Origin of the sequence: Adonisia turfae CCMR0081 (genome assembly GCF_011009555.1) — a bacterium.
Classification (GTDB): domain Bacteria; phylum Cyanobacteriota; class Cyanobacteriia; order Phormidesmidales; family Phormidesmidaceae; genus Leptothoe; species Leptothoe turfae.
Genome location: NZ_QXHD01000001.1, coordinates 1 through 57,671 on the forward strand (window position 1 = coordinate 1; position 57,671 = coordinate 57,671).

General features: G+C 45.6%; 52 protein-coding genes and 1 pseudogene. 30 read left to right on the forward strand and 23 right to left on the reverse strand.

The features are described from left to right. Positions 1–341: 341 nt before the first annotated feature. On the reverse strand, positions 342–1,385 hold the full coding sequence (locus tag DXZ20_RS00005) for a hypothetical protein (protein ID WP_163695319.1): 1,044 nt from the start codon (positions 1,383–1,385) through the stop codon (positions 342–344). 634 nt (positions 1,386–2,019) lie between these two features. Between DXZ20_RS00005 and DXZ20_RS00010 the strand changes: the two genes are divergently transcribed. The 3 genes and pseudogenes from DXZ20_RS00010 to dnaK form a co-directional block, all read left to right on the forward strand. Further along, a complete protein-coding gene (locus tag DXZ20_RS00010; protein WP_163695321.1) occupies positions 2,020–2,805 on the forward strand; it encodes a ParA family protein in 786 nt (261 codons plus the stop codon). Continuing rightward, positions 2,802–3,809 (forward strand): ParB/RepB/Spo0J family partition protein, encoded by a 1,008-nt coding sequence (locus DXZ20_RS00015; protein ID WP_163695323.1) that lies wholly within the window; start codon positions 2,802–2,804, stop codon positions 3,807–3,809. The genes DXZ20_RS00010 and DXZ20_RS00015 overlap by 4 nt, the downstream gene beginning before the upstream one ends. Positions 3,810–4,551: 742 nt before the next feature. Continuing rightward, positions 4,552–6,255: pseudogene (dnaK, locus tag DXZ20_RS00020) on the forward strand (molecular chaperone DnaK); the annotation flags it as partial. A gap of 221 nt (positions 6,256–6,476) precedes the next feature. On the opposite strand, the gene DXZ20_RS00025 reads toward dnaK, so the two are convergent. Both DXZ20_RS00025 and DXZ20_RS00030 read right to left on the reverse strand, forming a co-directional pair. Next, the gene (locus DXZ20_RS00025; RefSeq protein WP_163695327.1) at positions 6,477–7,121 is read right to left on the reverse strand and encodes a hypothetical protein; all 645 of its coding nucleotides are present in this window, start codon (positions 7,119–7,121) and stop codon (positions 6,477–6,479) included. Beyond that, positions 7,114–7,659: a hypothetical protein gene (locus tag DXZ20_RS00030; RefSeq protein ID WP_163695330.1), complete on the reverse strand. Its 546-nt coding sequence runs from the start codon at positions 7,657–7,659 to the stop codon at positions 7,114–7,116. Before DXZ20_RS00030 ends, DXZ20_RS00025 begins: the two co-directional genes overlap by 8 nt. 204 nt (positions 7,660–7,863) lie before the next feature. Between DXZ20_RS00030 and DXZ20_RS00035 the strand changes: the two genes are divergently transcribed. After that, a complete protein-coding gene (locus DXZ20_RS00035; RefSeq protein WP_163695331.1) occupies positions 7,864–8,844 on the forward strand; it encodes a tyrosine-type recombinase/integrase in 981 nt (326 codons plus the stop codon). Between the two features lie 103 nt (positions 8,845–8,947). Here the strand turns inward: DXZ20_RS00035 and DXZ20_RS37115 are convergent, their stop codons facing one another. The 5 genes from DXZ20_RS37115 to DXZ20_RS00060 all read right to left on the reverse strand — a co-directional run bounded on the left by DXZ20_RS37115 (position 8,948) and on the right by DXZ20_RS00060 (position 16,035). Beyond that, complete coding sequence (locus DXZ20_RS37115) at positions 8,948–10,018, reverse strand: CAP family protein (protein WP_250565515.1); 1,071 nt, start codon at positions 10,016–10,018, stop codon at positions 8,948–8,950. A 303-nt stretch (positions 10,019–10,321) separates the two neighbouring features. Then, positions 10,322–13,519: an nSTAND1 domain-containing NTPase gene (locus DXZ20_RS00045; RefSeq protein WP_163695334.1), complete on the reverse strand. Its 3,198-nt coding sequence runs from the start codon at positions 13,517–13,519 to the stop codon at positions 10,322–10,324. A 492-nt stretch (positions 13,520–14,011) separates the two neighbouring features. Beyond that, positions 14,012–14,566, reverse strand: coding sequence for a hypothetical protein (locus tag DXZ20_RS00050; RefSeq protein ID WP_163695337.1), 555 nt, complete (start codon positions 14,564–14,566; stop codon positions 14,012–14,014). Positions 14,567–14,707: 141 nt separating this feature from the next. Beyond that, on the reverse strand, positions 14,708–15,313 hold the full coding sequence (locus DXZ20_RS00055; protein WP_163695340.1) for an RNA polymerase sigma factor: 606 nt from the start codon (positions 15,311–15,313) through the stop codon (positions 14,708–14,710). Between the two features lie 542 nt (positions 15,314–15,855). Next, positions 15,856–16,035, reverse strand: coding sequence for an NfeD family protein (locus DXZ20_RS00060; protein WP_163695343.1), 180 nt, complete (start codon positions 16,033–16,035; stop codon positions 15,856–15,858). Between the two features lie 1,638 nt (positions 16,036–17,673). On the opposite strand from DXZ20_RS00060, the gene DXZ20_RS00065 reads away from it, so the two are divergent. From DXZ20_RS00065 to DXZ20_RS00085, 5 genes are all read left to right on the forward strand, one after another. Then, complete coding sequence (locus DXZ20_RS00065) at positions 17,674–20,373, forward strand: NB-ARC domain-containing protein (protein WP_163695346.1); 2,700 nt, start codon at positions 17,674–17,676, stop codon at positions 20,371–20,373. Between the two features lie 284 nt (positions 20,374–20,657). After that, complete coding sequence (locus DXZ20_RS00070; protein ID WP_163695349.1) at positions 20,658–21,872, forward strand: hypothetical protein; 1,215 nt, start codon at positions 20,658–20,660, stop codon at positions 21,870–21,872. A 166-nt stretch (positions 21,873–22,038) separates the two neighbouring features. After that, entirely contained in the window at positions 22,039–22,227 is a 189-nt protein-coding gene (locus DXZ20_RS00075) for a hypothetical protein (protein ID WP_163695350.1), read from the forward strand. A gap of 733 nt (positions 22,228–22,960) precedes the next feature. After that, positions 22,961–23,362, forward strand: a complete 402-nt coding sequence (locus DXZ20_RS00080) for a transposase (protein WP_163695353.1) — start codon at positions 22,961–22,963, stop codon at positions 23,360–23,362. Next, a complete protein-coding gene (locus DXZ20_RS00085; protein ID WP_163695356.1) occupies positions 23,349–24,185 on the forward strand; it encodes a hypothetical protein in 837 nt (278 codons plus the stop codon). The genes DXZ20_RS00080 and DXZ20_RS00085 overlap by 14 nt, the downstream gene beginning before the upstream one ends. A gap of 1 nt (position 24,186) precedes the next feature. On the opposite strand, the gene DXZ20_RS00090 is transcribed toward DXZ20_RS00085, so the two are convergent. From DXZ20_RS00090 to DXZ20_RS00105, 4 genes are all read right to left on the reverse strand, one after another. Further along, positions 24,187–24,516 carry a hypothetical protein gene (locus DXZ20_RS00090; protein WP_163695359.1) on the reverse strand — a complete coding sequence of 110 codons (330 nt, stop codon included), beginning with the start codon at positions 24,514–24,516 and terminating at the stop codon, positions 24,187–24,189. A gap of 353 nt (positions 24,517–24,869) precedes the next feature. Further along, complete coding sequence (locus DXZ20_RS00095) at positions 24,870–25,217, reverse strand: hypothetical protein (protein ID WP_163695363.1); 348 nt, start codon at positions 25,215–25,217, stop codon at positions 24,870–24,872. 12 nt (positions 25,218–25,229) lie between these two features. Beyond that, positions 25,230–25,799: a hypothetical protein gene (locus DXZ20_RS00100; RefSeq protein WP_163695367.1), complete on the reverse strand. Its 570-nt coding sequence runs from the start codon at positions 25,797–25,799 to the stop codon at positions 25,230–25,232. 414 nt (positions 25,800–26,213) lie between these two features. Then, a complete protein-coding gene (locus tag DXZ20_RS00105; protein WP_163695370.1) occupies positions 26,214–26,507 on the reverse strand; it encodes a hypothetical protein in 294 nt (97 codons plus the stop codon). A gap of 234 nt (positions 26,508–26,741) precedes the next feature. On the opposite strand from DXZ20_RS00105, the gene DXZ20_RS00110 reads away from it, so the two are divergent. The 11 genes from DXZ20_RS00110 (at position 26,742) to DXZ20_RS00160 (ending at position 35,506) form a co-directional block, all read left to right on the forward strand. After that, a complete protein-coding gene (locus DXZ20_RS00110; RefSeq protein WP_163695373.1) occupies positions 26,742–26,915 on the forward strand; it encodes a hypothetical protein in 174 nt (57 codons plus the stop codon). A gap of 25 nt (positions 26,916–26,940) precedes the next feature. Beyond that, positions 26,941–27,105 carry a hypothetical protein gene (locus tag DXZ20_RS00115; protein ID WP_006513541.1) on the forward strand — a complete coding sequence of 55 codons (165 nt, stop codon included), beginning with the start codon at positions 26,941–26,943 and terminating at the stop codon, positions 27,103–27,105. Between the two features lie 29 nt (positions 27,106–27,134). After that, positions 27,135–27,779: a hypothetical protein gene (locus tag DXZ20_RS00120; protein WP_163695376.1), complete on the forward strand. Its 645-nt coding sequence runs from the start codon at positions 27,135–27,137 to the stop codon at positions 27,777–27,779. A 45-nt stretch (positions 27,780–27,824) separates the two neighbouring features. Continuing rightward, positions 27,825–28,358 carry a hypothetical protein gene (locus DXZ20_RS00125; protein ID WP_163695379.1) on the forward strand — a complete coding sequence of 178 codons (534 nt, stop codon included), beginning with the start codon at positions 27,825–27,827 and terminating at the stop codon, positions 28,356–28,358. A gap of 58 nt (positions 28,359–28,416) precedes the next feature. Beyond that, positions 28,417–28,722, forward strand: coding sequence for a hypothetical protein (locus tag DXZ20_RS00130; protein ID WP_163695382.1), 306 nt, complete (start codon positions 28,417–28,419; stop codon positions 28,720–28,722). Further along, positions 28,701–30,911: a hypothetical protein gene (locus DXZ20_RS00135; RefSeq protein ID WP_163695385.1), complete on the forward strand. Its 2,211-nt coding sequence runs from the start codon at positions 28,701–28,703 to the stop codon at positions 30,909–30,911. The genes DXZ20_RS00130 and DXZ20_RS00135 overlap by 22 nt, the downstream gene beginning before the upstream one ends. Positions 30,912–31,358: 447 nt before the next feature. Further along, positions 31,359–32,348 carry a hypothetical protein gene (locus DXZ20_RS00140; protein WP_163695388.1) on the forward strand — a complete coding sequence of 330 codons (990 nt, stop codon included), beginning with the start codon at positions 31,359–31,361 and terminating at the stop codon, positions 32,346–32,348. A gap of 3 nt (positions 32,349–32,351) precedes the next feature. Continuing rightward, a complete protein-coding gene (locus DXZ20_RS00145; protein ID WP_163695391.1) occupies positions 32,352–32,696 on the forward strand; it encodes a hypothetical protein in 345 nt (114 codons plus the stop codon). 390 nt (positions 32,697–33,086) lie between these two features. Beyond that, positions 33,087–34,715, forward strand: a complete 1,629-nt coding sequence (locus DXZ20_RS00150; protein ID WP_163695393.1) for a hypothetical protein — start codon at positions 33,087–33,089, stop codon at positions 34,713–34,715. Positions 34,716–34,748: 33 nt separating this feature from the next. Continuing rightward, positions 34,749–35,330 carry an ATPase gene (locus tag DXZ20_RS00155; RefSeq protein ID WP_163695396.1) on the forward strand — a complete coding sequence of 194 codons (582 nt, stop codon included), beginning with the start codon at positions 34,749–34,751 and terminating at the stop codon, positions 35,328–35,330. After that, on the forward strand, positions 35,327–35,506 hold the full coding sequence (locus DXZ20_RS00160) for a hypothetical protein (RefSeq protein ID WP_163695309.1): 180 nt from the start codon (positions 35,327–35,329) through the stop codon (positions 35,504–35,506). The genes DXZ20_RS00155 and DXZ20_RS00160 overlap by 4 nt, the downstream gene beginning before the upstream one ends. A 346-nt stretch (positions 35,507–35,852) precedes the next feature. Here the strand turns inward: DXZ20_RS00160 and DXZ20_RS00165 are convergent, their stop codons facing one another. The 4 genes from DXZ20_RS00165 to DXZ20_RS00180 all read right to left on the reverse strand — a co-directional run bounded on the left by DXZ20_RS00165 (position 35,853) and on the right by DXZ20_RS00180 (position 38,979). Next, positions 35,853–36,884, reverse strand: a complete 1,032-nt coding sequence (locus tag DXZ20_RS00165) for a hypothetical protein (protein WP_163695399.1) — start codon at positions 36,882–36,884, stop codon at positions 35,853–35,855. An 84-nt stretch (positions 36,885–36,968) separates the two neighbouring features. Then, positions 36,969–37,490 carry a hypothetical protein gene (locus DXZ20_RS00170; protein ID WP_163695402.1) on the reverse strand — a complete coding sequence of 174 codons (522 nt, stop codon included), beginning with the start codon at positions 37,488–37,490 and terminating at the stop codon, positions 36,969–36,971. A 224-nt stretch (positions 37,491–37,714) separates the two neighbouring features. Beyond that, on the reverse strand, positions 37,715–37,939 hold the full coding sequence (locus tag DXZ20_RS00175) for a hypothetical protein (RefSeq protein WP_163695405.1): 225 nt from the start codon (positions 37,937–37,939) through the stop codon (positions 37,715–37,717). 401 nt (positions 37,940–38,340) lie between these two features. Beyond that, positions 38,341–38,979: a hypothetical protein gene (locus DXZ20_RS00180; RefSeq protein ID WP_163695407.1), complete on the reverse strand. Its 639-nt coding sequence runs from the start codon at positions 38,977–38,979 to the stop codon at positions 38,341–38,343. 434 nt (positions 38,980–39,413) lie between these two features. Between DXZ20_RS00180 and DXZ20_RS00185 the strand changes: the two genes are divergently transcribed. Then, complete coding sequence (locus DXZ20_RS00185; RefSeq protein ID WP_163695409.1) at positions 39,414–39,782, forward strand: hypothetical protein; 369 nt, start codon at positions 39,414–39,416, stop codon at positions 39,780–39,782. Next, a complete protein-coding gene (locus DXZ20_RS00190) occupies positions 39,769–40,779 on the forward strand; it encodes a pentapeptide repeat-containing protein (protein WP_163695412.1) in 1,011 nt (336 codons plus the stop codon). The genes DXZ20_RS00185 and DXZ20_RS00190 overlap by 14 nt, the downstream gene beginning before the upstream one ends. Before the next feature lie 188 nt (positions 40,780–40,967). Here the strand turns inward: DXZ20_RS00190 and mobF are convergent, their stop codons facing one another. Then, positions 40,968–44,213 (reverse strand): MobF family relaxase, encoded by a 3,246-nt coding sequence (gene mobF, locus DXZ20_RS00195; RefSeq protein ID WP_163695415.1) that lies wholly within the window; start codon positions 44,211–44,213, stop codon positions 40,968–40,970. Between the two features lie 691 nt (positions 44,214–44,904). Here mobF and DXZ20_RS00200 point away from each other — a divergent pair. From DXZ20_RS00200 to DXZ20_RS00220, 5 genes are all read left to right on the forward strand, one after another. Then, positions 44,905–45,312 carry a hypothetical protein gene (locus tag DXZ20_RS00200; protein WP_163695418.1) on the forward strand — a complete coding sequence of 136 codons (408 nt, stop codon included), beginning with the start codon at positions 44,905–44,907 and terminating at the stop codon, positions 45,310–45,312. A gap of 10 nt (positions 45,313–45,322) precedes the next feature. After that, positions 45,323–46,165, forward strand: coding sequence for a P-loop NTPase family protein (locus tag DXZ20_RS00205; RefSeq protein ID WP_163695420.1), 843 nt, complete (start codon positions 45,323–45,325; stop codon positions 46,163–46,165). A gap of 14 nt (positions 46,166–46,179) precedes the next feature. Further along, entirely contained in the window at positions 46,180–46,818 is a 639-nt protein-coding gene (locus DXZ20_RS00210) for an HAD-IG family 5'-nucleotidase (RefSeq protein WP_163695424.1), read from the forward strand. Between the two features lie 277 nt (positions 46,819–47,095). Continuing rightward, positions 47,096–48,085: a DNA-methyltransferase gene (locus DXZ20_RS00215; RefSeq protein ID WP_163695427.1), complete on the forward strand. Its 990-nt coding sequence runs from the start codon at positions 47,096–47,098 to the stop codon at positions 48,083–48,085. A gap of 20 nt (positions 48,086–48,105) precedes the next feature. After that, positions 48,106–50,097 (forward strand): DUF262 domain-containing protein, encoded by a 1,992-nt coding sequence (locus DXZ20_RS00220; RefSeq protein ID WP_163695430.1) that lies wholly within the window; start codon positions 48,106–48,108, stop codon positions 50,095–50,097. Positions 50,098–50,113: 16 nt separating this feature from the next. Here the strand turns inward: DXZ20_RS00220 and DXZ20_RS00225 are convergent, their stop codons facing one another. The 3 genes from DXZ20_RS00225 to DXZ20_RS00235 form a co-directional block, all read right to left on the reverse strand. Continuing rightward, complete coding sequence (locus DXZ20_RS00225) at positions 50,114–51,202, reverse strand: GUN4 domain-containing protein (RefSeq protein WP_163695433.1); 1,089 nt, start codon at positions 51,200–51,202, stop codon at positions 50,114–50,116. Between the two features lie 147 nt (positions 51,203–51,349). Next, positions 51,350–51,526 (reverse strand): hypothetical protein, encoded by a 177-nt coding sequence (locus tag DXZ20_RS00230; RefSeq protein WP_163695437.1) that lies wholly within the window; start codon positions 51,524–51,526, stop codon positions 51,350–51,352. Then, complete coding sequence (locus DXZ20_RS00235; RefSeq protein ID WP_163695442.1) at positions 51,520–51,741, reverse strand: hypothetical protein; 222 nt, start codon at positions 51,739–51,741, stop codon at positions 51,520–51,522. Before DXZ20_RS00235 ends, DXZ20_RS00230 begins: the two co-directional genes overlap by 7 nt. A 1,084-nt stretch (positions 51,742–52,825) precedes the next feature. Between DXZ20_RS00235 and DXZ20_RS00240 the strand changes: the two genes are divergently transcribed. Beyond that, complete coding sequence (locus DXZ20_RS00240; RefSeq protein ID WP_163695445.1) at positions 52,826–53,284, forward strand: hypothetical protein; 459 nt, start codon at positions 52,826–52,828, stop codon at positions 53,282–53,284. 186 nt (positions 53,285–53,470) lie between these two features. Here DXZ20_RS00240 and DXZ20_RS00245 read toward each other — a convergent pair whose 3' ends face one another. From DXZ20_RS00245 to DXZ20_RS00255, 3 genes are all read right to left on the reverse strand, one after another. Beyond that, positions 53,471–53,686 (reverse strand): hypothetical protein, encoded by a 216-nt coding sequence (locus DXZ20_RS00245; protein WP_163695448.1) that lies wholly within the window; start codon positions 53,684–53,686, stop codon positions 53,471–53,473. A 70-nt stretch (positions 53,687–53,756) separates the two neighbouring features. Further along, positions 53,757–55,061, reverse strand: a complete 1,305-nt coding sequence (locus DXZ20_RS00250) for an ISNCY family transposase (RefSeq protein ID WP_431732061.1) — start codon at positions 55,059–55,061, stop codon at positions 53,757–53,759. Between the two features lie 139 nt (positions 55,062–55,200). Then, positions 55,201–55,380, reverse strand: a complete 180-nt coding sequence (locus DXZ20_RS00255) for a hypothetical protein (protein WP_163695453.1) — start codon at positions 55,378–55,380, stop codon at positions 55,201–55,203. Between the two features lie 161 nt (positions 55,381–55,541). On the opposite strand from DXZ20_RS00255, the gene DXZ20_RS00260 reads away from it, so the two are divergent. Then, on the forward strand, positions 55,542–56,126 hold the full coding sequence (locus tag DXZ20_RS00260) for a hypothetical protein (protein ID WP_163695456.1): 585 nt from the start codon (positions 55,542–55,544) through the stop codon (positions 56,124–56,126). 116 nt (positions 56,127–56,242) lie between these two features. After that, positions 56,243–57,580 (forward strand): SUMF1/EgtB/PvdO family nonheme iron enzyme, encoded by a 1,338-nt coding sequence (locus DXZ20_RS38395; protein WP_163695467.1) that lies wholly within the window; start codon positions 56,243–56,245, stop codon positions 57,578–57,580. Positions 57,581–57,671 lie beyond the last annotated feature (91 nt).

The window sequence follows — 57,671 nt, forward strand, 5'->3', positions numbered from 1 at the left end:
CCAACTAACGGACAATGCATCGGGCCTTTCCAACGTCAGTCCGTCTATTGTCCTAGATGGAATACCTAGCTAACCTTCCAAGTCGTGTGGGCCAGGACTCGCGCCTTTCTCGATCCTGATAGCGGTCGCTGGAATGCCCCTGGCCTCGGCAATACCCTAAACTCTATCCGCTGGGACCAGGCCAGACGGCAACAAGCTGTGCAACAAGCTATTGAAATGAAATTGGACATCTTGTGTCCGAAAAACGACAAATCAAGCGACAGCCGATGTAATAAAAACCTTCAAAATTCATCACATCGGCTATAACAAGTTATGGCACAGTTGAGCACCACCAATAAACCTTAGGTATCGCTCTCATTACCCTTAAGGAGTTCATTAAAAATAGGCTCTACCTTAGTTTTTAGCTCCTGCTTAGTTCTTCTTGCTGTAAAAGTGGAAAACTCAGCTTCTTTATGCCACATCTCCTCTTTTACATCTTCTATGGCAAACATTAAAGTGTACTTATCATCCCCCCCGGCCCTATCTTGGAAAGCAAGTTCAACATACTCTTGATTGTCTTTTTCTAAGTTTTCTAGCTCAGCCTCAAAGGTAAAAGAAGAAACCTCATGGCCTCCTATTTTTCCTGCATCAGGAATCTTCTCTATTTCTATACCTTCAGATGTATACCTTCTTTCTTCATCAACAAGGTTCATAATAATTTGAGGCACAGCAGCAAAGACTGTTTCCTCTTGACGGAATATTAAGATACCTTGGGAGTGCAGGTAGTTCGATAAACGGCTTCCATTTTCGACACTGAGTTCAAGAAATATTTTGTCTTTGAGCTGAATTTTATCAGCCGTGGATTTTATTCTTGTAAGTCCACTGATTAGATTAGAGTATTTTTCCTTATTTTCTTCTGATGCATTATCTCTCCTCTTTTCGAGCTCTGTTATCGTACTAGAAAAGTTTTTTTGATATGTTTCTAAGCGGTCATCAGGCTGTTCTCCTGGCGTTCCATCAGTATATTGGACCGCTGCTCGCTCTGCATTGATTAAGAGCTCATACGTCTCTCTCATAAGTTGGATTACATACTCATCGACAATGCCTGAGTATGTCTCTTCCAGAGCAAGTAAGTCCCTAAATATTTCAGTTTCTAAAATACGTTGATCTGATTGTGGAATGTATCCAATCAAATCTAACTCACTGATAGAAATCTCTAATTTAGGACTTTCGTCTAAGAAGGTATATACAGCAAAAGCAACACCTACAAGACTGCCAATAGCAGCTACACCCCCAATAAAAGCACCTATTTGCTGAAAATTTATCCTGTCACGCCACCTGATTTTTTGATTAGGCGCGGTGCTGTTATTATCGCTTTGTATGGTGGTCTGGCTTACCTGTGTCACTTCGATTCTCCCCCCGATTTAAAGAAGTAAATTACTACTTGTAAAACCACTTACCGTTCATAGTGTAGGACTACACTGACATTGCATAGTACCTATACGAGTACCTTTTCTGGCTCAAATAGCAGTGAAACTCGGTACGTCGCTGTTACAGATCCATTTCATAGATTTGGGCAATTTCTTCGGCCTGAATTCCCAGATACTGCATTGTTTGCTGCTGACTGGTATGTCCAAACGCTTCCATCAGAATAGGGATTGGTGTGCCGCGATCTCGCTGCCTCAAACCCCAGATTTTACGTAGAGTATGAGAGGGGGTTTGAGGCCTTTGTATAGAAATAGAGAATTTTTGGCCGTTAGGGCTATAACCCTTGCATAGAAATAGCTTTAGTTTTGAATATTTAGGCTTATCAAAAGCGATTCAGAATATAACGAGAGCCTGAAAGTATTGAAAACTCGTCAGCAAAGTCCACGAAGATATACTTAGCGACCATTTTCTCTCCGCGTCTACACATAGGCCAATTAAAATTTCTCAGATTTAGTGTGTGCAGATGTCGCATCCTACATTAGTATGTTGACCATCAATCGCTGACGTGCGACGTCGCACGTCAGCGCTCCACCTCATCCCCCATACCTAAACATGGCGACAGTAGTAGCTTTCTTTAATATGTCCGGGGGAGTTGGCAAAACTACGCTGACGATGAATATCTCCCATTTACTTGGGGAGCAGCATGTCAACACCCTTGCGATCGACATGGATCCGCAAGCCTCACTGACCACTTTTTTTGGCCTCGATGCCTACGGTTTAGAAGCAACCATCTTTGACAGCTTAATGAACCGAGCACCTTTGCCCATTGATTCCACCCACTGGTGCGATCTCGTTCCTGCAAATCTTCAGCTTGCCCAGGCAGAATTACTACTAGCTGGCGAACTACGTCGAGAGTATCGCCTCAGAGATACCCTTGAGCAGGCACACAATAATTACGATGTCATCGTCATTGATGGTCCTCCTAGTTTAGGCTTGCTTTCCATCAATTGTCTGGTAGCTGCCGACTTCTTATTGGTACCCCTCAGCACCAATTACAAAGCAGTCGAGGCAACCATGGGCCTGCTTCGAGTCAGCATCGAACTTGCCCAAAAAGTAAATCCCGACTTGAGAGTCCTGGGTCTCATTCCAACCATGTACGACAAACGCACCTCTGGTTCGCGCAGGGCCAACGATGCTATTCATGAAATTGCAGCACAACTGCAGCTGCCCATGTTTGACGGCATGAACGTATTTGATCCCATGCCCGTTCGCACTGCAGTGAGCGACTCACAGGAAGCACATCAACCCCTAGCCCAATTCGATCCAAAAAATGACTGTCTTAAAGTCATGCGAGCAATTTCTAAAGCCATTGCCCAGCAAGTTGAGGTAACCGTATGAATTCAGCGACTAAACTACGCTCTACCTCGATGGTAGGCAACATTTTAGGAAATTTAACCTCTGAGGATACGGCCCAGACCATAGCGTCCGTTGAGAATCCAACAGCCGATAACTCCTTCGTTGAACTGCCAATTGCCGAAATTTGGCGACCCAAACAGCAACGTCTTTTCTTTGATCCTCAGGAGATCGAAAAGCTGAAGATCGCTATCCAGGAAGAAGGATTTCGCGGAGCAGTCTTGGTTACTTCCCTTCCTCCAAACAGTGAGGCCCTGTCCCAAGGCTTTAAATATGAATTGGTCTTTGGTGCCAGTCGTGTCACCGCTTGCGAAGAACTTGACCATGAAGTCATTCGTGCCGAAATTCAAGAATTAACCCCACAGCAAGTCAGACGCATCCGCTTCGATGAAAACATGGTGCGCAAAAACCTCAATGCTTTTGAGGTTCTTTTGGGCTATCTGGAACTTATGGCCGATGAAGCTGAAACCACCCCAGATGTGGTTGAGCAAGAGCTAAACCAGATGAGCAATTCTGCTAAGCGTGGTAATGGCATATCAGAGGATATCAAAACTCGTCTGGAAACATATCAAGCGATCCTTGACCGATATAACGGTGGCAAACTCACCAGTTTTCGCACAAAACTGATTAAGTTTAGAAGCCTACCCGATGATGTCAGGCAGGCATTAGACACAGGGCAAATTGATGCATCGAAAGCTCTTGAGATAGGCAGCGTCAAAGACGATGAAGATCGTGACGATTTACTGTCGTGGATTATTGATGTAAATCCACCGGTCAAGGAAATCCGTCAAGCCAAGCGTCAACAAGCAGAATCTAAGAACACTGCCAAAGAGAAAAAGCCATCTCCAAATATGAAACGGGCCACAACAGCCGTTGATGGGCTGAGCCTGTTGTTAAAGGGCGATGTCTTGAGAAAGAAGAATAAACAGGTTGGGACTATCCTTGATCAGATCAATGAATTAGTTGCCCAACTTCATGAGCTAACCTGACGTGCGACGTCGCACGTCAGGTTAAGAATTAGGTCTGATTTGGTAGTAATCCAATGGTTGCAGAAGCAACTTATGGGACGTTGGACAGTGGAAGCTGGTCGGGCTGGACCCGCCCTCGCCTGGACTTGAGGCAGAGGAACATTTAATGTCTCGGCTGGCTAAGTCAGTAGCAAAACCTGTCGTGCCGATAGTGATGGCCGTTGCGATCTCAGCCAGCCTTTTCAAACGACAACCAATGCCCCCGCTGGTCCTGCATGGCTTTTGTGTATAGTTGGAGAAAAAATGGCCGCTAAAGCGAAAAGCCATTCTCTACAAAGGTTTTTGGGGGATTATTCATGCTTAGTTCTGAGGAATCTTAGCGCAGGTTGCAGTCTGAAAACACTGGAATCTCGTTCAAGTTGAGGAGCAGATCTGCCTTAACGATCACAATTCTCTATGCATAAACATAGGTCAGGTCACGTCTCAATTTGACGTCATGCAATACTTTTGTAATAAATAGCTTCGATATCCTCACAAAATCCTCATTATTCTTGCAAAGAATATATCTAGTAGGAGTGAAGATAAATGGGTAATTCAAATTGGGGCAATCTCGCCACCCCATAAAAACCAGAATAAAGTCTTCAGCCTTTCAGTAGCTCCTCAGTAGGGTCTTCTACGTACTTGCTCCTGTAATCCTCCTACTAAAAAATTCGGACTAAGCGTCAAGTCGACTCCCAGTTACCAGATTGACAGGAGAAGCGTCATGAGTAAAGTTGTTGGTATTGACTTAGGCACAACCAATTCATGCATTGCAGTAATGGAAGGCGGCAAGCCTACCATCATCCCCAATTCAGAGGGATTTCGCATTACCCCCTCTGTGGTAGCTTATGACAAGAATGGAGGTCGCCTTGTAGGCCAGCTCGCTCAGCATCAGGCTGTGATGCATCCTGAGGATACTTTTTACTCTTTTAAGCGCTTCATTGGCTGTCGCTATGATGAAGTCGCTGAGGACGCAAAGGAAGCTACCTACAAAGTCCTGAATGTAGGTAGCAGAGTGAAACTAGATTGCCCACAAGTAAAGCGGCAATTTTCTCCTGAAGAAATTGCCGCTCGGGTCTTGCAGAAGCTAGTCAACGATGCCAGCAAGTATATCGGCGAACCAATAACCCAAGCAGTGATTACCGTTCCCGCCTACTTTAATGACGCTCAGCGGCTTGCTATCAAGGATTCTGGCAAGATTGCAGGTCTGGAAATTCTAAGAATTATCAACGAACCAACGGCAGCCTCTTTGACTTATGGTCTGGACAAAAAGAGTGATGAGACCATCGTAATGTTCGACCTAGGGGGTGGCAATCTAAGTATCTCCATCGTAAAGGTGGGCAACGGTGCATTTGAAGTATGGGCCACTTCTGGGAGTACCCACTTGGGCGGTGACGACTTCGACAAAAGAATTGTCGATTACCTTGCCGTAGAGTTTCAAAAGATAGAGGGTATTAACCTACGCGAGGATAAGCAGGTGCTCCAGCGGTTAACTAAAGCCGCTGAAGAGGCCAAAATCGAACTCTCCAGTGTGACTCAGGCAGAGATTCATCTCCCCTGCATTGTTGCTACCAAAGACGGACCTAAGCATCTAAAAGTGAATCTGACTCGGGCGAAGTTCGAAGAGCTATGCACAGATCTGCTCGATCGCTGCCGCATACTTATATATCAGGTCCTTAAAGATAGTAAGCTCAGGGAAATCGACATTGATGAAATCGTACTAATGGGGGGCTCCACTCGAATCCCAGCAATTAAGAACCTCATGAAGCGCACCTTCAGGAAAGAACCTAACGAAACCATAAATCCTGACGAAGCCGTGGCCATTGGGGCAGCTATTCAAGGTGGTGTTTTGGCCGGAGAAGTAAAGGACATATTGCTGCTGGATGTGACGCCATTGAATTTAGGGATTGAAACTCTAGGAGGTGTGATGACCACGATGATTCCTCGCAACACCACCATCCCCACTAAAAAGTCTGAGGTCTTCTCAACAGCAGTGGATGGCCAGACAAGCGTCGAAATCCATATTCTGCAAGGGAACCATGAGATGTCACACGACAACTTGAACTTAGGTGTTCTCCGGCTCGATGGCATCCCTCCTGCATCACGAGGTGTTTCTCAGATTGAGGTGATGTTTGATATTGATGCTAACGGACTTCTCAACGTCACCGCTAAAGATAAATGCAGTGGAAAAAAGGAGACCATGAGTATTTCTGGTACATCCACAATACAAAATATAGAATTAGACAAGCAGCATCAGTGTGTCAGTCTGAGCAATCAGATAGAGCCCCCGACTCATTGGACACCAAAACATATGAGTGACTTTAACGCTAATGTTGTCTATCAGCCAGTAAAAACAACCCTTCCTAACGTTAGCCTCAATGGCCAGCAGTATCAAAGTCTAGAGCAACAGATGAATGAACTGAAGGCTCAGATGAAGGAATTGAAAATGCAGTATCAGAGAATTCAGATTCTTCTGGAAAAAATTGAGCTAGAGCAAACCGATGTCAGAAGGCCATAAGCTTTAAGAGACCTATGTTTAGACATGGAGCATTGTGGTCGTTAAAGCAGATCTGCTCCTCAACTTGGTGAAGTGAACCCCCTAATTTTGAACAGTAAAATCAGGCCACATTGGGTCTAAGTGGACGGACCTTAACCAATCCAAAGGTGCTCCGTCTCATAAAATTCTCCACGCTGCTCCAATCTAAAGTCACCCAGGAGTGCCGCCATCCACACCTCCACCAATGGCATCTTCACTTGTCGCTGTAGATCAATGAGTCGTTGAGGAGCACCAGTCCGTTTCATAGATAAGTTCTCGATCCAGGTCGACACATTCTCTGAATGCGCCACAGCCAGCGCTTGCTCCTTAACCGCTTCCTCAGTTAACGCATCCACTAACGCCAGAACAGAGGTTTTATCCACATCCCCCACTACAGACTCATCATCGGCCACGGGCTCAAGCGGATCGCGTTGGTTGGAACGCTGTACCAGGTCTGAAAAATCTAATTCTTGGGTCTGTCGGGTGATGCCCTTGAGCCAGTCGCCATCTAACATAGGGCCATCCGTATTATGGGCATCTTGCCAGTCATCCCAGAGGATTTCAGACTTAGCCTCACAAATGTTAGCCAGCTGGGCTAGTACTTCCCCACCGAGCCGCAACTGCTCGCGCCATGGCAGCTCCATCATTACCCCCTCAAACTGCTGCCAAAGTTCTAAAATATTCGCTTCTTCCGGCACATCGGCGGCATCTTCAAAGGCATCCCCCAAGTCCAACTCCAGCTGACGAACACTAACCATCGCCCCCTCCAAGATGATCAAAGCCTCCCTTCAAAGGACATTCAGGGATTGGACACTCAATAGGCTCTAACCGAATCTCATTGGAAAAGTGGGTGATCCCATAGCGTTCGGTGAGATAGGGCAGCATCTTTTGAGAGACATAGCGTTCTAACTGTCGTCGTCGATATCCGGCACAGTGAATCGGCTTAACTTCCAAAACCTTCTGGCCGTTGTGAATCACCGTCGCGCCAATGGCGTGGACCGGAGCATCCTTACGCTTTTCTCGCCAGATATAGAGGTTGGCATAGGGCATTGAGGATTCCGCCACGTCTAGAGAAACGGTCTCTACCTCATTGTCAGCCTTGGTGGTCAGGATCTGCTGCTGGTAGATAGCCCGTCGCTTTTCATTCGAGTCTCGTCGGTTACGGTAGTGCGATCGCTTCCGATGACAGCGCTTTTCATCCCAGCAGCCATCCCCATTGGGACCATGCTGCTGCCGGGCCTGGGCTGCGCTCAACTGAGCACACGCGACACACTTTTGATTGATCCGCCGTGGCATCCGTCCTTAGAAATCGAGCAATAGCTGAACTGCCTGCAATTCAAGGTCTAGGGTAGCGTACTTTGACAGGTTTATTTTTAGTGTTATTTTTAGTGAAGTCAATATAAATTAGCTTATTTAGGGTAGAATTCACACCATAGGGAAGTGCCTACGGTAAATTGGGCCTTTCGCCCTTCGATTTATTTCAAATAGCGGGAGTTGGCTATGGCTCGCGATATTCCTGAGCCTACTTTTATTGAATTTGGGCAGGTGACCAAGGCACCGGTGCCGGTAGTGGAGGATTTGAGCTGGCAGCGGGTGGTGGAGTTTTTGAGATCGCGCGAGCTATCTACCAATACCCACAAAGCCTACGAACGGCAGCTTCAACTCTTCTATGCTTGGACTCAGAAAAAACCCTGGCATGATATCACCCATCGAGATATTGATCGCTACAAACAGCATCTCAAGGCACAGCCTAGCAAACGGGGGGGAACACTGGCCCCAACCACGATTAATCAGGCATTAGCTACCTTGAAGAGTTTCTTCAAATGGCTCACGGTCAAGGACTATATCACCCGTAACCCGACGCTCACCATTGAGTTTTTGAAAGAGCCTGCTAAGCCACCTCGGGATTTAGCGGAAAATCAGGTCAATCAGCTGTTTGGGGCGTTGGCCTACCGGGGGGATTCCGAGGTGCGCGACCGAGCAATTCTCCAGGTGCTTAGTCATGGATTGCGGGCCAGGGAAGTGTGTGGACTGGATATCAGCGACTATGATGGACGGCGGTTAAGGGTACGCGAGGCTAAATGGGGCAGTGATGGCCTGGTACCGCTAAAACCAGAGGCTATTGTTGCCTTGGATATCTATCTGGGGTGGTTGGTACGCAATGGGTTTGCCGTCAGCCAGGAGACTTCCTTATTTATCAGTTTGTCTAACAACAGCCGGGGGCAACGCTTGGGCTACAGTGGCATCTATGAGTTGGTCAAGGATTTAGCGGAAGCCAGTGAGCTAGAGGACATTCATCCCCACCGGATGAGACATACGTTTGCCACCTCGCTCGTAGCCGCTGGTATGAATCCGCTGTTGGCAAAACGGGCTGTCCGCATTCGCTCTGACAAGATTTTTGCTCGTTACAGTGACCGGGCTTTGGATCTCAAAATGGAAGAGGCCTTTGAAGATCTTTATGGCACACCAGAAGAGGCATAATTTATTGAGTTAGCTAGGCGGGTCACCTCCCGGTGACCCGCCCGTCTTCAAAACAAGCCAGATCAGTCCTTGCCTACCTCACTAGGAACAGGCTAGAGGCTGGTTAGAACACTTGCTGTCCGCTAAAGTTACCTGGTGGTGAATACCGACAGACCAAAATATCGACACCGCTACCTGTCGCCAACCCACAACCGAGCTGTGTTGTATTACGCCAGACCATTTGGCTGTAATGCCCTACATCTTCCCAATCGCCTGTCGAACTGATATTTGGGAATCGACCGTTTCGGAAAAACCTCTTTTCTGAGCCCCAAGAATTAATCATTTGGTCCAGGCTGAAGGCTCGAGCTGTTCCGCCCCACAAATTTTCACCCATACCAGAACCTCCCAGTCCATCGGGATGTCGAAGTTGTCCACCGCTCGAAGCTAGCTCATTAGCCCAAGATTGAGCGTTATTAGCCAACTCATCAGACCAAGTTAATCGTGGAATTTGTACCTCATCTCGGTATTGATTATGTAGATCTAAAAGTTCTTGAGCTTCTGGAGGTAAGGATGCGAGATCCTGCCGCAGAGTACGAATCTCAGACTCAATTGATGGCCACGAATCAGGTTCTAAAAAATCATTTATGGCCGTCTGATCAGGATTGATACCCTGGCTCTGCTGACCCGGTATACCGCTCAAGAACTGATAGATAAAGCTATTGCCTGCTTCTACCCGAACCGTAGCATCTTCAGGAGTCTCTACTAAGACTGCTCCGTTGACCACGTCAATGACGATCGCATCTTCTCTGTAGCGGGCCTGGTAAAGAATGGCATCTTCAGTAGCTGGTGCTACCCTGACGGACGGACTGCGCTGCTGAGACAAGTACAAGCTACCTTCTGAAGCCTCGTTAGATGTAGATCTTGTCTTACTTGTCCAGCTCTTGAATCTAGATGGCAAATGAGCGGTTGGTGAAGGAGCAGGATCGTACTCACACGCCCAGCCATCACGCAGCGATGCAGATTCACGTTGATAACCTACTGTAATAACCCCGTTATCACCACGACAAGCAAACTTATACCTAACAGCACCTCCCTCGACAGATTTTGCCTGTACATAGGGTAGGTCAGGACTGGGTGTACCATTATCTTCGCGTAGAGCAATATGAGCGAAATAGCTACCAGCTGCTATCCGCAAATAAGTACGAGAATTTTTTAATTTTTGACCTAGAGCGGGAATTCCGTCTGGTTTAATTGTAATTTTTCTAGAATCACTAACGTGGTAAATCTCGGCATAGGCTGCTGCTGCAGTACTTTTGAGGGGGAATGCTATCAGTAATAGAACTGTTAGAACGGCTAGTATTGTAATCCTTAGTCTGCTTGAAGATAACCTTCTTCGGAGGAAGCGCTGAAATATAGCTTTTTTCACTATCCGTTACTCCATAAAAATTTTGACTGAATCAGCACACTTAACCGCAAAAAGGACGGTCATCGATAGTTACTATTCTGCATTTGGAGCAATGCTTATCACTAGGCGCGAGACTTGACATTGCTCGAACCGATCTAAGATGGCATTATCGTCTGGAATATTAAATATTTGATTCGTCAGTGTGCTAAATCTCAAATCTTCACAATCTGTGTTTTCATCAAGGTAGCGATCTCGCTCGTCGAGTTTAGGATCATTGCTATACCATCCACACTGATTCGCAGTCGCTTCACGCCAAGCCTTGGCAATATCAATTAGGGTCAAGCAAGGAATCTGAGCGGCTTCTGCCTGACTATCTAAAAGGCCATTTCCGTCCAAATCCGCTTCGACACCAAATTCTTGCATGAGTATTCTGTAAGTTGTTCGCAAGGCTCCTGGAGGGAACTGGTCTTCAAAGGAACCTGCCCCTTGCTTTTCGTCACGCAATCCAATGGGCTGGGTGCTTAATTCTACTTCTAATTGGGGTAGCCGATACAGGCGAACCAATCTTGCTAATGAGCTTTCAGCCTCACCCGCAAAAGGTTGAATGTCGCTGCGACGTTCAATGATGTCCTGATAAATTTCAGGTTCTTGATCGGCTTTCTCAAGGAGCTTGATACTTCTTTCCCGCATTTGACGATAATGTTGAAGGGTATTTGTAATATTTGTTTCTGTTTTGTTGTTTTCAAGACCGACTTCGGCAGTCTGTGCTGCCTTCAACTGCTCAGGAAGTCGGCGCACAATAGCAGCTGCTGTCTTGGGCGTAACTTCCACACCCGCATCAAAGAGCGCTATTTGAAACTGAAGTTGCTGCCCTCTTCGCCATAAGAATCCGCCTGTAAGAGAGGCAATAACCACCAGTCCTGTAGCAGCAGCTGCCAGCCTGCTTTTCTGCTGTTCGACCTTCTTGGCTCTATTTGCTTGTGCTATCGCTTCTTCCTTTGCTTGCACAGCTTTTCTCTCTTGCTCTAATAACTCTTCGAGCTCGTGCAACCGGCTTTGTACACGGCGATCGCGGGCCTCCGAACTCAGCCTGATAAATGCCTTATCTTCAACGCTCAAATTTTCATGCCGTTGGCTCTGCCATTGTTTTGCCTCTTCCAAAAGAAAGCCGTCGAGCAGGGCTGTTTCATCCTGTTTGCTTTGCTGCCATTGCCTTTGGCGAAACCGTAAGCCCTCCTGCCAAAGTCGAAACGTGCGATCTTGCTCCAACCAACCTCTGAGGCTTTGCCATTCTTTTAGCAGAGTCTCGTGTATGATCTCGACTGTTTCCTCGTTGCGACCCGTCACTACCAATCGAGCTGGCTCACCTGCTAGCTGTGTTACAAGATCCCAATTTGTTGGGCCAATCTCTGTTCGACTGGCAACTCTGCGGGTATCCTCCGTACCCTCCCCAGGATGGACCAACTGTACAAAAACTTGCTGGGCTCGTTTTTGATCTACTTCGCTCAACTTCATATAGACGGCATCTGCATGTCTAGCAAGTGCTTTCGCAACGCCTCCAATGCGGACATAAGCCTGGTAGGTTAATGTTTTGTGTTGCTGCCGCCGCCAAAGTTCAGTGAGGGCAAACTCCAATAGGGGTAAGTTTCCATCCTCCTTACCGACATCGTCCAAAAGTCGATCAACAAGCCCATCTTCGAATTTCACCTCCCTTAGTTTGGCGGGGCACTCAATGGCTTTTTGAAGCTCTTCCCGATTCATGGGACCTAACTTGAAATCAGCGCCATGCAGCGCGTCAGCCAATGGCCGGTACGCGTAAGCCTGCCCGCAAAAATCAGCACGCAAAGTTAAAACAACCTTGAAGCCTTCTGCCCGGTTGAGACCTTCCAAAACCACATCAATGAACTGCTCTCGCTCTGGCTGGTCACACTGCGTATATAATTCCTCAAATTGATCGATTACCAATAAAAGCTGCTTGCCAGGATATGGCTGCAAAATCTGTGATACTACACTGACAATGCCGCCTTCTCTTATACTTTTTGTCAATTTATTGACTCGCTCATTCTGATCGACTAAATCTTTCACTGGATCAAGTCGTTGCGCAAGTTGAACCGCCAATTCAACGAAAGGAGCCTTTTTGGGGCGCAGGGTTTCTATGAACCAGCCATTTGACTGCCTTAACCGAGGCAATAGCCCAGCAAACACCAGTGACGACTTTCCGCTACCGGACGACCCAACGACCGCAACTAACGGCAAAGTCTCAACAGCTCGCACTAGGCCCTGGCGAATAGAACCGTTTTCCTGCTCACAGTCATCGATAAATGCCTCTCGCCCAAAGAAGAAATCTGCATTGCTCTCCTGAAAGGCAAATAATCCTTGGTAAGGACATTCTGGAATTTGAGTGAGAGACGTTGACTCCGTGGGTGGTGAAAGTAGGTTTTCAAGCTGCACCTGTAGTTGCTGAAGACCAGCAACTTGAGGCTCTAGATATTGAATCAGATCAGTTGGCCTCTGATTTAAGCTGACTCCACTTGCCCTTAAGTGAACTTGATTGATATGTAGCCGATAAACAAGCTCGTCCAACTGGCTTTCATTAAGCTGCTGTAGCTGATTGAGCAGACTATTTCTATCAACACTTTCAAATTGCGACGGCAGTAGACTTTGAAGTAATTTAAGAGCTTTTTCTCTAGGGATAATATCATTCTTAAAAGATTCTTTTCTGAGTCGAGCAATTAGGTCTGGATTAGTAAGTATTATTGGCTTCTGATGTTCTTTGAGATTGATGAGCTGTGTTTTCGCCAGTTCAAGAGCAAAGTTAATGGTTTCGTTTGCTCCCAGTGCATCGTAGAAGGCAACTGAGAATGTAATCGCGGCGCGATCGCCAATCGAATCGTTCATCGCGATCACATAAGGAACACATCGATTAATTGCTTTAGCCTGAATCTCTGAGTAACAAGCATTTAGCACTACACATTCAAGCCCCCGACTAGCGAATAACTTAAATATTTCTGCTAGTGGCTCGGTGCCTAGAAATTCTGGCTCCCCATTATCACTCTCAAAAACAAGTCCATTCACCCCGTCACCGTGCCCACTAAAATGGACAATGTGTGGTTTGAACTCCAGCATGTGTCGATAGAAATCTCTTAAACGAACTGAAACCTTGGCTATGAGTTCAAATTGAGTTCGGTGAGGCGATCGTTTTAGCCCTTCATCAATTTCTCGAATTTCTTCATCCAGACGGAGTTGGACTGTCCCCCGTGGATTGGCTGTCGTAACTAAAATTCGCCTCATTAGCTTACGTCGGGATAGTCGAACTTACCTTCATGGTGGACGAAATCATCATCACCTCGCCGAGTATCCGTAAGTAGTCTCCATGAGTAGGTATCCAAAATTATGCATGTCATAGAAGATTTTGTGCGAGTTTTTTGTCAAGCCCTCAAGCCTCAAAATGGGGGGCTTTGAGTCCGGTCTCCCCCAGATGGGGGGACGGAAGGGAGCCTGCAGAAGCTGTGAATATTTACGATCACCTACTTAACTATATGCAAACTATTCTCATCGTAATTTATTCCACTTGATTGCATCCCGATTATGCAATAGGCAAGAATGCTCAATCCTGGATAATGGCACTAGAGCTAAGTCCCCCGCTAGTCCAACCATAGGTTTTCATGTAAATGCCTCTATTCTAAAAAAAGCCTCTAGCTTATGGAACCAGAGGCTACAAACTTGTGCTCTAACAACTAAATGAGCAAACAAGCTAATGAAGACAAACACAGCACCAAAAGCTTAAGTCGGCGTAGGTAATGCCGAGTCACTCGGTACAAAGATAAACCTTTCGTGTTTTGCTATCTTTGTACCGCATTTCTCACAAATTTCTTGATCATCTAAATTAATGAAGCGATCCTCGGGAATCGGCCTTTGGATAAACCCTGATCCATCCGGACATAGCAAAACAATACAAGCCTTCTGAGGTTGTATCCCAATGCGGTTTTCTCCCTGGAGCTGTTTGAGCTTTTCCTCTGCTAGAACAGGAATATGCTCACTCAAGAACGACCTTAGATTGACATCCTCTGAGAGAAGTTTCTCTCCTTGCAGGGAGTCAACCTGAAATTCATCAATCAATGTCAAAGCTTGTGTGAGTTGCGTATCTCCTTCGGCTTGTTGCCAAATACCACTTAATTCAAGAACATCCTTTTCTGTAAGAATGGAGCAGGTCGCTAGCTGATGATAGCGTTGAACCACATTTTTTTGGTCATCAGAAAGATTTAATCGATTCAACGCAGTTTGTTGCAATTCTGACAAACGCAGAAGATATACATCGTCTAAAGTATTCGGACACATTAGCTGTCTCTCCTGATACTCTTCTCATTTTAATTGGCCACTGAAAGTGAAAGATAGTCCAAGCAATATCAATATTAAGACCATGGTATACGACCATTTTAGATTAAGTTGATATTGCTTGGTTCTATTACTCAAACGTTCCTAACTCGTACCTTTTTGCTGACCTTCATAATTTTCCCAGAACTTTTCACGCAAGCGCCGTAAAGCTCTTGATTCACGCTGCCTCAGGGCCGGAATCTTGATAAAGACTTCTGCAACTTCAAGATAGTGCTGTTGGATTTCTTTATAAGAAAACCCACGATAGAACCGGAGATCAAGGATTTCTTGATCCTCTTTTGATAAAAAAGGTAGTACTGCCTCCAGGACAGTCTTCTGTTCTTCCTCCTCTACTTCAGAAAAGGGATCAGCAGTTTCGGGCAGGTCCTTATTTTTTGCCTTTAGAAGCCGGTTCCTCTTTTCACCCTTTACCATGTCATACATGATATGAGAGCAAACTTTACGCAGCCATGCCTGCACATTGTCAATTCCCTTTGAGTTCTTATCAATGTAAGTTAGGCCACGCATCACGGCATCACTAATGAGCTCGTGCGGATTTAAGTTTCGAATATTCAGTTGTTTGCCAACACGTTGCAAGTAGTTCAGAAAGCTTTTACCTTGAACGTTGGATGGCTCAAGGATATAGCTAACCTCATCAAGAAATTTTGCCTTGAGAGCCTGAACTTTATTAGACTTTTGGCAATGTGACATTTTGTTCCCTCATTTCTAGGTTAGACACTGTGGCGGCCCAGCTGTAATAAGCTGAGACCAAACACTCCAGAAGAATTGTCGTACACTCGCATTAAGCGAAATGGGATTAGTTTGTAATTGTCGAATTGCAACACCCACAAGGCTAAAAGCTTGTAATGGGATTGCTGGAAACAGAGCAGTGGCTAATCTTTGATAATATCTGTACTTCCATAAAGAACGATTCTTGCCAGCTACAAGCGTTTTAGTAACCGACACAACATCATTACGAAAGTTGATCACGCTCATCTTTGCTTACCTCTATGCTAAAAAAAGTTCATACGAACGGGGCATGAGTCACTTATTCAAGGCTATTCAGCATCGTTAAAAAACTCTTGCTTAAATAGATGAATTATTGGCTCACAGGAAGTAGTCGAAATTGGGGCAAATCTGTGACAGGCAATATCAGAATATTTTGAGAAAAACGGGAATGCAGGGGCTTATGATTCACCGGGATGGAAAGAGACAATAAACTAAAGGTAGGCTGGCGTTGAGGTTAAAGACCTTTACATCGGAGCAATCACAAGCTTGAGATTATTACGTCCCACTACTTGAATATGATCGCCTGGCGAAAAATTGAAATTGACTTGTGAACATGCATGCCAATAAACACCATGAACCTTCACTCGCCATTCTTGATAGGGTTTCAAAACTTCATCAACAATTCCTTCGGTGAAGTTTTTCATAGATTGCTTACCGAGAAACACTCCTGGAGACATACTTGTTATCTATCCAACCTTGTGCTTACATTAGGAAGTAGGAATTTACTCTCAAATGTGACAGACATATTCTTGTTCTTAAGTACAGAAAACTCCATAAAAAAGGCTGACCAATGGCCAGCCCAATGAGCATGAGAGAGTAAGTAAGACAGAAAGTATTAGAACACTCAGCGTGACAGAAGCCACCAATTTACTATGAAGTGACGGCTACATAGAGCTTAGACTTCATAGTTTTATTTGTTCATAGGCATCACCCCCTTTCTAATCTTGATTTATTTTGCTCAGGTGACTTTTCTTTGGCATTACTCCTGATTCTCTAGCAACTAGTAGAACCAAGGCGGGATTTGTGACAGGAGTATGACAATTTTAGTAATGTCAAAACATGTAACATTCATCTGTTATCACACAGATCCTGACTAAGAAGCATTTCGCGTAATCGACGTACAGCTCTTGACTCACGCTTTCTTAGAGTCGGGATTTTTATAGAGAGCTGAGCAACCTCTAGGTAATAGTGCTGGATCTCTTTATAAGACAATCCCCAGTAGAATCTAAGAGCAATAATCTCTTGATCAGTTTTTGAGAGACAAGATAGAGCAGATCTTACTGTCTGCACATTTTCATCTAACTCGATTTCCACAAATGGATCGGTGGTGAGAGGGCACGGCTCCTTGCTTTTATCCTTGAGTAGTCGAGTCTTCTTCTCACTTTTTACCATGTCATACATGATAAAAGTACAAACCCTACGTAGCCAAGCCTGTGTATTTCGAATTTCTTCAGAACTCTCCCCGATATAAGTAAGGCCACGTATCACAGCATTATTAATCAACTCGTGGGGATTCAGGTTTCGAATCTTTAGTTGTTTACCTACACGCTGTAAGTAATTCAGAAAGCTTTTGCCCTGGGAGTTTGACGGTTGCAAGATATAACTGACTTCGCTAAGAAATCGTGCTCTGAAAAATTCTATTTTGGTGGATCTCTTACATCTAGACATGAGTTACCCCTCTTACCTCAAGTTATACGCTTTAGCAAAGCAAGCGATGAATCGTGATTAGACTCTTTAGCCAGAGTTGCTATTGTCTGCCTGAGATCAGTACGGTGAACAGGAACACACCGAATACAATAAGCCTGCAGCAGTGCATGAACACTAATCAACCTCGTCAGACCGCTAACTGTGACACGATACGAAGTATCATCCCGAGCAGTTAGGTTTTACCTCATTGCTTGGCAAGAATAGCTTCGGGTCAGTGTAGTACTGATATATCCGATGTGTGCACTGCCCAAGATAATTAAAGAAACAATTGACAGTGCACAGGTCTATTCTTTTTAGGACCATGCCATCTGTTTGTGCGAAGCACCCACAAAAGAGAGGCTTACAATTATATTGATCTACTGATAAGGGGTCAGACCACTCGTATAGTCAGTAGTTTTCATGGCTCAAAATGTAACTCCTGATACAATAAAATAACTTGATTGTCAGTTTTTGTCAGTTTTTGTCAGAACTTATCAGTTTTTTTATGTTCAGTTCACTGACACTTGTCAGAAATATCTCCCAATATTCCTGGTAAACTTTTCTAAATTCGGGGCAAAAAAGTCTACCAGGAAGCTATGACATCGGAGGATGAGTTTAACGCAATTCATAGAGCAATAGATGAAGAACTGGCTGCTCAAGGCAAAAGAAGGCTAACAGGAGCAGAAAGTTCTATACTCTGGCATTTTTTTAGTCAACCAGGTATCGGATTCAAGCAAATTGCCAATGAAACCATATACACGTACGGTTCAATTCGTGATGCCGCCTATAAGCTATACACAAAAATCAAGATCATCACTGGCAAAGACGTTAAGCAGAATACCTGTGCTCGAGAAGCCAAGGCTTGGTACCAAAAACTTCAGGTGCTAGGTAATGTTGAAGTGCAAGGTCGTGAGAAAGAATTAAATACTCTCCTCTCTGATGTCAGAGAGCTTGGGCGTCACGTCATTTGTATTACTGGTGCTCCAAAGATTGGTAAAACTCAGCTAGCTATAGCACTGTGCCGACAGTTGTTAGAGACAGTTGAAGGACAGAAAAGTTTCGATGACTTTATTCGATGCCCTGTGTCATCACTAAAATCGGTTGAGGATCTTTGCAGATACATAGATGATTCTCTGCCCACGGACATCAAAGTACCTCAGGGTAACGCTAACCTTGCGCTAACTCGTTTCCTCCATGAGCATCGTTATATATTACTGATTGAACAGGGGGAAGTCCTGCATGATATTGATTCTCTGGAGGGCCATTTCAAATCAGAGTCTAGTTCTTATGAGCGCTGGTTAAGGGACTTGATGGACGCACCTGATTTGAGAGGGTGCTTAATTTGGGTGAGTCGAGTACCACCAAGCTGCCTGCAGGAGATAAACGATTATGTCGTTCATCATCAATTGCAGACACTTACACAAACTGTCGCTTGCAATATCCTTATAGATAAAGGACTAGACAAACTACCACCCCAGGAACTCGAACACGTAGCAGACTTTTGTGGTAATAACCCAGGTGCTTTGAAAATTGCTGCCCATAAAATTAAAAATCGTTATGGGTATAGCGTTGCGGAATTCATAAACGATCCTTTAGATTCAGACGACGCAGGGGAGTATTCATGGTACTCAGCTCTGGATAACATCAGCTCGAAGGAACGTTCTCTACTAGGTTGGTTACTGTTGTATCCTCATGAACGTGTAAAAGCGAGGGTAGATAGAGTCGGTCGTCGTCAATTACCCTTTAGTCAATTAGGACTAGTCATACAATCCCTGCAGAAGCGTGGTCTTATAGATATAGACGAAGATGGGTACTGCTTCATACAGTCTCTTTGGCTACGTCATGTTGTTGCCAAGCACCTTGTTGAGCGATTAGGTAAGGTATTTGAGCGGGAAACAATAGCTACAGAGGATGTTCACAAATTGAACCAGCATCCCCTAATCTCACCTCAAGCTCCAGCTTGGCAACGTCAGTGGCATCGCAAAAATATTCTTGGTCCTTTGGCGGAATACCTTATAGATAAGCTCAATCTATGGTCAAACGAATCACGAGCAGAAAAAATAAACTATATGTTGCAATTCCTTAAACGAGGAAGCATTAATCAGCCGCCTCTGCAGAATAACTACGCTGCAGGCAACCTTATCAACATTGCTATCGAGCTGGGTATACCTCTCAAAGACCTAACTTTTGATGGACTGACCATTAGACATGCAGACTTGCGCTTGGCAAAGCTGAAGGGCGCAAACTTTGGTAATTGCAATACTAGAGGTACATCTTGGCCAGTAATTCTCAGAGAACCAGTTGTTTCAGCAATGTCTCCAGACGGAAATACAGTTGCAGTCGGAGATAGTGAAGGCTGGATACTATGCTGGCAACGTGAGATAGAGACGTTTGTCCTCTATGATTTCGCACAAATTACGAATTCCAATGAGCATCCTATGGCAATTACCCATATAGCGTTTGGGAATGAGAAAAATTTAGCAATCGCTGCAGATGGCTCGATCTATCGCTGGTTTTTATACCCAGAAGAAAAGCCAGAACTAATAGATTCCATCCCATCGCCGATTAGCAGTCTGGCATGTGGTGATATGGACTTCATTGCAATAGGGCTAGAAAATGGTTGTATTTGGGTCTGGAACAATATTAATGACAGCAAAAAGCTGCTAGCTCACCATCATATGAATGCAGTAGAAATTTTGGAATTCAACGCGGAAGCCACTCAGCTAGCTAGCGAAGGAGGTGGGGATCGTATTCTAGTCTGGGATCTCTTTGGGACGTCCGATGCACTTCAAAACAGCATTAACTTAGCTGACCACTACTATGGAATGAAATGGCAGCAAGACTCTATAGTAGTGGCCGGTTTAGTCAGAAATCGCAGCTGCCAAATTCGATCAACTGCAGGGAGCATAATTGAGCTTCCTTATGATCCCCAAGGAATTACTGGGATATTATTCAGCGAAAATGGGAACTATTTGGCTGCTGGCATATCAGGTAAAGTTGAAATATGGAGCGTTCAACAGGAGTTACGCCTTTATCAAATACCCCTTGAAACAGACATTCGAATTTTAGCGCTCAGCAACGATGGTACATGGGTGCTAAAGATGAAAAGCAATAGTCCTGCAATGGTTCAGCTTTGGTCTATCCCTACTGGAAAAATCTACTGGGAACAGACGGCAACCAGTGTTTTCAGACAAGCTTCGACATCTGACAATGAGGGCTACTTACAGCTCAGTAATGACAGTGGTCCAACAGCTGTCGAGAAAGCATACTACGCCGCCCTTGGATTTACTGCTTGAAACATTAACTTATTTATCTTTATTCTGGGACCAGTTGCAAAAGCAGCACATATCTCACTTTCAACATTGGGATCATGATATTTTTACGGTTAAAGCTTTGAATTAATCAAGTTGATACGGAAAAACTTCGATTCTATGTAGATACTCGGAAGTGTGCTGGTATTTATTCGGGTGTTGAACCCTGATCTAACTTGTACTTTTCTGCTAAGAAGCTTGAACGCATAGCCCAATAAACCATAGAAGGATATGCAGCCATAGATAGGTTGGTGTAAGAGGTAAGTAAAATGTTTAATGACGAGAGCTTCGCTCTCAAAGAACACATTTACTCATACGTCAAAGAATTAGCTGATTTAGAGCAGCCCTCTGAACAGAATCCTTGCGATGTATTCAAGTCTTTATTATGGGATCGCTGCAGCCCCGAGCGTCCAGATGTCGTAATGGCCTTGGATGGAGTTATTCAATCCGACGGTTTTAGAGGAGATAAAGGTCTTCAGTTCTTTAATCGTTGCTATTACACCATCTGTAATACATGGCATTACAAGGTAGAACGCAGAGCATACCTAGAAAAAGTAATCGGGGACTTGAAAAAGCTTCCTGAGCCAAGGGCTCATGATCCTCTAACACGCGATCTACGGCGTCGATTTTATGCTTTCAAAGAAAGCGAGTACCAAGACTATCTGCTAAGGCAACTACGTCTGGGTGGATACGAAGAATTCGAACGAGTCAATCGCCAGAAAAAAGGAACCATCAGCGACTATCTACCAGATTATTTTTGTCTATATCGTTCAACTACACAGACAAAAGATATCGACGAACTGGAAGGCAACGTCGTCAATCCTGATACGAGCGATGAAGTCCGAAGTGGAATCCTTCAGAAACAGATGTTCAGGCTTCGAGAAACTTACCATGCCTTAGATGCCTATCGGCAAACAAAAATTAACCCAACACGCATTCCTGATCAAGAGTTTGCAAGGGCATGGAAGTTTTACCATCCAAACAGGCTAAACGGTTTTGGGGTCAGAGCAAAGAATTTTAAAGACAGTCTCAAACCCGAGATGACGTTTAGCGACAGTAGGTCCACAATTGTGGACTATTTAATGCAGCCAACGATGGATCTAACTATTCAGAAACGAATTCGTTATGGGATACAAAACGCATTTGATACATTCGTCACAGAAATTGGTCTCATAGGCGGCATGCTTATTCTGGCTTTTGAAAGAGCACTGGATTCTATCTTTTTACCCGATTTCAACGACGCCAATATTATGAAATTCAGGTTGATGATCGAAAATATTGGCTCAATGCGAATGGTCAGCATTTTACTGAACCTTGTTATGGGAGCCCCAATGGCACGCTTTAACCTTGAAAGAAAACTTGGCTATCTATACTGCCGTTACGAGGATCAAAAGCTCGAAGCAGAAGCATGGTTGGTTGACTTCCTTGAACATATCAATATGGCTTTGGCCATGAATGCACGGCAACTGCACTATCGCTTCTAACTTAGAGATAGGCTCCAGATGTAGTTAGTTACAAAAGCTTGAGAATTGAACTAGATGTAAGCTTTCGTGTTTACCGAACAGCTGAAGGTGTTTAAATTGGCGTCCTATTGCTACTACTTGATGTCAGGGGCATCTGGCAGCGGACAAGTAGTTGTGAGGGCAGACTATGAGTCAGGATCAGGTTCAACAAATCCTAGAGAAAGCACCAATGATTGTAATTGGGTCTTTGCTGGGTGGTGTACTTATGTACACCTTAGGGCACGCTCCCCATTTCATTGACGTGAGTTGGGGACCGGAGGGCAGTCGCATCCAAATTGATAGTCGGTCAGGAAACTGGTGCGAGCTAGAAAAGTAGAAGACGACCTCTGGTAACTAAAGCATAGGCATATTGAAGCCCGCATTCGAACGAATGCGGGCTTTTTTAGAATACTCATTATAGAAAACCTAGCAATCGTCAGAAATTACTGATTGAACCAGCCTTCTTCATAGGACCAGCGGGGGCATCGGCGCGAAAACCTAGGGTTTTGATACCTGTGCCTAGAAATGGACTATATCGCTATTTAGTCATGCTCTGGAACCCTTTATTTTTCGTTGAGCACCCTGAGTGAAACCGTTGAGACATGAAGGATTAGTTGCGTCGCACCGCAAATATTCAAAAAATAATCATCTTTGAAATTCTTACTCAGAGGGAGTTTCAGGCGAAACCGAAGGTTTCTATTCAAATGCCCCCGCTGGTCCTCATAGGAATCCTTTTTATCCAATATCTCTTCAAGATTGAGACGAGTAAGTCTTGGCGTAATATCTGAAGTGGATTGACGGTAAGTTGCTCTTTCTACAAAGCTTCTAGCCATTTATTGGGTCACTTACTTACCTAAACAGATGATCGTATTATTATTTCTATTCGAGTTGAATGTAAAAAAAGCTTAGCCGTCACTGAACCTACTAGCCTATTGCCTACTTTTTGCCTATCTTTGAGCTCATTCTAGTGACTGGTTAACTAAGATGGGCTGAATATCGAACACAGCGCTTAGACAAAAATGAGGCTGCTGTAGTAAGTGCAATGCCCAATCTTTAGCTCTGACTTGGGCATGACACTTTCTCATGAAAAATGTGTAGCACTACTTGAAAAAATTCGCTGGAATAGTACCCCAAAATGTCCCTACTGTGGCTCCACAAAAAGCACTGCCATTCGGCAAGAACGTAGGCATCATTGTAACAACTGTTTTAATTCGTATAGTGTGACTGTCGGTACAATATTTCACGGAAGCCGCGTACCACTGCATAAATGGTTCAAAGCTATCCATATGTACCTGGATAACTCCTTAACTCCTCGACGCTTAAGCGTTCGGGCTTTAGCTAAGGAAATTCATGTCAACAAGAATACAGCAGCTTCCATGTTGAAGCGAATGCGTTCTTGCCTCAGTAGCAAACCTGCATACCTAAAAGCTATTCTACGCATAGAGCTAGAGCCAAAAGATGAGTCTGAATAAGTTAGCATCTCCTCCTAGAAAAAGATTTGACGTAGCAAGTGCAACAGTATTTTTAATTTTTATTGGCGTTGGCATCTTTGCACTTGGTTGGTTTATTGGCAGTATTACACAATCCAATCAAGACCTGAATCGAACTCAACAGGTAGTACTATTCTCTTTAATTCCTACATTTGGCTCTTTAATTTTCACTTCAACTCAATTTATTGTTAAGGAAAATGCAAAGACTTTAGCGAAAAATATGATTGCTCAGAAAGAGCAAGAAATAAAGGAAATAGAGGATGATCTTCATAAGGTGAATATCATCGCCGAGGAAAGAAAAGAGATTATTTCAAAGGTGAAAGATTTTATTGATGACAACGAGGATCAACTCGTTAGCACAGAAAAATTGGATTCATTACGAGAAAAGCTAATAAACGAGATTAGAAAGATTGAAGAAGAGAAAAATGCTGTCAAGGAGATAATAGCTTGGCTATCTGACCATCAGAACAAGATGCAACTGGTTAAGGATGCATTCAGAGAAGTAGCAAGAGCAAACGCTATCAGTTATTTCGACAGAAACCTTGTTATATCATTCAGGCAAGATTTGTATAGATGTCTTGTATGGCTCCAATCAAGCTTGGTTGAAGGCGTTGAACGCCAAGTCAGGATATCTGACTTAGCTAGCGCTATTGAGCTTCCACGAGGCATAGAAAACTATAAAGTTGCCCTACGTGCCATTGAAAAACATCCAGCCATCACCAGCAGAATTAAAGATTCATACAGAATCCCTAAACTAATAGATCATTTGATTGTCGAACTTGATAGAGGTAGTATCCACACCTAAATTATGCTACCGATGGTGGATTATTCCCTCCTGGATACTGTTCTCCGTATATTGAGCGCAGCTCCTCGGGAGTAGGTGTAAACTCTTGGGCATTCAAATCAGGATAGACAGGACTCGTATGACCTACTTGATTTATCCTAGTCCTCTCTGTTTGAAGAGAATTAGCCATTTGGAAAAGCGTATTGTAGAGTTGCTGGTACATCGGCTCGGTAATGATGCCTTGGGACCGACTGTAGTTAACGCATTCTCTAAGTTGATAGATTACGTTATCTGTCTCTTTCATTGCTAATAAGACCACTTGTGCTGTTGACAATTGGGCTCCTGACTCCATCGCTCTATTCAAACTCTACGGAAAGATAGTGCGATCATATCTGCAGTCATCGATATGGTCACTTCCTCCAATTAAGACAACAACATTCATCAATGAAACAGCATTACAAGGGAGTGCAGAAGCTACTAGATACTTCGACATGCTGATATTAATACAAATGTATTATAAATACAAGGCCCAATCTGGACCTGCAGAGTGGATAATGACCCTGCCGAGTTTCACTCCATTGCATCCGCTGGTCTAAATAAATCAGCCATGCATCAAAACAAAAAACGCCCAAACCAAAAGGCCAGGGCGTTTCTGAAATACTTTGCCAAGTTAGTACTAGACTCTAATAATACCGGGCTAACAATCTACTCGGCTGAGAAAGCAGATGAGATCGCACCCTCCAACTGAGCAATCGTCCGCGCCCTATTCGTATCGGCAATAGCCCTGGCCGACTCAGCTAACAGCACCGCTAATGTAGGGGGCTTCTTCGCAATACTGGCCATATAGCCCAATGCCTTACAAAACGGATCATCAAGATTCGTTGCAGCCGCCACTCTTACACCATCGGCACTGCCTGCCTTAAATGCTGAGAGTGCTTGCTCCTGGGCATCAGTCCACGGTGCTCCAAGTTGCTCAAGGAATGTGGCTATCAGCGTATCGGTATCAACTTCAGCCACTGGCTTTAACGCAGGTTTTATCGGGGTAGCAACCATTGAAAATGTCTCCTACTCTTGAGTTTTACTAAACATACGACGGAACGATTTGGCCTCCGCTGCACGAATCTGCGGGACGTATAGCTTTTCCCAGTAGCGATCAAAGTGCCACCTGAGCACCCGACTGACCACCACCGTCAGACTAGCGCGATCCACTACAGAGACCATGCGGAGTAAGGCCCCATTGGCCCGACCAATGCGAATCGTTCTAACCCGTCTTCGATAAGCGCTACTGGACTCACAATCAATGATGGAGTCCAAAGGTGACGGCTTAAATGTGGGCCGTTCCTTAATATATGGAGTCAGCTCAGCCTCAGAATTGCAGCACTCATCAAAGAAATCTTGCACTGACAGCCCTCGCGCTTTAGCATCCAGCTCGGCGCACTCGGCGTAGTACTCCCAGTGGAGGGCGATAAACGAGTTAATCAGCTGTGATACCAGCGTCGTGCGTAGCCACATCAGGTGCTTGCACGCTAGCTCATACTTCTCCCAATACGCATCATCGGCGTAGAGGTATTTAAGGGATACCTCCAGACCGCCGTCCTCCAAGTCTTCAAATAGTGGTGTGCCTTGTGTGGGCATGGGTTTACCACAATGGTGTCACGGAATACCTACAGGTGTCACGATAGCACTTTTAGGTAATGGGGCTTATTACCAGAAAGAAAATTAATTTACCATTTTGGTAATATTTAGCCAAAATGGTATAGGATTGGTCCAACGTGGTTCCATAAGGTCCTAAACCACGTCAAAACAGCACCAAAATTTACGACCAGCTATGGACTCGTCAATTCTTAACTGCAGGTATTTTCTAAGCTTTCCTTTTTTGATCGGAGGGTGCCAAAACCGGCTGCTTGGGGTCCCTCCGAGTTCCCCAAACCCCCATGGCTAGGGCCGGGAGGCCGCCCTAGAACCCAGCCTACTGGGTTGTCCTCAATGGCATTAAATAGGGGTTACGGCGGGGGCGATTAATCAGGTTATCGTCTTGCATTCACGTACTTATTCGTCATCTGCCTCTTGCTCTTGTTGGTCCCGGAGTGTGGCGTATTCTTCCGGGGTTAAGTGCTCGGCAGTACCTGCCAAGATTTGGTCGATTAAGGCTTCTGCAGATATGCCGCGCTTTCGGGCCAGACGCTCAATGATTGCATTTCTAGTCGCTTCGCGCTCCGTAAGGGCAGAACACAGCATGTTTTGGGCTTCGGTGGGTGCCGAGCGATCTTTCAGCCACGCTTCTATAGCAAGCAGGTCGTTATAGTACTCGCCTAAAAAAGGCATTTGAAAGCGCTTAGCCATAAATCGTTGGCATCCGTGTTCGATTACTCATGTTTTAACAGTATTTCTGCCACCAAAACTGATTCATTTTTGATTCAGAGATCAATCGGAACATATGCACGACAAGCCTTTCAGGAGCCTGATTATTTTTAAGTGTTTTTTGATATATTTTTGATCTATTTTTAATATATTTTTCTGTTATATTTAGTTGAGCTGGTTGACTTTTTCGTCCACATTCCCCAAACCGATACCGATATGGCCAAAGTTTCCATCCGCGATCGCGTCTACAGCGACTTGTTAACCAGATACCCGGATCGGAATTTATCCGAGGCCGTTAGTTCTGCCTTAGCGGAGCTGCAAACCCTGGAGCGTCTGCTCAGAGAGCTGCAATTCGTTCCTAGCTGCGATCGTTCACAAAACCTGTCCTAGCAGCCCCCAAATCCCACCACTAGCTATGTTTCGCTTCCTTCCTTATCTCCTAATTGCCGTTCTTTCGGGCGCTCCATGCCTCTGGCTTGGCTGGAAAGCTCGGGCACACACCGATCCACTTATGGATGCTAAAGCGTGCGCTGATATCGTCACTACCTCAGTCATCGATACCCTCCAGTTTTGGAAATAACGGTCACACCCACCCCTGAGGTCAAACCCATGACTTCCTCTAACTCTCAAAACCCTGATCGCATCTCGCAGCTGGCTACGAGCATTCGCCGGATTCAACGGCGAATACAGCCAGATGAAGAGCTAAAAAGCAATATCGTCTCCCACCCAGCACTGGAAGCACAGGCGGCCAATGGCGATCCCCTCGCTGCAATAGCCCTGCTTCAGGGGCAGCAGCGAGACCTCCACATCGACCTGCAAACTACAAACCGGGTAACCCACCGGATGTACAGCGATGTGCTCGGGCGTCTGGTTGAGCTAGAACAGCTCCTGCCTGAAATAGATAGTGACCTCAAACGCAATCATCACAACATTCATCTGTTGGTCAGCCAGATTGAACAGATTCTCGCTGAAAACCAGGGACTACGCGCTGAAGTTGATCTTCTCACCCAAAAGCAAGAGATAACGTCAGAGGAAGTCGAGAGAACGAGCGCCACACTCAAACGCCTAGAGCAAAAGCGACTCACCATTTCTCAGCTGATCGGTATTACTGGAGCCTCCCTCGTGCTGATACTGCTTGGGGTAGGGCAGTTCAGACAGGATGGCCTCGTCAAACAGCTCAACACTATACAAAACGATATTCAAGTTCTCTATGGGAACGACAACATCCTAAGAAACGAACTCTATGGGAGGTGATGCAGCACTCCTCAAAACTCTCTTTGTCCTCTACTCCGCATATCTATGGCATTTGGACTTACAGAAGATATCCGCTCCAGCCTCTCTGCCAAAGACGGGCTGGCCGATGGCACCGTCAACCCGGCAAATCTTGAACGGATAGGCTTTCAACCGGGTATTACCATTCCTGATAACCTCCTGGTCTACAAAGACCAGGCAGCTGCCGATGCAGCCATTGACCAGATCACAGAACAAGCCACACTCTATGCCCAAAGCACCAGGGTTGTGGAAGAGTACACCCACCTCGTAGAAGCCACCGAAAAATATCACAAGGCAACTCGCAAGCTGCGCACGAAGGTAGCTGCGCTTGAAATCACTATCGAGCAGGCCTTTAGTGAGTGGCAAACTCTCAAGCACGAGGTCAATACGGCCAAACGTCAAAGTGGTCTCCTGCACGCTTCTAAGGTCGAAGAAGCCAATATCGGCTTTGGCAAGTTCCAGCGGGGTCTCACCATGAAGCTTCGTGGCATGACCGATGAGTCACGCAGTGGCACGGAAGCGGGCTCTGTCAAACGTGGGCACCTGCAGCTTGTGTCCTAACTGTTGTTCCGTCAGCGGGGCTGGTGAATACCATAATGCCCCGCAAACCAGGCTCCCTATGGTATTCACCCATCGTTCTATCGCTAAACTCTCCCGCTATCTGCTGCTCTCTCTTCTAAGCAGTAGCCTTGTGCAACTAACCGCTATGTGGCGACCCGTTGTGTGGTGTCTCGTTGCCATCGGTTGTGTAGGGCTGCTTATCCTGCTCATGCTCAGCGTCCAATACTACGGTCTGTTTACCGGAAGGGCATGGGCAAAAGACTTTGAGATCCACAGGCTCAACCAGGGCCTAATTCAATTTATTGTTGTTCTTCTTTTTGCCGTTATCGGTGGGGTGCCAACATGGTACGCATTCTTCAGCTAAACGTGCTCGATAACGAAGATCGTAGATGGCTGGGTGGGCAAACTGCACAGATATTTCTTGCGCTTTTTCGGGCAGCTCCTAAACGAGCCATCATCCTCTACGGTGGAACGCTGATAGCGCTGCTACTGTGGCTAGTCCCCATTCGCTACAAGGTGCGGCCCACACTCACACTGTCGCTCACCCTCACCGCAGCTGGCATCCTTGCTGCTACCCAAAGTGAGTTAGAGCGGTGGCAAAAACAGATAGAGGCAGCTGAGGCCGATGCCGACTACCAAACAGCACTCCACAGACAAGCAACCGAGGCAGTGCTGACCACACAGCAGTATGCAAACGTTACCGCTGCAAGGCTTAATGCCTCCCAGGTTCTGCCTGAGTATTTGATAGAACCGGACCTCCAAGACCCAAAGCTTACCCAGGCAGCTGAATTTGAAGAATTTAAACGCATGATCGGCGCTTCTGACTCAGAAGACTCTTCTGGACAACCAACAGCGCTACTCAAAGGTGATACCGATGGCGATGGCGTTGTCGATGTCCATCAGCAGGGCAAGTACCGCTTTTACACCCGTAGAAATTCTCAAACTGGGCAGAAAGAACGCTGTGTAGACCTGACAGGGCATACCCACTACGCAGGGCTTGCCATCGTAGATCTAGCGTCAGAAATGGCACGGGAGTCCCGTGGGTGTCTGGGAGTTGGTCCCACCGGCACTGGTAAATCACAACTGCTTAAACAAGCGATCGCAGCTCAGCACCGTTGCGACACCACCACCGATTTCACCGTCTTTGCCCACAAGTCAGCCAACACGGCTCGGGGTGAAACGCTTGACTACTGTGGCTTAGAGGAGTCAGATGACCTCTACCTACTCACCGCCTCAATGAGCGGTGGAGTTCTTGAAGATTCAGCCTACAGGCTTTACTGTCGGCTCAGAACACTCCAGGGCATCATGGAGAAGGGCTCGAAGGTGCCCAGTGTCGTCGTTATCGACCAAATCAATCAGGGACTGGTTGCAGCAAACAAAGCGGAACGCTACGCCCTGCGAGACGACGATGGGGAAATACTTTTCCCATACCTGGAACAAACCTATAAAGATGACCTGGCCACCCTACTTGTCGATGGCCGTGAAAAATGCGTTAAAGCCTGGGTGTTTGGTCATGCAAACACAAACGAAGCGCTCGGGCTTTCCCATCAAATCAAAGAGAATGTCTTCTATGTGGGCCTTGGCCGTGACGGTATCTATAGCGCTGTAACCAACCCCCTCAAAGATGATCGGTTTATCGCCGTCCCCTCTATCCGTAAGGCGCTGGTGGAAAAGCTGCAAGCCTACCTCAAAGCCCATGAGGAATACGGCAACCCGGTGAACGTTGTACTGGCCATCACAAACTGTGGCAGCCAAGGGTGGAGACTGGTGATCCTGCCACAACTCCCTGACCCTGACCCCATAGAGCTGGGTATTACCAATCCTCCCGCAACCACTCCCAAGACAAAGCCAGCGCGGCCCAAACCACAGGCAGAAATTGAGTCGGTACGCGACCAGCTCGAAGTACAACTTGGCTCTGACCTGGGCCAGCACTACACTGCCGCACAAAAAGAGACTGCAACTGCATTTATCCGCTGGGTAAAACAGCGACGCCACGACTTCATCGATGCTCAGGGTCTGCTCGATCCAGAGACGGTTTCCTATGGCTTTGATGGGGTAAAAAGCGTTGAAGAGATGGAACTTATCCTGCAACTCATCACTGAACTGGGCTACGGTTCCTTTGAGGAACACCCACACACAGGGCTGATAGCCTGGCGACTCAAAGGAGCAACCCCCATCGGTTCCTACCAATGGCTCATCAGAGAACCTACAGCTCAGACACATCCTGAAAAGCCGAAGGCAGAGGTGGGAACACCAGAATTAGCCCCCTTACCCGATGGGATAACCCCCGAAATCTTCAAAACTATCCTCTTTTATTTGGATCAAAAACAGCCTGGCATCCTGCTTACTCCCAATGGCTTTCTAACAGGTTCCTACAAACTTATAGACAAAGACAGCCCAGAAAAAATCAACACAGCCCAGATGCGAAAAGCGCTCAAATATCTTGACTCCCTTGGCGTTGTATCCTTTCCCAATCTCGAAGATAAACAGTTTAGATTCCTCGGTTTCCCTGATAAACCTCATACAAACCACATCCCTGAGGATATCCCCTAAATAGATACAAATGACGTCCCCCAGAACCTCATATCCATCTATGAGTTTTCGCTATGAGCTATGCCCCAAAAGCGATACACGCCATGAGGTTTGAATGATCCACAGAACACATATGAGGTATTTCTCATACGCTTATGAGACAACTATGAGAAGAAAAGAAAACAAATTTAAGTGATATCGAAAAACGTAGTTAACACTCCCAAAAACAACTCAATAGCGGCTCAAAAACGAATGCCCAAATCTATTTTTCCCTAGCATCCAACCCTGAAAACTCAGTCATCAGAGCCGTTCAGATAACGCGTAGACCACCCTTTCATCAAAACAGTGAAGAAACCACCTGACTTCTTGTTGCCTTACTTATGCCTCACAGAGAGACCACCTTAAGGATGCCTCATCTCTGCCTTAACGCCTTTTGCAACATTCATGCACCCTACCGAATCTACTGCAATGACTTCCTTTCGACGCAACAACATCCAGGGCATCATTGACCTTGGCAATGCCGACATCAAGTTTCTCTACCGCATCGGTGATGACTCAGATGACTGGCACAGACACAAGTTTGAATCTGTTGTCTCCACCAGCCCCCTGGTTAATAACCATCCAGCCCGAGTACTCCTGGGTGAACAGTCGTATCTTATCGGTGAAGAAGCAACCGCTGTACAGTGCGATCGCACCGGCAACACCGACAGCGGCAAGGTCTTAAATGCACTGCCATTGACCATCCATGCCCTGATCAAAGCAGCTGGCATGGGTAAACCACTGTCAGCGGATCTGATATTTACATGCCCAAGCGTGAAAGCCTACGGCTCAGACATCCAGGCAAAGCTTGTGGGTGAACACAAAGTCACCCTACCTCCCGACGATGCCGCCCTCATTGATGAGCAAAAACAGACCATCCGCATCGACTCAGCCATACCACAGCTGGAAGGCTATCAAGCCTACAGACTGGTCAAGTCTGAGTGCCCAAACGGAGCAGTTATGGTGGATATCGGCAGTCGTACCATCCTGGTCACCGTCGTTGATGCCCAGGGCCGCATCCTCAACCGCTTTGCCAAAGATGATTGCGGCTGTCACCGCATTGCCGAGCGCGTCTATCAGTCAGAATGTCTCATTGGGCTCAAGGGCATGAATCAACGCCTCCCCAATGCAGAACAGGTAATGGCGTTTCTACTCGATACCACAACGAAAAAATCCCTCCGCCAGCAGCAAGCAACACGCATAGAACCCCACATCCTGGCCTGTGTGCAGGACGCTCAAACCTTTGTCAGACAATACGGAGATAAGCCGGTCTATTTGATGGGTGGCGGCTCCATGCTGCCAGGAATGGTAGACGCCTTTAGCGACAGCCAGCAAAAAGCCCAGACCATGCCAGAAGCCACCTGGGCCACCCTGATTGGACTATCAACCGTCGCTGACAGACTTTTTACCCAGAACTGATATATGAGCGATCGCAAGCAAATCCGAGTGTATGTCGATGTAGACCATTGGACTGCGCTCAAGCCTGACACCCCAGAAAACGACACCGACACACTCAAACGACTCCTGGCTGAGCTGGAGAAGCTACAGAGTTTGGTCGGTCAGTTAGCCGATCAGGACGTGGAGCAACTCAGCACCCTGGTGGCCACACTCTCGGATATTCATTCCAACCCGCTGATCGCCCTTGGCATGTGTCTTGAAAGGTACCGACAAACCGAGTTCCAGCCAGTGCCTCAGTCCAGTGACCACACGTCCCAATTCGCCATAGCCACCCATGACAACTTTGTCGATAACTCAGGGGAGTTCTAATAAAGCAGCCATGTTCAGACGATATGCAGTGATCGACAATTACGTTTTGTGTCAATTCCGAACACCTCAGAAAAAATCGCTGGGAATTTCCCCCTCAAATCAGCGATCTCAGGCGAGGCGTTGTAAGATCTTGGACATCACGAAAGGAGGAGTATCTATGAACTAACGATATACAGACACTAAAAAACCTTCTGAACTTGGCGGGAACGAAGGCTTTCTAGTTATTTAATTTATCCACTGGACGCGGCGTCTTAACAGCAGGCTGACAACCAAGCTAAGACGGTGACAGGGCTTTCATGTGCAATTCTAGCGGGGATTGGACATTCCTGCAACTCATTGCCCAATCCCTTTATGTCTGGTGGTTTTGCCCCCTTACTAACCACCAAATCAATGGCAGTTGCATCCACGTTGCAGCGGCCCACATTCGTTCAGGAACTAGACAACAAGTTCCTGGCACTGTGGCCGCACCGTTTCGATTTCCTCTACGCTCCCCACCCCGACCCTGGCACCAAACCCCAGTGGCAAACAGAGACCAGACATCCGCTCTCCGACAGACTGATCAACCAGGGCACCTATCTCTACGGCGTCAGGTTTGGCTCTGTTACCCAGTACGCCATGCTCGATATCGACTCGGGCAGTCCCTACCATCCAAGACGTGATCCGTTAGCGATCTCACGCATCAGCGAAGCGCTTGAACCTTTGGGACTCCTCCAACATCTGATACTGACCAGTTCAGACAGCGGCGGTCTCCACATTTATTTCCCCTTTGAAACACCGCTCCCTTCCTGGAAAGTCGGCCTTGCGATCACAACGCTGCTTGAGAACAAAGGCTTCAAAGTGATGCCTGGATGGTTAGAAGTCTTTCCCAATGCCAAAGCCTACAATCCAGCCGGAGATAGTCTCTACAACGGGCACCGGCTACCGCTGCAGCAGGGTAGTTATCTACTCAATGAGGAAATGGAACCCATAGAGAGTAGTGGCTTCCATTTCCTCAATAACTGGGAGACAGCCACAGCTCACAACGACATCACCAGCGAAACTCTAGAACTTGTCATTGAGCAGGCCCAACGGAAAATCTACCGGGTCTCCCACAAAGCCGAGAAATTCCTCAATGACCTGAATACAGAAATTGCAGTTGGCTGGACCGGCCACGGGCAGACTAACCGGCTCCTGGGACGAGTCACCATGCGAGCCTACATTTTTGGACACATCCTTGGAGCCCCAGAACCTCTTACGGACGATGCCCTTATAGGACATGTGATGCAAACGGCTCAGAGTCTACCTGGGTTCACCCTCTGGTGTCGTCATCAAAACGATCTCGAAACCAAAGTGAAAGAGTGGGTGAGGTGTATTGAGGTAAGTCACTATTTTCCATATGGTTCAGACAAACTCCCGATAGACACAGCACCAGTAGAACCATCATGGAATGAGAGACAGCAAACAGAGGCAAGAGAGCGAATCACCAAAGCGGTTACAGAGCTACAGTCCACAAACAACTGGCCAGACGGAATCACAGCACGGTTTGACAGACTCACTGATCAGGGGATTAGTGGAAGTTCACTTTACAAACACAAGGATCTCTGGCACCCACGCTTTATGGTTTCCGGAGCTGAGGGAACCGGAAACGACATCCCCCCAAACCCCCCTGCTTCTCAAAGGGATGCGTTGGGGCTTCTGTCCCCAACGCAATCCACACAAGCTTATTGGGAAAATGGATGTAACCCATTACAGGACAACCATTTAACTGCGATAGAACCAGATGAAAAAGATGGTGCAGGGTGTAATAATACACCGGCACCCGTAAGCCCTGTCCCACCACAGGTAAGGCAACACATACAACAAGCAATAGCAGCAGCTCAAACAGAAAGAAAAGCACAGCAGCGCTCATACATTGACGATTATCTCGACCAGCTTCAGCTCAACTTTGAGACTGAAACCGCTCGATGGGCACATTCTGAAGATCCGATCTTCGAAGCGGAGGCGAAATTACGACAAAAGCCAAAGGACGATGAACCCTGACGAGATATTTGGGAAGGTGATACGGTTACGGCTATGACAAATCAACCTACATGTTGGATTATCGCCGGTCCCAATGGAGCTGGTAAAACTACCTTTGCCCTAGAGTACCTACCCGAAGTGGCCAACTGCCAGCACTTTATCAATGCTGACTTAATAGCAGCTGGGTTAGCCCCCTTAGCTCCTGAGTCTCAGCTGCTAGCGGCCAGTCGCATCTTTTTAACTGAAATCAAAGCGCGAGTCACTGCCCGTCAGAACTTTGCTTTTGAAACCACTTTGGCAGGACGTACGTATTTGAAACTGATCCGGCAGCTGCGCTCGGATGGATGGCGGGTGGAGTTAATCTATCTGGCTCTGCCTAATATGGCTATGTCACGGATGCGGGTAGCTGAGCGGGTAGCCCATGGAGGCCATGATATTCCCCTCGAAGATATTGAGCGGCGATTTCCACGCAGTTTGCATAACTTGCTTACCGAATTTGGAGGCATCACCGATCGGACTCGATGTTTCATGAATTCTGGAGAAGTCCCCGAGCTGGTCTTCGTTCAGCAAGGTAGCGATCGCACAATTGTAAATGCTGGGTTGTTTAATATATTGAGGCAGGAGGCAGGACTATGACGATGGTTTCAGACGATACGCTGCAAATTTTGGAAACGCTCAAAAAGGTTGCAGCTAAAACGCTTGAGAAGAAGCAACGGCTCGGCCAGTATGCAGTGATATGGCGCGATGGTAAAGCGATTGCTGTGGGGAAGGATGCACCGGAGCAATCTGACACTGGCCATTCCTACAATTAACCACCAGAGCCTTATTAATTGGACCACCAACGGCATCGATGCGAAAGCCTACGGCTTTAAATTCTGTGCCTTATTTTGACTATATCAATTGCTAGTAATGTTCTGAAGTTCTTGATTTTCAGAGAGGAGTAGTTGCGTAAGTCACAAATACTCAATTTGAAATTAACTTTGCACATCATCCGCCGCAAGCAATCTTAGCCAATATACTGGGAACTCTCGGCGGTCGGTGGACTGGTATAAATTAAGTAGTCTAGGTAAGTCTAGGAACGCCCCCCTTGTATGTAGGAGGTAAACATCCCGAAGTATAAATTGGGAGTATACCTACAGCTTAATATTTTTCATCTATTTATCTGTTTTTGCCAGAGTCCAGCATCTTATTATCATCACTCCCTGGTCCTGGATTGAGCTGTTTTCTGGGTAATACCCCTTTGAAACTTCTGGATACCACTCCCTTAAGATTTCGGATGAATTCACTTTCCGAAATCGTCACAAGAGTACCAAGGTTTACGATATTTAAGTCTAGCGGTAAGCTCACTTGCTCTTTGAAACGCTTGTTTATCTCATGAGCTAGCTCACCAAGCTCTTTCTTATCTAGAAAATCAAACTGTAATCTCAAATTCTCTATGTCCGAACGGAGCCGTCCCCAGTTTTCTTTATGAACCTGCTCCTCCCACAAGTTTAGAGTTTTGTTGAATTGGAAGATGAGGACTAGCGAGCAAGAAGTTAGTAAAAGTATAGGAGCTACTGAGAGAATGCCTGAAAAAATATAATAGAAGACACCCGAAACAATAATGCTTCCCAGGATCAAACCTACAACTTTCCAATATTGACCTGAACTATCCAAAAAATCATCAACCTCTATGCTCGAGCTTTTCTCAAATATTGCCCAAACAATCCATATAGCTAATACAACCACCAGAGCAAGTAGGAAAGCAGACCTAAAATAACCCAAAGGTTCAAACAACACTTTTAGAATTGATAGCGTTCTTGCAGCGAAGAATACATCTCCCAAGACGGTAATAGCGATGAGAGGCAGAAAAGTTGCTAAAATACGTCGAAGCTGTCCATCTCCAATGTCATAGGGTTCTTTCAGTTTACTGAGTGACACTCGCTTGATAGAAGGACTCCCTCCTCGTTTAACGTACAAGATAGGAGGAGTACCATTGTTTACTTCAACCTCAAAGAACGGATTTCTATTGTTTATGTTATCAATTTTAAAGACCCCAGACACATTATCAGAAGATTCCTTACTCACAACTGCCCCATTTGCTTTCACAAGATACTGAAAGCAAACTTCTTTTTTAAAGATAATTTTATTAGTAAGTCCCTTTTCTAGCTCTCGGAACTCCAATATGTCTCCAGGTCCGTAAATGTCCATTGTGAAGAGTATCTCCTACATACTAAAATCATCAATTCTATATCTAAATGGTTGTGAGATTAGCAATACGACAACACTATTAGTTTAGAAAGCATTCATATCTATTGCCTTAACAGCAGCTCCTATACCTGATATGAACGCATAATTCACACTACCCCTAACAACTGAGCCCGTAATAGGCACTGCTCCTGCTACATTAGATACACCTAAACGAGTAAGAATTTGAAATGCAATAAGAAGCATTACTGTGCTAGTTACGCTAGCTCCTGTCTCTACTCCTACTGAAACCCCAACAATCTTCATAAAATCATGAAAACCAACTGAGCAAATGCCACGCTGATGATAAATGACTCCTAATGTAACTCGAAATTGCTGAATAACGTTATTCCATACATCGAAAGGTAAACCCAAGAGCCCTGTTGTCAATCCACCAGCTCCACATATTCCGCCTATGATGGCTGACCTCTTAGCACAACGAGAGATAAACTTGTCAATCCCATGTTCATCAACAGCTTTTTTGATCTCTTGCGGATCTAGCGTGTCAAAAGCTTTTTCAAAGAGATCTGCCAATGCTTTTTCTCCACTCATAATTTCACCTAATTGCATTTAAATAAGCCGACTGATACTGGGAGTATAAAAACGAAATAAATGAAGAGTACTACATCTTCTAAAGCAACTCTTTTGCTGTTGCTAAGTTTTTAAATTCTGTGAAAGATCTCTTACCAACGAGGAAGCAAGGCTTCAAAGAATGTAGCACTCCCTGTTCTATTCCGTTGTCTGCCCTCCATTAACGTAGTCAAGCCTGAGTAAATGCTAATGGAGGTTTGTTGTTAATCGTTGAGTGAACCCCATATCCCACCAATAGCCGCGCCTCCTGCAAGGATAACACCACCAACAATAGCGGCGGGGACAACTGCTGGTGCTGAAGCGATTCCTACTGCGGCGAGAGCACTGGTTGCTAGTGTTCCGCCCATACCGGTGGTGGCGGCAGTTAGGGCTACTGGAGCAACTAGTTTTGCACCCATTTCAGCTCCCTTCTCTGCGTTATAAGACATGATTTAACTCCTTTAACAAATCGGTAAAAAGACGTCCTGGAATCGTCTGAGAAACGCCCAGGAGCTTTCAGCTGGAGGCGTTCGAAACTCGTTGTCTCAGCAGCCAACTGCTCATGGTTTTAAGAATGCAACAACAGAGTAGGAGATTTCAAATCAAATTCTTTAAATGCTCGTTCCGAAAAAGATAATCTGATTTTCAGATAATGGTATTGAGGTCTCCTTTTTCCCTAAATGCCCCCTACAGTTTGCTGTCAAAGCTTTATAGTTTTCTATAAAGTGAATACCTGAAACCGATAACACAATCGGTTGATAGACAGCCTATAGTGATAATTGGGAAGCAATAGTGACTGTACTGATCAACGTTTCAGTCAGCTAATACTGTACCTTAGTTATCAATGCAGTCAGGAGAATTTACGTTCACTTAATTTCAATTCAATCTCCTTGAGATAAAAATTTTCTGCATCTTTTATCTTTTCTTTCTCGTAACCTGTTTTTACAATAAAAAGTGCTACTGACGCAACGACAGATGTGAAAATGAAACTACAAAATATGTCTAATGTACGTTCTACTTCACTTGGATATTTAGTTAGTAAATTTGGATGCATATATTCTAAATAAAATACTATAGATACATTCGATATTATTAATATTTCAAGGAATATTAGGTAACTAATACCAAGTTTTAATAACCTTGAAAAGGTTAAAAATATAGGAGTTGCTATTAGATAAAATAAAATTGTTGACCCCTTAGAGCCTTCAAGTGAAAACCACGAAACTGATAATGTGAGTAGGGTTGATATAATACAAACTGAAATTTCAGATGCAGATATTTTCTTGAAGATACCTAGAATAAAAAGACTAAGGTAGATAATCCCTTGCATTGCAATAACTGTATTCAGTATTAATGGCAAACCAAGGTATGAGTTACTGATAAATGTTGCTATGCATAATAAAGCGAAAGAAAAATTGATAACTCTAAAGAAAAAACTTTCTAATTGAGAAGAGTCTCCAAATAAGAGCGTAGCCAGCCTATATATCATGGGTTTTGAGCAGGATAGTGTGTAACTGACGAGAGTATCAAAAAGTTTGGGTAAAGCTTGAAACTTTTTGCGATAGCATAGTCATGACTACAACCAATGCCCTCATTTGTTTCAGCCTTTACTTTGGAGCTTATGGCACTTCGTTACAACTACGCTCTTAAGCTTTTTGAGTTTACCGTCCCAATCTCTTTATTGCTCCTCTCACCTAGCCTAGCTGCAGGTAAAGGCAACTAGCCAATAAAAAAATCACCCCGACTCTGATAACTTTTCAGGCAAAACTCCAAATTTTGGGTTGAACGCCCCTGCTGACCCATAAATCAAAATTTCATAGTGTGAAGAGTCGTAGCATTCCGGAAATATTAGATTAGGCTTTGTGTGTAGCCAAGAATCTGAAAACGGTTTGTTTCCTTTTAAGGGACGAGGGGGAAGCCAGGGTGGCACTACGAAGTAGAAATAGAGTTATCACTAAAACAGCTGAAGAGGTTATTGACCAAGCTATTCGTGAAAATCGTTTTGGGGAGCTACTACTTTATGGTTTTGCCGTACTTTTCGTCCTGACTGGATTAGCCTTAATGATTTTCGCTGCTTTGAAAGGCAGCCCACTTAGTGCTGGATTAGGTGTTATTTCAAGTGCCTTATTCCTACCTGCCGTAAGATCAACTCGACGTACCAGGCAAGAAAGTGTGGCAATTCGACTTCTGCAAGCTCCACTCAGGCAAGCTGACACCTCTAAAGAAGCAGCAGAGGCAATACGCATAGTATTTGTGGAAACATTTGGGGTCCGAAATAATGATGGGAATTAGAAGACTCCTAACACCTAAACATACTGCTTGGTCTGTCGCTGCAACGCTTATTCGTGGGCTTGAAAATGGAACTATTATCCTGGAATCACCTTTAGAAGCTTCTATCCGATTGAATTCTACAGGGGTACGAGGTTGGAACAAATGGAGGGATGAAAATCTCGGGATTAATCCAAGTCTTAATTTTGTAGACCTGAGCTGTGCCAGTCTTAGCTATATCAATTTGAAGATGGCTAGTCTTCATGGAACTATTCTCTATGAGGCTGATCTAGGTAACGCAGATCTCAGTCAAGCTAACCTAAGTGGAGCTAATTTGAAAAATGCAGATTTGAGTGATGCCAACTTGAGCAATGCAGATCTAAGCAATGCAGATTTGAGTAATGCCAACTTGAGCAATGCAGATTTAAGCAATGCAGATTTGAGTGATGCCAACTTGAGCAATGCAGATCTAAATAAGACTACTTTAAGTAACGTCGATCTGAGTAATACTGAACTGCGTGGGACAAACATAAATCTCGCTATTCTCAACCAGACAACACTTATTACCATAAAAAGACATTTAGTAGAAGAAATTACTGCTCAGAGAGGTGTAGGCCGAGATTTTAGTGGAGTCGACCTGAGTCAAGTCAATCTAAGTGGGACTAATCTTCGTGAAGCTGTTTTTACTAGAGCTAATCTAAGTGGATCTGATCTTAGTAAATCCGACCTCAGTAAGACTTACTTAAGTAGAGCCAACTTACGTAAGACTTCTCTCCATGAAGCTAACTTTAAATCAGCTTATCTTTGTGGAGCCAATTTGAGTGGCGCTAACTTGAGTAAAGCTGACTTTAGAAGATCTAATCTTAGGGGAGCTAATCTCAACAAGGCTAATGTTTCCAAAACCATATTCGGCAATAATCTTGGGCTGACACTAGAGGCTAAAAAAGATTTAGTTGAACGGGGGGCTATTTTTCAAGATTCTCCTGAGGCACCAGTTGAAAGTTATGTCCCAAAGTCTTGAGCTAAGCGAGCGAAATCTAGAACCAGTAGGGCATTTAACTCACAACCTACGGTTTCGCCTGAAAAGCTTTCAGGGATAAGGGATTCAAAACCTGATGTGCTATTAACCGTTTGCGGGGCACCGCAGCTAGGCAAAGCAAATTATGCACCCCGTTGATTAGTTGCCGCCGGAAGCAACGATTCTAGATTCTACCGCTCCATATCCACCCTCAAATGCCGTTGCTGCTGACGCATATACATTCTCTGTTGCATAACTGCGTTCACCTGCTGCCTGACATAATCCACAGCAGCAGTCCGACTCTCTTGTTGTCGTAGCTGTCGGGCCAACGGTCCCTGAAACAAAATACGAGCTGCCTGCCGCAGCTGCGCCTGGGTGGGCTGCCCTTGAGATCCACATTGCTCCTGGAGATACTGGTGAGCAATCATCTGGTCCTGATGATAAGGCTGTGCCGGTGGTTGTTGCGCAGCATAATGCTCATACCATTGCCGGTCTTGTTGGGTTAAAAGCCACTGCTGACGTCGTTGCCGTAGGGCAGCTGCAAACTGTCGAGTAAGCTCTGGAAGTGTTGGGTCTGGCGACTGTCGAGTTGTTGAAGTAACGTGATTACTTGGGTTAAGGCTTGCTGTGAGGCGGTCTGTGCTTCGAGTGAGGCGGCTAGCTGGGTCTTTAGTTCGGCTATCTCGGCGTATAGCGGTTGTAAGCTGGCGAGCAAGGCGCTCTCCAATGCGCCTTCCGTCATCTCGACAGTTAGTGGCTGTGGTTGGGGTTTGCGGGGTCTGGCCATGGTGGGTTACCTGGTAGAGGGGCAAATAGTCGCTGGCATTTTGGTTTGCTCGGCTGCGTTGGGCGATGCGGAGTAGATCGTCTTTGTTGGGGGTGTAAATCGTCAGATGGCGTTTGGCTCGGGAAACGGCGACGTAAAAGGCTTCTTGGGTGAGGGTACTGTCGGCAGCCACCAGGACGCGATCGGCGGTTTTGCCCTGGCTGCTGTAGGTGGTGCTCACTAGGCCATAGTCAATGTATTGATGGCCTCTGAGATTTAGGCTGCGGGTATTGCCGTCTGGGGTGAGAATCTGGGCCTGGCCCTGGTCATTGAGGGCGGTGATGGTGAAATGCTGACCGTTGCGGATACCCAGATCGCGATCATTACGGGTCCAGCGCAGTTGATCGCCTACGGCAATGGGTAGCCGCTGGATGCGGTAGCTGGTTTTCCTGGCACAGTGGACAGGGTTGAAGGTGAGGGTTTGGCCATTAGGGGCTTGTAGTATCAGGTGATTATGGGTGGGGTCAATGGCAGCAACGGTATAGCGCTGGTGACGCTCCAGGCCATGGCGCGGGTAGTTTCTAACAGGAACGATCACATCGCCGATGGCATAGTGGCTAACGTAGCGGGCCTGGGCCTGGGTCAGGTCTTTGGGGCGTAGGGATTGTAGGGTAAAGCGATCGCACTCTAATCGACCTTCTTGTTGCAGGGCATGACGGAGTTTTTGGGTAATGGCCAGGCGGTCGTCATTGGTGCCGCTGAGGATAAGTGTTTTCTTGCGCTGGGCAGGGGTGAGACTGAGGTAGTCCTGGGCCAGGGCACTAACGCGATCATCCAGGGACACGGTTTGGATAAATCCAGCTTCGTCTAACTGCTGGATGCCGGTGGGAATATCCCCCTGGGCAATGTGGTGAACAGCAGCCTTGAGGGCCTCGGTTTGTTGGCGGCGGGATTGGTTGAGGATGGCGGTTTGGATGCCTGCTTCTTGGAGAGATTTGAAGGGGTTTCCAGCTTCAACGGCAGAGAGTTGACGGGTGTCTCCTACAAGAACAACACGGGCCTGGTGGACTTCCGCTTTTTGCAGCAGGGCATGGGCATCTTTGGCGCTCAACAGTCCGGCTTCGTCCACGATCCAAATGGGGAATTTTGTAGACGAGCGATTGAGTTGAGAAGGGTCTGGATCTGGGGTGTGGAGTAAGTGGGCAACGGTATCGGCGGGGATGCCGGTGTCCTGGTGGAGAACATTCGCGGCCTGGGCGCTGGGAGCATAGCCGGTGACGTCATGCCCCTGGGTCTGGGCGATGCGGGCATAGAGATTGAGGCTATGAGTTTTACCAGAACCGGCGACACCTTGCCAGGCAATGATGCGATCGCACGTAGTCGCCGACAGTAAAATAGCCTCACGCTGCCCAGCAGTAAGACTTAAAGCATCACTCAGTCGCTGATTAACCTCCTCTAATGTGGCAATCGAATCCACCTGCCCCTGGCCACCCACCATCATTTGCATCGTTTCTCGTTCTCGCTCCAGGGCGGTATAGGTGGTGAGCCGTTGGTCATCAATAACAATGCGATTGGGATGGTGCTGCAAGGCCTGGTGGAGATCGGCAAACCATTGTTGACCAAGGCCATGTTCCAGGGCAAAACGTTCGGCTTTGGCTTGCTTAAAAACGCTTTCCCGTTCGGCAGCATGATCCAGGCCAAGGGTGGCAGCAGCATAGGCAGCTGTTTGACTGGATTGGCTCAGGTCAATATCCTGGGTGGGCACCCCCGGTAAGGTCAATCCTTGGGCCTGGATCGTCTCGGCCCAGCCGGTGAGTAAGACAGAACGAGGGACAGTGGTTTTACGACGGCGGGTGTCGAGGGTGGCCTGTTTTTGTTGGCTGCGGTGGAGGGGAGCACCACCGGTTTCGGTCAGCTTCTGTTCCCACTTTTCCAGGTACGTTTCGATCTGCTGGGTGCGGGTGGAAAAGGTATTGAGTAGCTCAGAACCATAGCCAGTTAACTCAAACTGACCGGTGGCCGTTGGGGTGATGTCATAGCCATTCTGACGCAGTTGATAGGCCAGCTCATTTTGGTAGATTTCCCCCAGCAGTTTTTGGTGGGCCACAATCGCCTCATTACTCAAGCTGCGCCACTGGCCATTGTCTAATTGGGTGGCATTAATCAGCACACAATGACTGTGGAGTTGGGGGTCCTGCTCGCGACTGGTTTCATGGCGAAAAATGGCAGCAACCACATTGCCAGTGGTCACCCGTTCCCGTTCTCCCTCAGGTCGACGAATGCGGGTTTGGGCATAGCGCGTTTCGAGAATCGATAGGGCCGTTCTGACCGCCTGATCATGGGCGGCAAGCACACGGATATCGCCTTGAATTAGCGCAGCAATGGAAACACTTTTGGGTGCAGAAAACGTGCAGTCGGTAGCCGCCCGATGATGGTCTGGATCGATCTTGCGGGCATGAAGGGATTCTCCATTCGGGCCTTCGCCATGGAGCAATTGTTGGAAAGTGGATTGGTTAAAGTCGTCAGTCAACCCGAGGGCAGTTGCCCCTTTTCCATACCAGGTAGCGCTGGAGGTGCCGGTATCGGCATCGTCCAAATCTCGGGTGTAATAGTCGTCAGCTTCGTAGTAATTTTCGGTCTGGGCCGCTGACACATTGGCAATGGACAGCATGGCGCGGTAGATGGAAAAACGACAAAAGTGGGGATTTGGGGTTTTGAATCGTTAAAGCGCTTAACCTGTCAGGATTTGATGGGGTTTTTTACGTTTGGGCCTGCCCAGCCTGGGCGTAATGTCTGAAACGCGTAGCTCCGTCCATTGTTAATTCGGAGTGAATCCTACACTGCCCTGGACGGGGCGCAGCTCCCATGGCTTCCTACTGATTCCACAGAAACCATCAGGAGGTTTCAACAGAGTCGCTACATTCGTTTACACCACAACAGATTTAGACGAGAAACGTTACACCCGTCATAAGTCTTGGGGTGAATAGATACTAACTACGAATATCCTCAAAAAAGGACTCAAGCCGCATCAATAAACGGCTACCCAAGGATTCTGATAGTTAATCCATGGTTTATCAGCGCAGACATCAACATGAATCTCTATAGAGAGTTTTCAAGAGCATTGTCTCGAAAACAATTCAGACAACACGAACGGTAACCATCGGGAAATAGCATCGTGAACAGTCGAGTGAATAATTGAGACATGCTTTAGAAACAACGATGGGAACGCCACAAGCTGCCAGATTCTAGAAAACAAATATCGTGGCAATTAAAGTTAATTCAAAAATTAAGGGATTCCGTACTTTTACGGAGCAATCTGGAAATGCCACTCAACCTGGGAAAAGCTCTGGTTATCTCCCGCCATGTCCGATACTGTTTACTCTGCTGACACTATAGCGGATTGCCAACAGGAACTTGCGGCCCTTGCCAAAGAACCCCGCACCCACTTCAACAAGCGTGAAGCGGTAGCGGTACTCTTTGAGGATATTGAGGCCGCCCTGGTGAACCACACCTACAGCGAAGTAGCAGAACGGTTAGGGAAATCGGGTATCGATATCTCGGCAGGTAGCTTGAAGCAATACATGCTCAAGCTCAAGCGAGAACGCCAGGGGTCTACCAAAAAAACGTCAGGGTCATCTAAACGAAACCGTAGGAATAGCCAACCCAAACCTGCGGTGGAGAAATCCTCTAGCAATACACCACCGTCTCAGACGGTTACCAAAAAACGGGTATTGCCAGAACCATTTGATGAGGTGAAAACCGCATACTAGGGGGATGACGATGACTGTCACCACACGTAAACGCACAAAATCATCAACTGATACATCTGCCGAAAACGCCGACGGAAATAGTGAGGGTAACGATAGCGTTAATTCGACTGTGAACGCTGAAGTGAATCCTAGCGTTAATCGTCGGGTTAATCATCGGATTCATTTTGCCGATGGAAATAAGGGAGGCGTGGGTAAAAGTGTTCTCTGCCGCACGCTCTATCAGTGGTTCCTGGATCGGCAACAGCCGGTAATCGGCGTGGAAGCCGATGTAAATAGCCCAGACTTTAAGGGCATTTACTCCGACGTCATGGTGGCCCAGTTCTCTGAAGATGAAACCATGGGGGCCAGGGCTAATGCCATTGTGAATGCCGTCGTCGATGCCCAGAAGTCAGCCGTCGTGAATCTACCGGCCACGGTCTATGAAGCCTTTCGGCTATGGCTGCGGGATTATGACATTCTTACCCTGGCTACCGACAATCACATCGAGCTAGTGAAGTGGTTTGTGGTCACGGGCGAGTTTGACAGCCTCAAGAGTTTAGAAGTTTCCCTGTCCTCCTTTGACCGGCGCATTCCCCATGTGGTGGTGAAAAACCTCAAGTATGGCGATTGGACCTTCTTTGAAGAGTCCGATGATCTCCAGGCATTGATTCGTGAAACCCAAACGCCTGTGGTTGAGCTACCCAAGTTACCGGTGCGAGTGGCCAGTACGGTCCTGCAGCAGCGGCTTACCTATGCCGACAGTTTGCGTCATCGGGGCAAGGGCTTTGGCGTGGTGGAGCAGGCTGCCGTGAAAAGCTATCTGCGCTCCGCCTATGCCGCCTTTGAATCCACCGGATATTTGCCCAGCATTTAGGGGACCATCACACCATGAATACGATTACCGACGAGCAGCGACGCTTAGCCGGGGCCATGGGTGTGGACCCCGATGATCCGTTGATTACTGTACTCAAGCCCGTGGCCGACCTGGCCGAGGAGATGAAGGCATGGAAAGACATCGACATCGAACTTCTGAAGTTTCTCCGCTCCACCAGTCAGGGGGTGGAGCAGACGGCCTCCAATTACGCCAAGCTCGCCAACTATTACAGGACATTGGTCGAGCTATCCAAGGAATCTTCGACGCAAATGCAAGCGGAGACCGGGAAATTAGTCATGCTGATGCAGGACTCGATCAGACAAATGCAGTCCGACTTACCCAGCAAACAAGAACTGAAGTCCGATCTCAGCTATCTCAAGAGCGAAATTCAGCAGACCAAGGCATTGAGCGCTAGGCAACCCTTGCAATGGGGACCGTTAGTGTTAGCGGCACTTCTCAGCATAATGACAGGCTGGATGGGCTGGCGTATGGGTCGTGTGGATGGCTTCCAAAAAGGGGAGATTGAAATTATGAATCTCTTTGGGGGCAGAACGAATATGTTTTATTGGCAACGGATGCGCATGGAAAATTCAGACTTAGTCAAGGATTGTCGGAAACAGAAACGGGAAACTTGTGTGCTCAATTTACCGTAGAAGATGATCCCACCATGCTTTGACAGTCCACCCTACAATCGCTCTGCCCTCAGACACAGCAAACCCTACAAAAGGATAACGTCCTAGTGATACTTCACAGGCTATAGTTTGGGGTAGTTACCTGTTGGATTGAAACGAATAGTATATCGGTATCAGGCAGTTCGTTAGATATGTTAGGGAGTAGGCTACATGACTCTTTCATAATTTTCTTGATTAGTGTACGTATTGAAGCCATCATGCGCCTTTAAAGGCTAAATCATCATGAATAATGGAAAACATGAAGTCGAAGAGAAATCAAACTATCCAGATTTATAAAGAAGAGAGAGAAAAACTTCTTTCAAAGATTGTTAAAGTCAAAGACATAAATAAGCTTAATATTCAAGACAATAAAACTATTCATGGAGATTTCCTAGAAGCCCTTGTTTATCTACCTCAAGGCTTTATAGATTTACTGATTCTAGATCCCCCTTATAACTTAACAAAAGAATTTAATGGCTGGAAATTTTCCAAGCTAAAAACAGAGCAGTATACATCCTGGCTAGATAATTTAGTCTCAAGTTTAAAGCCCCTTCTCAAACCAGACTCTTCTATATATGTGTGTGGAGATTGGTATTCATCAGCTTCTATTTTTGAAGTTTTATCATCACATTTTATTGTTCGAAATCGTATCACTTGGGAGCGAGAAAAAGGTAGAGGATCCAAACTAAATTGGAAAAACTCTAGTGAGGATATATGGTTTTGTACAAACTCTGATAGTTATGTATTCAATGTAGACTCTGTTAAATTACTCAGAAAAGTAATTGCTCCTTATCACAGGCAAGATGGAACTCCAAAGGATTGGAATTTAACTGAGAGTGGAGGGTTTAGAGAAACGTATCCATCGAACTTATGGACGGATATAACCGTACCCTTTTGGTCTATGCCAGAAAACACAAATCATCCCACACAAAAGAGTGAAAAACTCATTGCAAAACTTATCTTAGCTAGCAGTAATGAGGAAGATCTTGTTTTCGATCCATTTCTTGGTAGTGGCACTACTTCAGTAGTATCCAAAAAGCTAAACAGGAAATACTTAGGAATTGAGATAAACGAAGAATATTGTCTAATAGCTGAAAAAAGATTGGAATTAGCAGATCTCAATAAAAGTATTCAAGGGATTCATAATGGAATTTTCTTGGAAAGGAACACATCCAGAAATCAAATCAGAAATATACCTGAACAATTATCACCTAATGTCAAACAGCAATCTCTTTTTGATGAAAATTGATGTAGTAAAGGAAAATCCAAATGCAAGCTTCTGAGACTAAACTTCAGCCAATTATCGAAGGAACTAAGCAGTATGTCGTTCCATTATTTCAAAGATCTTACAGCTGGGGTAAAGATGAGTGGGGCATGTTGTGGAATGATCTAGTTGACCTAGCTAGTTCAAGTAATGCACGAACTCACTTCATAGGTTCAATAGTAACTATGCCAACAGTCTCAGTCCCTGAAGGCGTTACAAAGTATATGCTAATTGATGGTCAACAAAGACTCACAACTATCTTCATAATACTGGCCTATCTCAGAGATTTTGCAAAAGAGGATAACAAAAATGAATTATCTGAAGAAATCGATAAAACGCTTTTAGTCAATCCTTATAAAAAAGGCAATGATTTTTATAAAATTTTTCCCACTCAAGATGATCGCGAGTCATTTAAATGCCTAATTAAAACCAACTTAGAAAATTCACCAGAGAATAAATCATGCGATGGAATTCTAAAGGCATACAACTTCTTCAAACGAAAAATAAATCAAAGTAAAATTGATATAGAAACCCTCAAAAAAGTAATTACTAATAATTTATCTGTTGTAAGCATCGTACTCAACGCAGAGGATAATCCTTACCTAGTATTTGAAAGCCTAAATGCTAAAGGTCGTCCGCTTACACAAGCCGACCTAATTAAAAACTTTTTCTTTATGAGAATTCATGTTAATGAGCAAGATACTATTTATTCAGATTATTGGAAGCCTATGCAAAATTCTTTGGACAATACTTTAACTGAGTATATTCGTCATTACTTGATGAAAGATGGTTCAAAGATAAAAGAAAATGATATCTATTTTTTCTTGAAGGAAAAGGTTGATAAATCAAAAGGAGATGTTGTTCTATATCTAAAAGATCTTTATAAATTTTCAAAGTACTACAGTAGAATACTGGAGCCCCGAAATGAGATTAATGAACTAATTCGAGAGGCTTTAAGCAGGATAAATCGTATTGGGGTAACTACAGCTTATCCTTTTTTATTAAACTGTTACGATCTCTATATTCAGAATATCCTCTCTTCTGAGGAGTTTTTAGAGATTTTAAAGGTAATAGAGAACTTTATAATTCGCCGATTTGTTTGCAGTATACCAACTAATCGACTTAATCAAATATTTGCGTCGCTTTACTCTCAAGTTCAGAGCAAATATCCTGATAACTTAGTAGAGGGCATCAAAAACATACTTGAGACTAAGGGTTATCCTAAAAATCCAGAATTCAAGGCCAGGTTTAAAGATATTAGATTTTTAGGTAGTAAAGATAGAGTTTCAAAAACAAAACTAATTCTTGAAGCTATAGAAAAATCACATGGGCATAAGGAGAGTATCAATTTCAATGACTTAGAAGTCGAACGTATTATGCCTGATAGCTTAACTGATGATTGGAAGCACCAGTTAGGCCGTGAATGGGAACCTGTCCACGAATTATACAAAGATGTTATTGGCAATTTGACACTTACAGGATACACATCAGAAATATCTAATGAATCTTTCAATGTTAGAAAAAAGCTTTTAGATCAAAGCCATCTCGAAATCAACAAACATTTCAGAGATAAAGAGACGTGGACAAAAGACGATATTGAGTGGAGATCTGAGTTTCTTGCAAATATGGCTTTATCTATATGGGGGTATTTTGGTAGTACCCAAAGTATTGAAGATTCAGATACTGATATTACTGGAACCAACCCAAGCTCTATGATGATTCTAGGCAAAGTTTTTGCTGTACGTTCATGGCGTGATGTTCTTGTTAATACTCTTGATGCCATAGCTGAATTGGATCCAGAGAACTTTGAACAAGCTATCACAGAATTTCCAAAATCGATTAGCACAGATAAATCCAAATTTCATGCAGGTCGTAAATTAAAGAGTGGATACTTTGTTGAAGCGAATTTATCCGCTAAAGCTATTAAAAAGTTCTGTCATCAATTTTTAGAAGAGTGCAAAATCGATATTGATGAATGGAATGTAATGTACTCTTAAGAATTTAAAGTTTGAATTAAAGGTTGTCGGAACATCGCCTAAATCTAGCAAAAAGATAGTTTCGAAATCCCCCTAAAGCTTTGGTTGAAGTCCATAGAGTTGGTAGATGACCTTTTGGAGCTAACCTATCAAAAGTTAGTTTGTTATAGTTCATCCATATTCCATCCTTTTTCCATCCAACTATTTCATTGAATAATTCACTCTTTTCACCGGATTCAATCCAAATTCTATTCTGTACAGAAAAACCGAAGTGATTATCACTAAATGCTGACCATAGCTCATCCATAAGCAACCAATCTTCACAAGATATTATTTCTATATCTTCTATTCTCAAAAGTCTTTCGTTACCGATAATTTTTTCTGTTTCCTGATCAGCCTCCTTCCAATTTCCGTTTTTTAAGAAATCGGAAAGCTTTTGAAATTTAATTTGATTGTTCCGAGGTAAAGAAACTAATGTTTCAGTTTTTTCATATGTTTCACTAGTTCGAACAGTAGCCTTTGGAACGCTTTTAAATAAAGAATTAGGTAATAGTTGAGAACTTTGATGAAGTACAGGGATATCTGCTTGAGGTATCCCTGCCATCTTGATTGCAACACAAGCATTCCGGTAAGCAAACTCTACATCTCGTCCTGCACCAAGGGCATCATAGAAAGCTACAGCAAATTCGATAGCAGCGCGATCTCCAATTTGATCGCTCATACCGATGACATACGGGATATGTTGTGAAATTGCTTCGGCTTGCACTGTAGAGTAGCAAGCATTAAGTAATACACACTTGAGACGATCAGCATAGAGTTCAAATAGAGCACTTAAGGCACTAGCATCTAATAGTTTGCTTCGTCCCATCTCGTCTTCTACAACCAATCCCCGCTGACCACTACCATGACCACTGAAATGCACCACATGTGGCGTGTAATCAAGCATTGCTCTTTGAACATCACGCGGACGGACAGCAACCTTAGAAAACAGGCGAAACTGTTCCCGAAATCGAGAGCGCTCTATCAAGCCTGCCTCAATCTCACGTCGTTCCTCATTTAGTCGTAGTAATCTTGTGTCTTTTGGATTAGCACTCAGGAATAAGACAGTAGTAGATTGAGGTTCCATCGCTTAAGTGTTTTAGCCGTAGGAATACTCTACCCATTAGTAGAGCGATAATTTTCGATAAGGTAGGGCTAGCAAGAGAAGTTAGAGTGGAAATACAGCTTTCTAGGGAATTTAATGGGAGGCAGTTGCGATCACAACTCTCCACACCTAAAACGGCACCACCACATCCCGCAACGCAATAAGCCGCAGCACCGATTCCGGCAACCGCGCCGCCAGCAAACATTGCTCATCCACCGTCAGCACCTCATACTGACTCTCAGGCTGCTGACGGTGGCCGACGAGGTCGCCTGCGCGTAGCGATTGGATTACCTGGTTACCTACCACTCCATCAACCTCGGATCATAATCACTACTATCCATCGCCTCCGCCGGACCCCCAACATCGCCCACATCCTGCATCCACGCCTCAAACCGTGCCGCCTGACTCAGCGCCACATGGTACGGCAATGGTCGAAAATACTTCAGCTTGCCCGTCGCTGGCTGCGATCTAGGCAACGGGGCGACTACCTGGCTAGCAATTAGCTGTTTCGGTCGGCGCATCAGTACTTATCCTACGATTGAACGGCTTGATTCTAAACGGATGACATTACCGCTCGCGGTGACATCAACCACAGCACCCCATAGAGTTATCTCACTGATAGGCAGAAATAGCAGTGACAAATAACAACATTAACGTTTGTATCAGAGAAGAGATTTTGAAGCACCACAGGAATATGCTGTACACATGAGCTGAAAAGCTCATATCCACAACAAAAGGAGGTCTAACGATAGATATTTCGATAGAATCATCCGACAGTTCAAAAACAGCATCCAAACACATCACTGATATTTCTTCTTACTTGCACTAGAGAGCACTGTTTATAGTAGGTTCACCTGATATACAACAACTCTGAGAAGTCTTGTTTATTGTAGAAGAGCCCCTCAGTCGATTGTTCTGGGTGCTGTTGTGCTTTAAAGCTTCACGAACTCAATCGCCCAACGCTACAACTCACTGGGCACCAGCAAAAGGCAATCCAAGAATCCTTCAGTCAATATCAAAACAACTCATTACGCTGTGATCACATCCCCAACCTAAGCAAAAATGATGGTTGTGTAAGCAGACAGTATGGTTATTCTGCCAAGGGGGTGGTCTGCCACATATCGGCATACAGTGGATTCACGGACAAAGCAAACTATTGCATAACTTCCTATCTCGAACCCTATATCGCCTAAATGAATTTAGGTAAGTAAACAGCACACTGTATTGCTTATCTAAATTTAGATACCTCTAAATTTAGGCACCCTCTATATCTAAATCGAGGCCCCCATGGACGCTAAGGTTCATGGGGACTTCTTATATTGAATTGATCTTGGCTGGTTGCAAACTGACCAGTCAGCGCTGACGCGTATAGCCCAAAGGGCATGGCTAACGCTTTTCTTGGATGCCCCTGTGGGCTTTAGGTGAAGCCACTCCAGAGGAGTATCGCAGCCACCTACCCCCCTTGTGACCTCTATCACCACATTCCCTCAGCCAATTTCAGAAACCCCTTAAGCAACCTTCAGGTATCGGTCAGATAGCGTTCAGGTACCCCCGGCATTCTGTAGTCAATGAAGTTCATTCACTGATTCCCAAGGAGCTTTAACCATGAAACGCACTATTCTTTCCGCTTTAACTGTTCTTGTTGCATCCGCTGCCATTGCCCCCGTTGCTTCCGCCTTCGAGCCTGCTAGCTTCAACATTCAAGAAGCCCGCCTCGAAGCCCTCGACCGCCGCACCAAGAACTCCGTCCACAAACTACGCCTTGAGCACCTCAACAATCAGACCAAGGCCATCGAAGATATCCAAGCGGCTCGCCTAGAAGCACTCGATGCCCGCACTAAGACAATCGACAACATCCAAGAAGCTCGCTTAGAGGCTTTAGACGCTCGTACTAAGAACACCGTTCACAAGCTACGTTTAGAACACCTCAACAACCAGACTAAAGCCGTTGAAGATATTCAAGCCGCTCGTTTGGAAGCATTGGATGCACGCACCAAAGCTGTCGACAACATCCAGGAAGCTCGCTTGGAAGCACTGGACGCTCGTACTAAGTTCGTCCGCTAACAGATTGCTAAGCTGTTGCGGTACTCAGGTCAACAAGCTTGGGTGCCCGCTGCAGACTCCGTAATCTGTGAAAGGCTTCATTCCCAGGGCACCCTTTTCCTACTCAGACTCTCCCTACACACACCCTCTAGAGTCCCCGCCAATTGGTGGGGGCTTTTTTGTTGGACAAAATCATTAATCCGTCGGTCAGTCCTCACCATTCTCATAATCTTCATCTGGATCTGGGGCCAGATCAGTCAAAGTTTGGATCGTCTTTTCAATTTCATCTAGCGCCTCACGAATCGTAAATATCTGATCATCCAAGTCAAATGCCAGATCAAACAATTCCAGCCCTTGACTCATAACACCATTATTCACAAACTCCATCGCCAATTGATGTAACTGCAGCAGCAGCAATTCCAAATTCCAATATACGGACAGCAGAGCTGGACCGAAAAACTTCTCTTGTCGGGAATGTCATCCAGCATAAGAATCAAGAGGTATTTCTAATGGGTCCAGCCGGTTTGGTGTCATCACGCATGAATTCAATCAAGGCTGTCCAACTCTCAAACCAGAGGTACTTGGTCAAGGCGACAATATCTTGGAAAAAGCCTTTTCGAGTGCCTCGAATTTGACGAATCCGTTGATAACGCTCATCTACATATCCCAAGATGGTATGAAACAGGAACGCTAACAGATTTAGGGTCAATAAAAACGAGGCGAGATGCTGTTGCCCATGACCAAAATTGTGCTCTAAATGATACCCCTTCGTTTTGAGGACATTGTGGTTTTCATTTTCAGTTTTCCAACGACTGCGACCGGCCTCAACCACAGCAATGACTTGCTGCGGGGTGTTGAGGTCTAGTGGGGTGATCCAACTATTGTGATAGAGACGTTTGCCATCTCGTTGTCGAGTGACGGTAACCTCACACCAATTAAGGACAAGGTCCGACGGGGTACCGCCTAATAGAACATCGGTTAAATATCGGTACTGATAGTGAACCATCTCCTTCCGCTGAGTTCGAGTTTTCTCGATGGTGTTGACCTGACCCTTGGCCGTATTGAACTCAATCCAATCGTAGAGCACTGGATGAGACTCCGGTAAACACACGAAGATAAAACTCATGCCCTGAGCTAGGACTGTTTCACACATGGGTAGACGACTGTACAGATCATCACCCAGCAAAATCACATCTCGGTGAGCAAACATCTGTCGATGGGCCATTATCCAGCGCTTGGCTGCGGCCTGTTCACAATCCTGCTTATCATGACCATCTTGGGGATGGATAAATTCAGGGGGCAACGAAATCACTGACGATTGGCTCGGGGAGACAAGCACTGGCAAGATTGCTTTGTGACTGTAGGTAACCTGACCATTGCGATGCCTCCGGATTGAACAACACGGACACCCCACCTGATGGGAACTGTAGTATTCTGTGCCATCTAAGGTCACCAGTAGATGCTTGCCAAGCACTTCAAATCCACGCAGATATCCCTGGTCTTCTAGATGCTGATAATTCGAGCTGAACACACCCGATAAACTTTGCGCAGGGAGGAGGTCCAGAATATTGCGAATCTGCTCAACACTCGGAATGCTCGTCAGACCAAATAGACTCTGGGCATTGTCTTGACCGTGACAGGTTTGCAAATGTCGTTGGTATTCCAAGAATGACGCGCTTTGCATGAAAAATACGCCAAACGCTCCCAGAACAGCATCTTGGAGACTATAACGAGTCGCATTACTGGGCTCACGACCATCCGTTACAGTGGCGATGCTGGATGTCAGACGTCCTAGCAAACTGTCGAATCCGAGAATACTTGAGGCCATGGTGACTACCTTGCCAAGGGCAAGATTCATTCGAATGAGTTGACTGTACTGGATAGTGGCACGATTTGCACAACTCGATTGCTAGCCACTTCTCTCTCATAAACTGTCCTTAAGTTTGAATTTGGAATTGCTGCTGCTGCAGGTCTTGACGAATCTGAGGTGGCCGAAAGTCCTCGTCATCTCCCAACAGTCGTCTCAACTGATCCACATGATCCACCGCACTCAGCAACCGAGTCGTTTCAAACCCTTCATAGATCTTTTGGCGATACTCCTGAGTGTACTGAGGCATCTGGCAAGCTCCCAATGGCAGTGGCGACCTGACAGTAGCATCGTTGAGGGTAGGGGCTCAAGTCAGGAGCAGAATACAGGAGGCTTCTAACTTTTACATTCTGCCTCCTAACCACACTATCGTATGCTAACGGAACACGGTGGGAGAACAGGAATAGACAAATGACCATCACCTACACCAACCGCAGTTTACAGACCTACTATTTGCATCAGGGCACCACAAAAACCGGCAAACCCAAGTACTTTTTCTCAAAGAAATACGAGGGAAACCTGGTCGAGCAAATTCCTGATGGATTTGAAATTTATGAAAATCCTAATGCCCAGGTCTTTTTGCGTAGGATTCCAAAGAAGATTGTTACAGATGCCGAAGTGCAAGTCGTCAAGCAGGGTATGGAGAACTTTGCTAAAGTTAAGCCTTTTATAATCGATGTCAAAAAAGAGATTATTTATATTTTTATCTCCAGTAACAACACTGACCAATTGTCAGAAATGATCAGAGCAACCGCAGGTCCGTTTACTCGAGATGCCGATACGATAGAACAGCTTATCCAGCAGTCAATTCGGTATACGTCTGACCTACGTTTTACCCTGATTGACAAGCAAACACGACGCTTTCAAACGGAACGGTATTGTTACCTTGGCAGAATTGATGATTGGATCCACATTGGCCATGAAGACTCGCTAGACGTGCTGGTCAAGACCTACTTACCGCATCTGGGGCAAGAGTCATTTTTTGAACTGCATTAGCGATAGCTGTAGAGTTGCGTTGGCAGAGCCGCTCCAGCGAAGCATCACACCTCCCCGCCCTGGTTACCCTCAAAACCTTGATGCATAATGACGAACGAAGGACCTGAGGATAGGTAGTGACCAAAGACTTCTTCATCAGCTACAACAGCGCTGACCGTCAGTGGGCCGAATGGATCGCCTATGTTCTGGAAGAGCATGGCTACAGCGTCATCATCCAAGCCTGGGATTTTCGACCTGGCGGCAACTTCATTCTGGACATGCAGAAAGCAACGGCTGAAGCCAAACGTACCGTCATGGTGCTATCCGACGCTTATCTCCAGGCCCTATACACCCAACCAGAATGGGCTGCTGCTTTTCAGCAGGATCCGATGGGTAGCGATCTCAAACTCCTACCCATTCGAGTGGTCCCCTGCCAACCACAAGGAATGCTAGCTGCCGTAGTATACATAGACTTCGTCGGCAAAACAGCTGAAGAAGCCGAGCAACTTCTCCTCACAGCCCTAGAAGAGCGAGCCAAACCTACAAAGCGTCCTGCTTTTCCAGACTCTACTACTTCTGGGAATTTTAAGTCAGTGGTCGCATCACCACTAGAAACACAAAAATCTCCTGGCCCTCCCTTGTCGAAGTATTCATACAATGTGGTAACTGTAAACGACAAGGGCATGATCAACAGCCAGCAACAGAAAACTACAGAATATTTTCGAGAAAATCTTGGAGATAATGTCTATCTAGACATGGTGAAAATTCCAAGTGATCACTTCTCTATGGGAGCATCCAGAAGTGATAGACATCGGGTAAAAGTTCCTTCTTTCTTCATGAGTAAATATCCAATCACTCAAGAGCAATGGAAATTTATTTCTCGGCTTGATAGCTCACAGGATATCTCTAAAGAAGGTGAATATTCTTATATCAAGTACAAAATGTACACTATGCGCAGTAATACTTCGCTTTGCAAAGATAATCGCTTACCTGTGGAAAACATTTGTTGGTTTGAAGCAGTTGAATTCTGCACTCGTCTATCAAAACTTACTAATCGCCAATATCGTTTGCCTAGTGAAGCGGAATGGGAATATGCCTGCCGAGCTGGCACAACTTCCTACTTTCACTTCGGAAACTGCCTTACACCAGATTTAGCCAGTTACCTCCCTTATTCGTTACGGGGATGGCGTCTGCGAGCAACAATTGTAGGACGTTTTCCGGCTAATAATTTTGGTTTGTATGATATGCATGGCAATGTGTGGGAATGGTGCCAAGACACTTGGCATCAAAACTATCAAGGCGCTCCAAATGATGGGAGTGCCCGAGATAGCAAGAATTTTTCATCACACAAAGTGATCCGTGGCGGGGCTTGGTACTGTATACCAAGGCTCTGCCGCTCTACCTATCGGCACCGTTTTGACTCTATGTATAGCGATCACAGTATTGGTTTTAGGATATGCTGTTCTTTCCCCTAAAAATCTGTAATCTTCCGCCATACAAGGTCTAAATTGAATAGATGAGATGTGAAATTTGTTATCTTGCATCACCATTACTAGTTACCCCCAA

What these genes read in the sequence shown, in the direction of transcription:
- DXZ20_RS00010 (WP_163695321.1), top strand. Translation starts at nt 2,020, where the DNA reads ATGGCGACAGTAGTAGCTTTCTTTAATATGTCCGGGGGAGTTGGCAAA.
- DXZ20_RS00015 (WP_163695323.1), top strand. Translation starts at nt 2,802, where the DNA reads ATGAATTCAGCGACTAAACTACGCTCTACCTCGATGGTAGGCAACATT.
- DXZ20_RS00025 (WP_163695327.1), bottom strand. Translation starts at nt 7,121, where the DNA reads ATGGTTAGTGTTCGTCAGCTGGAGTTGGACTTGGGGGATGCCTTTGAA.
- DXZ20_RS00030 (WP_163695330.1), bottom strand. Translation starts at nt 7,659, where the DNA reads ATGCCACGGCGGATCAATCAAAAGTGTGTCGCGTGTGCTCAGTTGAGC.
- DXZ20_RS00035 (WP_163695331.1), top strand. Translation starts at nt 7,864, where the DNA reads ATGGCTCGCGATATTCCTGAGCCTACTTTTATTGAATTTGGGCAGGTG.
- DXZ20_RS00045 (WP_163695334.1), bottom strand. Translation starts at nt 13,519, where the DNA reads ATGAGGCGAATTTTAGTTACGACAGCCAATCCACGGGGGACAGTCCAA.
- DXZ20_RS00050 (WP_163695337.1), bottom strand. Translation starts at nt 14,566, where the DNA reads ATGTGTCCGAATACTTTAGACGATGTATATCTTCTGCGTTTGTCAGAA.
- DXZ20_RS00055 (WP_163695340.1), bottom strand. Translation starts at nt 15,313, where the DNA reads ATGTCACATTGCCAAAAGTCTAATAAAGTTCAGGCTCTCAAGGCAAAA.
- DXZ20_RS00060 (WP_163695343.1), bottom strand. Translation starts at nt 16,035, where the DNA reads ATGAAAAACTTCACCGAAGGAATTGTTGATGAAGTTTTGAAACCCTAT.
- DXZ20_RS00065 (WP_163695346.1), top strand. Translation starts at nt 17,674, where the DNA reads ATGACATCGGAGGATGAGTTTAACGCAATTCATAGAGCAATAGATGAA.
- DXZ20_RS00070 (WP_163695349.1), top strand. Translation starts at nt 20,658, where the DNA reads ATGTTTAATGACGAGAGCTTCGCTCTCAAAGAACACATTTACTCATAC.
- DXZ20_RS00075 (WP_163695350.1), top strand. Translation starts at nt 22,039, where the DNA reads ATGAGTCAGGATCAGGTTCAACAAATCCTAGAGAAAGCACCAATGATT.
- DXZ20_RS00080 (WP_163695353.1), top strand. Translation starts at nt 22,961, where the DNA reads ATGACACTTTCTCATGAAAAATGTGTAGCACTACTTGAAAAAATTCGC.
- DXZ20_RS00085 (WP_163695356.1), top strand. Translation starts at nt 23,349, where the DNA reads ATGAGTCTGAATAAGTTAGCATCTCCTCCTAGAAAAAGATTTGACGTA.
- DXZ20_RS00090 (WP_163695359.1), bottom strand. Translation starts at nt 24,516, where the DNA reads ATGGAGTCAGGAGCCCAATTGTCAACAGCACAAGTGGTCTTATTAGCA.
- DXZ20_RS00095 (WP_163695363.1), bottom strand. Translation starts at nt 25,217, where the DNA reads ATGGTTGCTACCCCGATAAAACCTGCGTTAAAGCCAGTGGCTGAAGTT.
- DXZ20_RS00100 (WP_163695367.1), bottom strand. Translation starts at nt 25,799, where the DNA reads ATGCCCACACAAGGCACACCACTATTTGAAGACTTGGAGGACGGCGGT.
- DXZ20_RS00105 (WP_163695370.1), bottom strand. Translation starts at nt 26,507, where the DNA reads ATGGCTAAGCGCTTTCAAATGCCTTTTTTAGGCGAGTACTATAACGAC.
- DXZ20_RS00110 (WP_163695373.1), top strand. Translation starts at nt 26,742, where the DNA reads ATGGCCAAAGTTTCCATCCGCGATCGCGTCTACAGCGACTTGTTAACC.
- DXZ20_RS00115 (WP_006513541.1), top strand. Translation starts at nt 26,941, where the DNA reads ATGTTTCGCTTCCTTCCTTATCTCCTAATTGCCGTTCTTTCGGGCGCT.
- DXZ20_RS00120 (WP_163695376.1), top strand. Translation starts at nt 27,135, where the DNA reads ATGACTTCCTCTAACTCTCAAAACCCTGATCGCATCTCGCAGCTGGCT.
- DXZ20_RS00125 (WP_163695379.1), top strand. Translation starts at nt 27,825, where the DNA reads ATGGCATTTGGACTTACAGAAGATATCCGCTCCAGCCTCTCTGCCAAA.
- DXZ20_RS00130 (WP_163695382.1), top strand. Translation starts at nt 28,417, where the DNA reads ATGGTATTCACCCATCGTTCTATCGCTAAACTCTCCCGCTATCTGCTG.
- DXZ20_RS00135 (WP_163695385.1), top strand. Translation starts at nt 28,701, where the DNA reads ATGGTACGCATTCTTCAGCTAAACGTGCTCGATAACGAAGATCGTAGA.
- DXZ20_RS00140 (WP_163695388.1), top strand. Translation starts at nt 31,359, where the DNA reads ATGACTTCCTTTCGACGCAACAACATCCAGGGCATCATTGACCTTGGC.
- DXZ20_RS00145 (WP_163695391.1), top strand. Translation starts at nt 32,352, where the DNA reads ATGAGCGATCGCAAGCAAATCCGAGTGTATGTCGATGTAGACCATTGG.
- DXZ20_RS00150 (WP_163695393.1), top strand. Translation starts at nt 33,087, where the DNA reads ATGGCAGTTGCATCCACGTTGCAGCGGCCCACATTCGTTCAGGAACTA.
- DXZ20_RS00155 (WP_163695396.1), top strand. Translation starts at nt 34,749, where the DNA reads ATGACAAATCAACCTACATGTTGGATTATCGCCGGTCCCAATGGAGCT.
- DXZ20_RS00160 (WP_163695309.1), top strand. Translation starts at nt 35,327, where the DNA reads ATGACGATGGTTTCAGACGATACGCTGCAAATTTTGGAAACGCTCAAA.
- DXZ20_RS00165 (WP_163695399.1), bottom strand. Translation starts at nt 36,884, where the DNA reads ATGGACATTTACGGACCTGGAGACATATTGGAGTTCCGAGAGCTAGAA.
- DXZ20_RS00170 (WP_163695402.1), bottom strand. Translation starts at nt 37,490, where the DNA reads ATGCAATTAGGTGAAATTATGAGTGGAGAAAAAGCATTGGCAGATCTC.
- DXZ20_RS00175 (WP_163695405.1), bottom strand. Translation starts at nt 37,939, where the DNA reads ATGTCTTATAACGCAGAGAAGGGAGCTGAAATGGGTGCAAAACTAGTT.
- DXZ20_RS00180 (WP_163695407.1), bottom strand. Translation starts at nt 38,979, where the DNA reads ATGATATATAGGCTGGCTACGCTCTTATTTGGAGACTCTTCTCAATTA.
- DXZ20_RS00190 (WP_163695412.1), top strand. Translation starts at nt 39,769, where the DNA reads ATGATGGGAATTAGAAGACTCCTAACACCTAAACATACTGCTTGGTCT.
- mobF (WP_163695415.1), bottom strand. Translation starts at nt 44,213, where the DNA reads ATGCTGTCCATTGCCAATGTGTCAGCGGCCCAGACCGAAAATTACTAC.
- DXZ20_RS00200 (WP_163695418.1), top strand. Translation starts at nt 44,905, where the DNA reads ATGTCCGATACTGTTTACTCTGCTGACACTATAGCGGATTGCCAACAG.
- DXZ20_RS00205 (WP_163695420.1), top strand. Translation starts at nt 45,323, where the DNA reads ATGACTGTCACCACACGTAAACGCACAAAATCATCAACTGATACATCT.
- DXZ20_RS00210 (WP_163695424.1), top strand. Translation starts at nt 46,180, where the DNA reads ATGAATACGATTACCGACGAGCAGCGACGCTTAGCCGGGGCCATGGGT.
- DXZ20_RS00215 (WP_163695427.1), top strand. Translation starts at nt 47,096, where the DNA reads ATGAAGTCGAAGAGAAATCAAACTATCCAGATTTATAAAGAAGAGAGA.
- DXZ20_RS00220 (WP_163695430.1), top strand. Translation starts at nt 48,106, where the DNA reads ATGCAAGCTTCTGAGACTAAACTTCAGCCAATTATCGAAGGAACTAAG.
- DXZ20_RS00225 (WP_163695433.1), bottom strand. Translation starts at nt 51,202, where the DNA reads ATGGAACCTCAATCTACTACTGTCTTATTCCTGAGTGCTAATCCAAAA.
- DXZ20_RS00235 (WP_163695442.1), bottom strand. Translation starts at nt 51,741, where the DNA reads ATGCGCCGACCGAAACAGCTAATTGCTAGCCAGGTAGTCGCCCCGTTG.
- DXZ20_RS00240 (WP_163695445.1), top strand. Translation starts at nt 52,826, where the DNA reads ATGAAACGCACTATTCTTTCCGCTTTAACTGTTCTTGTTGCATCCGCT.
- DXZ20_RS00255 (WP_163695453.1), bottom strand. Translation starts at nt 55,380, where the DNA reads ATGCCTCAGTACACTCAGGAGTATCGCCAAAAGATCTATGAAGGGTTT.
- DXZ20_RS00260 (WP_163695456.1), top strand. Translation starts at nt 55,542, where the DNA reads ATGACCATCACCTACACCAACCGCAGTTTACAGACCTACTATTTGCAT.